Source organism: Nocardiopsis ansamitocini, from assembly GCF_030268225.1.
Classification (GTDB): Bacteria; Actinomycetota; Actinomycetes; order Streptosporangiales; family Streptosporangiaceae; genus Nocardiopsis_D; species Nocardiopsis_D ansamitocini.
In genome coordinates this window covers 101607-159037 of the sequence record NZ_BSQG01000006.1, presented here as the reverse complement: position 1 = coordinate 159037, position 57431 = coordinate 101607, and the positions used below count along the sequence as shown (strand labels likewise).

At 68.4% G+C, this 57431-nt stretch carries 52 protein-coding genes and 4 tRNA genes (1 of these 56 only partly in view); 12 read left to right on the top strand and 44 right to left on the bottom strand.

Annotation, left to right across the window (positions count from 1 at the left end; translation table 11 throughout):
• The 9 genes from rpoB to QSJ59_RS17880 form a co-directional block, all read right to left on the bottom strand.
• Positions 1-1656: the start of a DNA-directed RNA polymerase subunit beta gene (rpoB, locus tag QSJ59_RS17920; RefSeq protein WP_285760761.1), read on the bottom strand. It extends 1812 nt beyond the left edge of the window; 1656 of the gene's 3468 nt are visible here — the first part of the coding sequence; its start codon is at positions 1654-1656; its stop codon lies beyond the left edge, outside the window.
• 692 nt (positions 1657-2348) lie between these two features.
• Complete coding sequence (gene rplL / locus QSJ59_RS17915; RefSeq protein WP_285760760.1) at positions 2349-2732, bottom strand: 50S ribosomal protein L7/L12; 384 nt, start codon at positions 2730-2732, stop codon at positions 2349-2351.
• A 138-nt stretch (positions 2733-2870) separates the two neighbouring features.
• A complete protein-coding gene (rplJ, locus tag QSJ59_RS17910; RefSeq protein ID WP_285760759.1) occupies positions 2871-3401 on the bottom strand; it encodes a 50S ribosomal protein L10 in 531 nt (176 codons plus the stop codon).
• 296 nt (positions 3402-3697) lie between these two features.
• Positions 3698-4480 (bottom strand): SCO4651 family lipoprotein, encoded by a 783-nt coding sequence (locus QSJ59_RS17905; protein WP_285760758.1) that lies wholly within the window; start codon positions 4478-4480, stop codon positions 3698-3700.
• Positions 4481-4738: 258 nt separating this feature from the next.
• On the bottom strand, positions 4739-5422 hold the full coding sequence (gene rplA, locus QSJ59_RS17900) for a 50S ribosomal protein L1 (RefSeq protein WP_285760757.1): 684 nt from the start codon (positions 5420-5422) through the stop codon (positions 4739-4741).
• Between the two features lie 83 nt (positions 5423-5505).
• Complete coding sequence (gene rplK / locus QSJ59_RS17895) at positions 5506-5934, bottom strand: 50S ribosomal protein L11 (protein ID WP_285760756.1); 429 nt, start codon at positions 5932-5934, stop codon at positions 5506-5508.
• Between the two features lie 235 nt (positions 5935-6169).
• The gene (gene nusG / locus QSJ59_RS17890; RefSeq protein WP_285760754.1) at positions 6170-6991 is read right to left on the bottom strand and encodes a transcription termination/antitermination protein NusG; all 822 of its coding nucleotides are present in this window, start codon (positions 6989-6991) and stop codon (positions 6170-6172) included.
• A gap of 134 nt (positions 6992-7125) precedes the next feature.
• Positions 7126-7371: a preprotein translocase subunit SecE gene (gene secE / locus QSJ59_RS17885; RefSeq protein ID WP_285760753.1), complete on the bottom strand. Its 246-nt coding sequence runs from the start codon at positions 7369-7371 to the stop codon at positions 7126-7128.
• Positions 7372-7416: 45 nt separating this feature from the next.
• A tRNA-Trp gene (locus QSJ59_RS17880) sits at positions 7417-7489 on the bottom strand.
• 205 nt (positions 7490-7694) lie between these two features.
• On the opposite strand from QSJ59_RS17880, the gene QSJ59_RS17875 reads away from it, so the two are divergent.
• Together QSJ59_RS17875 and QSJ59_RS17870 are read left to right on the top strand one after the other, a co-directional pair.
• Positions 7695-8903, top strand: coding sequence for a pyridoxal phosphate-dependent aminotransferase (locus QSJ59_RS17875; protein ID WP_285760751.1), 1209 nt, complete (start codon positions 7695-7697; stop codon positions 8901-8903).
• A 163-nt stretch (positions 8904-9066) separates the two neighbouring features.
• Positions 9067-10110, top strand: a complete 1044-nt coding sequence (locus QSJ59_RS17870; RefSeq protein WP_285760750.1) for an adenosine deaminase — start codon at positions 9067-9069, stop codon at positions 10108-10110.
• Positions 10111-10235: 125 nt separating this feature from the next.
• On the opposite strand, the gene QSJ59_RS17865 is transcribed toward QSJ59_RS17870, so the two are convergent.
• From QSJ59_RS17865 to QSJ59_RS17785, 17 genes are all read right to left on the bottom strand, one after another.
• The gene (locus tag QSJ59_RS17865; protein WP_285760749.1) at positions 10236-10841 is read right to left on the bottom strand and encodes a TMEM165/GDT1 family protein; all 606 of its coding nucleotides are present in this window, start codon (positions 10839-10841) and stop codon (positions 10236-10238) included.
• Between the two features lie 361 nt (positions 10842-11202).
• The gene (locus QSJ59_RS17860; protein WP_285760748.1) at positions 11203-12273 is read right to left on the bottom strand and encodes a UDP-N-acetylmuramate dehydrogenase; all 1071 of its coding nucleotides are present in this window, start codon (positions 12271-12273) and stop codon (positions 11203-11205) included.
• 81 nt (positions 12274-12354) lie between these two features.
• A complete protein-coding gene (locus tag QSJ59_RS17855; protein WP_285760747.1) occupies positions 12355-12783 on the bottom strand; it encodes a MaoC family dehydratase in 429 nt (142 codons plus the stop codon).
• Between the two features lie 12 nt (positions 12784-12795).
• A complete protein-coding gene (locus tag QSJ59_RS17850) occupies positions 12796-13260 on the bottom strand; it encodes a MaoC family dehydratase N-terminal domain-containing protein (RefSeq protein WP_285760746.1) in 465 nt (154 codons plus the stop codon).
• A 210-nt stretch (positions 13261-13470) separates the two neighbouring features.
• Positions 13471-13635 (bottom strand): 50S ribosomal protein L33, encoded by a 165-nt coding sequence (gene rpmG / locus QSJ59_RS17845; protein ID WP_285760745.1) that lies wholly within the window; start codon positions 13633-13635, stop codon positions 13471-13473.
• A gap of 89 nt (positions 13636-13724) precedes the next feature.
• Positions 13725-13797, bottom strand: a tRNA-Met gene (locus QSJ59_RS17840).
• 107 nt (positions 13798-13904) lie between these two features.
• Positions 13905-13980 (bottom strand) — tRNA-Thr (locus QSJ59_RS17835).
• Positions 13981-14107: 127 nt separating this feature from the next.
• The gene (locus tag QSJ59_RS17830) at positions 14108-16189 is read right to left on the bottom strand and encodes an AAA family ATPase (RefSeq protein WP_285760744.1); all 2082 of its coding nucleotides are present in this window, start codon (positions 16187-16189) and stop codon (positions 14108-14110) included.
• 114 nt (positions 16190-16303) lie between these two features.
• A complete protein-coding gene (locus QSJ59_RS17825) occupies positions 16304-20671 on the bottom strand; it encodes a TIGR02680 family protein (RefSeq protein ID WP_285760743.1) in 4368 nt (1455 codons plus the stop codon).
• Between the two features lie 142 nt (positions 20672-20813).
• Complete coding sequence (locus tag QSJ59_RS17820; protein WP_285760742.1) at positions 20814-22031, bottom strand: TIGR02678 family protein; 1218 nt, start codon at positions 22029-22031, stop codon at positions 20814-20816.
• Positions 22032-22109: 78 nt separating this feature from the next.
• Positions 22110-22820 (bottom strand): DUF2397 family protein, encoded by a 711-nt coding sequence (locus QSJ59_RS17815; protein ID WP_285760741.1) that lies wholly within the window; start codon positions 22818-22820, stop codon positions 22110-22112.
• Positions 22821-22995: 175 nt separating this feature from the next.
• The gene (locus tag QSJ59_RS17810) at positions 22996-23478 is read right to left on the bottom strand and encodes a hypothetical protein (RefSeq protein WP_285760740.1); all 483 of its coding nucleotides are present in this window, start codon (positions 23476-23478) and stop codon (positions 22996-22998) included.
• A gap of 320 nt (positions 23479-23798) precedes the next feature.
• Positions 23799-24095 carry a hypothetical protein gene (locus QSJ59_RS17805; protein WP_285760739.1) on the bottom strand — a complete coding sequence of 99 codons (297 nt, stop codon included), beginning with the start codon at positions 24093-24095 and terminating at the stop codon, positions 23799-23801.
• A gap of 17 nt (positions 24096-24112) precedes the next feature.
• Positions 24113-24358, bottom strand: a complete 246-nt coding sequence (locus QSJ59_RS17800; RefSeq protein WP_285760738.1) for a hypothetical protein — start codon at positions 24356-24358, stop codon at positions 24113-24115.
• Between the two features lie 28 nt (positions 24359-24386).
• A complete protein-coding gene (locus QSJ59_RS17795) occupies positions 24387-24623 on the bottom strand; it encodes a hypothetical protein (RefSeq protein WP_285760737.1) in 237 nt (78 codons plus the stop codon).
• 75 nt (positions 24624-24698) lie between these two features.
• A complete protein-coding gene (locus tag QSJ59_RS17790) occupies positions 24699-24932 on the bottom strand; it encodes a hypothetical protein (RefSeq protein WP_285760736.1) in 234 nt (77 codons plus the stop codon).
• Between the two features lie 596 nt (positions 24933-25528).
• A tRNA-Tyr gene (locus QSJ59_RS17785) sits at positions 25529-25610 on the bottom strand.
• Between the two features lie 245 nt (positions 25611-25855).
• On the opposite strand from QSJ59_RS17785, the gene QSJ59_RS17780 reads away from it, so the two are divergent.
• Positions 25856-26353, top strand: coding sequence for a YajQ family cyclic di-GMP-binding protein (locus QSJ59_RS17780; protein ID WP_285760734.1), 498 nt, complete (start codon positions 25856-25858; stop codon positions 26351-26353).
• A 195-nt stretch (positions 26354-26548) separates the two neighbouring features.
• On the opposite strand, the gene QSJ59_RS17775 is transcribed toward QSJ59_RS17780, so the two are convergent.
• Positions 26549-27412 (bottom strand): M48 family metalloprotease, encoded by an 864-nt coding sequence (locus QSJ59_RS17775; protein ID WP_285760853.1) that lies wholly within the window; start codon positions 27410-27412, stop codon positions 26549-26551.
• A 504-nt stretch (positions 27413-27916) separates the two neighbouring features.
• On the opposite strand from QSJ59_RS17775, the gene QSJ59_RS17770 reads away from it, so the two are divergent.
• From QSJ59_RS17770 to QSJ59_RS17735, 8 genes are all read left to right on the top strand, one after another.
• Positions 27917-29767 (top strand): 2-oxoacid:acceptor oxidoreductase subunit alpha, encoded by a 1851-nt coding sequence (locus QSJ59_RS17770; RefSeq protein ID WP_285760733.1) that lies wholly within the window; start codon positions 27917-27919, stop codon positions 29765-29767.
• The gene (locus tag QSJ59_RS17765) at positions 29760-30830 is read left to right on the top strand and encodes a 2-oxoacid:ferredoxin oxidoreductase subunit beta (protein WP_285760732.1); all 1071 of its coding nucleotides are present in this window, start codon (positions 29760-29762) and stop codon (positions 30828-30830) included. The genes QSJ59_RS17770 and QSJ59_RS17765 overlap by 8 nt, the downstream gene beginning before the upstream one ends.
• 93 nt (positions 30831-30923) lie before the next feature.
• Complete coding sequence (locus QSJ59_RS17760) at positions 30924-32456, top strand: fatty acyl-CoA synthetase (RefSeq protein ID WP_285760731.1); 1533 nt, start codon at positions 30924-30926, stop codon at positions 32454-32456.
• A gap of 149 nt (positions 32457-32605) precedes the next feature.
• A complete protein-coding gene (locus QSJ59_RS17755) occupies positions 32606-33394 on the top strand; it encodes a phosphatase PAP2 family protein (protein ID WP_285760730.1) in 789 nt (262 codons plus the stop codon).
• A 42-nt stretch (positions 33395-33436) separates the two neighbouring features.
• A complete protein-coding gene (locus tag QSJ59_RS17750) occupies positions 33437-34099 on the top strand; it encodes an SDR family oxidoreductase (RefSeq protein ID WP_285760729.1) in 663 nt (220 codons plus the stop codon).
• 142 nt (positions 34100-34241) lie between these two features.
• A complete protein-coding gene (locus tag QSJ59_RS17745; RefSeq protein WP_285760728.1) occupies positions 34242-34751 on the top strand; it encodes a hypothetical protein in 510 nt (169 codons plus the stop codon).
• Positions 34752-35106: 355 nt separating this feature from the next.
• Complete coding sequence (locus QSJ59_RS17740; protein WP_285760727.1) at positions 35107-35607, top strand: GNAT family N-acetyltransferase; 501 nt, start codon at positions 35107-35109, stop codon at positions 35605-35607.
• A 116-nt stretch (positions 35608-35723) separates the two neighbouring features.
• Positions 35724-36476, top strand: a complete 753-nt coding sequence (locus QSJ59_RS17735) for a MerR family transcriptional regulator (protein WP_285760726.1) — start codon at positions 35724-35726, stop codon at positions 36474-36476.
• An 82-nt stretch (positions 36477-36558) separates the two neighbouring features.
• Here the strand turns inward: QSJ59_RS17735 and QSJ59_RS17730 are convergent, their stop codons facing one another.
• From QSJ59_RS17730 to msrA, 3 genes are all read right to left on the bottom strand, one after another.
• Complete coding sequence (locus tag QSJ59_RS17730) at positions 36559-37761, bottom strand: damage-control phosphatase ARMT1 family protein (RefSeq protein WP_285760725.1); 1203 nt, start codon at positions 37759-37761, stop codon at positions 36559-36561.
• 174 nt (positions 37762-37935) lie between these two features.
• On the bottom strand, positions 37936-38214 hold the full coding sequence (locus QSJ59_RS24430; protein WP_475472250.1) for a VapC50 family PIN domain-containing toxin: 279 nt from the start codon (positions 38212-38214) through the stop codon (positions 37936-37938).
• A gap of 114 nt (positions 38215-38328) precedes the next feature.
• Positions 38329-38997 carry a peptide-methionine (S)-S-oxide reductase MsrA gene (msrA, locus tag QSJ59_RS17725; RefSeq protein ID WP_285760724.1) on the bottom strand — a complete coding sequence of 223 codons (669 nt, stop codon included), beginning with the start codon at positions 38995-38997 and terminating at the stop codon, positions 38329-38331.
• A 266-nt stretch (positions 38998-39263) separates the two neighbouring features.
• Between msrA and rarD the strand changes: the two genes are divergently transcribed.
• Positions 39264-40208, top strand: a complete 945-nt coding sequence (rarD, locus tag QSJ59_RS17720; protein WP_285760723.1) for an EamA family transporter RarD — start codon at positions 39264-39266, stop codon at positions 40206-40208.
• A gap of 55 nt (positions 40209-40263) precedes the next feature.
• On the opposite strand, the gene QSJ59_RS17715 is transcribed toward rarD, so the two are convergent.
• The 14 genes from QSJ59_RS17715 to QSJ59_RS17650 all read right to left on the bottom strand — a co-directional run bounded on the left by QSJ59_RS17715 (position 40264) and on the right by QSJ59_RS17650 (position 57414).
• The gene (locus QSJ59_RS17715) at positions 40264-41232 is read right to left on the bottom strand and encodes a PRC and DUF2382 domain-containing protein (protein ID WP_285760722.1); all 969 of its coding nucleotides are present in this window, start codon (positions 41230-41232) and stop codon (positions 40264-40266) included.
• A 214-nt stretch (positions 41233-41446) separates the two neighbouring features.
• Positions 41447-41872, bottom strand: a complete 426-nt coding sequence (locus QSJ59_RS17710; RefSeq protein WP_285760721.1) for a PRC-barrel domain-containing protein — start codon at positions 41870-41872, stop codon at positions 41447-41449.
• Positions 41873-42095: 223 nt separating this feature from the next.
• Entirely contained in the window at positions 42096-43100 is a 1005-nt protein-coding gene (locus QSJ59_RS17705; protein ID WP_285760720.1) for a polyprenyl synthetase family protein, read from the bottom strand.
• 138 nt (positions 43101-43238) lie between these two features.
• Positions 43239-44900 carry an NADH-quinone oxidoreductase subunit NuoN gene (nuoN, locus tag QSJ59_RS17700; protein WP_285760719.1) on the bottom strand — a complete coding sequence of 554 codons (1662 nt, stop codon included), beginning with the start codon at positions 44898-44900 and terminating at the stop codon, positions 43239-43241.
• The gene (locus QSJ59_RS17695; protein WP_285760718.1) at positions 44897-46462 is read right to left on the bottom strand and encodes an NADH-quinone oxidoreductase subunit M; all 1566 of its coding nucleotides are present in this window, start codon (positions 46460-46462) and stop codon (positions 44897-44899) included. The genes nuoN and QSJ59_RS17695 overlap by 4 nt, the downstream gene beginning before the upstream one ends.
• A 57-nt stretch (positions 46463-46519) precedes the next feature.
• Positions 46520-48466 carry an NADH-quinone oxidoreductase subunit L gene (gene nuoL / locus QSJ59_RS17690; protein WP_285760716.1) on the bottom strand — a complete coding sequence of 649 codons (1947 nt, stop codon included), beginning with the start codon at positions 48464-48466 and terminating at the stop codon, positions 46520-46522.
• Positions 48467-48476: 10 nt separating this feature from the next.
• Complete coding sequence (gene nuoK, locus QSJ59_RS17685) at positions 48477-48776, bottom strand: NADH-quinone oxidoreductase subunit NuoK (RefSeq protein WP_285760715.1); 300 nt, start codon at positions 48774-48776, stop codon at positions 48477-48479.
• Positions 48776-49669: an NADH-quinone oxidoreductase subunit J gene (locus QSJ59_RS17680; RefSeq protein WP_285760714.1), complete on the bottom strand. Its 894-nt coding sequence runs from the start codon at positions 49667-49669 to the stop codon at positions 48776-48778. The genes nuoK and QSJ59_RS17680 overlap by 1 nt, the downstream gene beginning before the upstream one ends.
• Entirely contained in the window at positions 49666-50223 is a 558-nt protein-coding gene (nuoI, locus tag QSJ59_RS17675; protein ID WP_285760712.1) for an NADH-quinone oxidoreductase subunit NuoI, read from the bottom strand. The genes QSJ59_RS17680 and nuoI overlap by 4 nt, the downstream gene beginning before the upstream one ends.
• On the bottom strand, positions 50216-51568 hold the full coding sequence (nuoH, locus tag QSJ59_RS17670; RefSeq protein WP_285760711.1) for an NADH-quinone oxidoreductase subunit NuoH: 1353 nt from the start codon (positions 51566-51568) through the stop codon (positions 50216-50218). Before nuoH ends, nuoI begins: the two co-directional genes overlap by 8 nt.
• Complete coding sequence (locus tag QSJ59_RS17665; RefSeq protein WP_285760710.1) at positions 51565-54051, bottom strand: NADH-quinone oxidoreductase subunit G; 2487 nt, start codon at positions 54049-54051, stop codon at positions 51565-51567. Before QSJ59_RS17665 ends, nuoH begins: the two co-directional genes overlap by 4 nt.
• Positions 54051-55367 (bottom strand): NADH-quinone oxidoreductase subunit NuoF, encoded by a 1317-nt coding sequence (gene nuoF / locus QSJ59_RS17660; protein WP_285760709.1) that lies wholly within the window; start codon positions 55365-55367, stop codon positions 54051-54053. The genes QSJ59_RS17665 and nuoF overlap by 1 nt, the downstream gene beginning before the upstream one ends.
• Positions 55364-56116 carry an NADH-quinone oxidoreductase subunit NuoE gene (gene nuoE, locus QSJ59_RS17655; RefSeq protein WP_285760708.1) on the bottom strand — a complete coding sequence of 251 codons (753 nt, stop codon included), beginning with the start codon at positions 56114-56116 and terminating at the stop codon, positions 55364-55366. The genes nuoF and nuoE overlap by 4 nt, the downstream gene beginning before the upstream one ends.
• Positions 56113-57414 (bottom strand): NADH-quinone oxidoreductase subunit D, encoded by a 1302-nt coding sequence (locus QSJ59_RS17650; RefSeq protein WP_285760707.1) that lies wholly within the window; start codon positions 57412-57414, stop codon positions 56113-56115. The genes nuoE and QSJ59_RS17650 overlap by 4 nt, the downstream gene beginning before the upstream one ends.
• Positions 57415-57431: the final 17 nt, after the last annotated feature.

The following is a 57431-nucleotide window of genomic DNA, read 5'->3' as shown; positions in this document are numbered from 1 at the left end:
GGCCACTGCCTCGAACTCCCCGCCCTTACGGCGGACCAGCACACGGGCATCGGCGAAGCTGCCGTCGGGAGCGACCGGCGTGTTCGCCTGGGCGATTACGTAGCGGTCCTCCTCGTCGGCGGTGAGGTAGCGGATCTCGTCGGTCAGCCTGCCCTCGGAGATCTTGCGGTACGGGGTCTCGACGAACCCGAAGGAGTTCACCCGGCCGTAGGCGGCGAGCGAGCCGATCAGGCCGATGTTCGGGCCTTCCGGGGTCTCGATCGGGCACATGCGGCCGTAGTGCGACGGGTGGACGTCGCGGACCTCGAAGCCCGCGCGCTCACGGGACAGACCGCCGGGACCGAGCGCGGACAGGCGGCGCTTGTGGGTCAGGCCCGCGAGCGGGTTGGTCTGGTCCATGAACTGCGACAGCTGGCTGGTGCCGAAGAACTCCTTGATGGAGGCGACGACCGGCCGGATGTTGATCAGGGTCTGCGGCGTAATGGCCTCGACGTCCTGGGTGGTCATGCGCTCACGCACGACGCGCTCCATGCGGGCCAGGCCCAGGCGGACCTGGTTCTGGATGAGCTCACCGACGGTGCGCAGGCGGCGGTTGCCGAAGTGGTCGATGTCGTCGACCTCGATCGGGAACGTGCCGTGCGGGCGCTCCAGGGTGTCCTCGCCCGCGTGCAGGCGGACGATGTAGTCGACCGTGGCGACGATGTCGTCCTCGGTCAGCGTCCCCTGGGTGAACTCGGCCTCAAGCCCCAACTTCTTGTTGATCTTGTAGCGGCCGACCTTGGCGAGGTCGTAGCGCTTGGGGTTGAAGTAGAGGTTCTCCAGCAGCGTCTGCGCGGACTCCTTCGTGGGCGGCTCGCCCGGACGGAGCTTGCGGTAGATGTCCAGCAGCGCGTCATCGGTGCCGGCCGTGGGGTCCTTCTCCAGGGTGTTGCGGATCGACTCGTACTGGCCGAAGCGCTCCAGGATCTGGTCCGTGGTCCAGCCCAGCGCCTTGAGCAGGACGGTGACGCCCTGCTTGCGCTTGCGGTCGATGCGGACTCCGACGAAGTCGCGCTTGTCGACCTCGAACTCCAGCCAGGCACCGCGCGACGGGATGACCTTGCACCCGTAGAGGTCCTTGTCCGAGGTCTTGTCGACCTGGCGGTCGAAGTAGACGCCGGGCGAACGGACGAGCTGGGACACGACGACACGCTCGGTGCCGTTGATGATGAAGGTGCCCTTGACGGTCATGAGCGGGAAGTCGCCCATGAACACCGTCTGGCTCTTGATCTCACCGGTGTCGTTGTTGATGAACTCCGCTGTGACGAACATCGGGGCGGAGTAGGTCATGTCCTTGTCCTTGCACTCCTCCTCGGAGTACTTGGGCGGCTCGAACCGGTGATCGCGGAACGACAAGGACATGGTGCCCGAGAAGTCCTCGATGGGACTGATCTCTTCAAAGATCTCTTCGAGGCCGGACTGCTCCGGAACGTCCTTGCGGCCTGCGTTACGGGCCGCTTCAACTCGGGTACGCCATTCCTCGTTGCCGAGCAGCCAGTCGAAGGACTCGGTCTGCAGGGCGAGGAGATTGGGGACCTCGAGTGGTTCCTGAATGCGGGCGAAAGAAACGCGGTTCGGACCAAGGGCGTTAGCGGAGGCGATGCGCGAGGCTGCCAACAGGGGTCCTTCCGAAGGCTTGTGGCGGTTGATGCGCGCGCACGCCGGACGATCCAATGTGTCGAGGACCCACCGAACGGGGCGGCGTCTTCAGCTCTAGAGAACGTGCGATCCAGGCCAATCAACGAAGAAATTGGACACAACGCACGGGCTCTGGCAGAGGATACGTCAAAGGGCAGCGCAAAAGGGCAGTGTAGCTGAATACTACACCGCTGTCCAACATGGCGCCACGTAACTCCTCAAGACACCACGCAGCATCGCTCCAACAGGCGGATCCGTCAAGCCCGAGTCGGCCCCATAGGGGGTTTCCGGCACCGTGAGAGGACCCACAGGCGAAACGAGGTGTGAGCCAGCAGACATAGGGGAATGAACCGGGGTTCACGGTAACAGCAGGGGACGACAGAGATCCGGTCCCCGCCCCGGGCGCCGCGGCCCCTTCACTGCACGACGGCCGCGTGCGACGGCCGCCGACGCCGGACACAACGAGAGCCGTCGGGCCATCCGGGCAAAACGGTCGCACGCACGCCGGTTCAAACGCGTCCAGAGCGGCTCGGAGCGCACCCCGCCCCGTTCAGCCCAGCCGCCCCCGTCTCTTGCCGACAGCGCGTTTCAGCGCTTCGGCGTCGCACCCCGGACACGACAAAGGCGGCCGCCCCGGAGGGGACGGCCGCCCGAACGTCTCTCGGGGGAGACTACTTCAGGGTCACGGTGGCGCCGGCACCCTCGAGGGTGGCCTTGGCCTTCTCCGCGGTCTCCTTGTTGACGCCCTCGAGCAGCGGCTTGGGAGCGTTGTCGACCAGGTCCTTGGCTTCCTTCAGGCCCAGGCTCGTGAGGCCGCGGACCTCCTTGATGACCTGGATCTTCTTGTCGCCGGCGGCCTCGAGAACGACGTCGAACTCGTCCTTCTCCTCCTCGGCGGGGGCAGCAGCGCCACCGGGGGCGGCGGCGACGACGGCGGCCGGGGCGGCGGCGGTGACGTCGAACTTCTCCTCGAAGAGCTTCACGAAGTCCGCGAGCTCCAGCAGGGTCATGTTCTCGAACGCGCCGAGCAGCTCTTCGTTGCTGAGCTTCGCCATGGTTGCGATCTCTCTTTCTCTACCGGTTCCCGCGTCCGTTGACGAGGGACCGAAATGTGAACGGCGGCGCGTGGCGCGCCAACCAGGTACTCATGTCGCGCGGGCTTCGGCACGCCAAGGGCGGCCGAGGCGATCGCGCTACTCGGACTCCGACTCGGCGCGCTTGTCGGCCAGGGCCTGGGCAAGACGCACGGTCTTGGACGGCAGCGCCTGGAACAGGGCCGCGGCCTGGCCCTGCTTGCCCTTGAGGGCACCGGCAAGCTTCGAGAGGAGCACCTCGCGGGACTCAAGGTCGGCCAGCCTGGTGATCTGCTCGGGGCTCATCGGCTTACCGTCGATGACACCGCCCTTGATCACCAGGGGCGAGTTCGCCTTGGAGAAGTCACGCAGACCCTTGGCGGCCTCAACGACGTCGCCCTTGACGAAGGCGATGGCGGAGGGACCCTGGAACAGGTCGAGGACCTGCTCGTCCAGACCGGCCTCAGTGGCGGCGATCTTGGTCAGCGTGTTCTTCACAACGCGGAAACGCGTGTTCTGGCCGAGGCTGTTGCGCAGTTCGGTGACCTGCGCAACAGTGAGCCCACGGTATTCGGTCAGCACGGCGCCGTTGGAGCTCTCGAATTCTTCCTTGAGCTCGGCGACCGCGGCTGCCTTATCCGGCCTCGCCATGGGACTCCTTCCAACTGTGAACACCGATTTCAAGGCCGCAGTCCGGGCGAGCACCCGAGAGAAGCAGAAATGCCCCGGCGCAGGCGCACGGGGCATCGAGAATCATGGGCATGCGAAGGCACGCGGGAATCCAACGCTCACAGCAACCTACGCAGGCGCCCCACAACAGACTGGGACCTTAGGTCACCCGACGGGTGACGACCGGCGGTCTTCGGCAGATACCAATGGTAGGCGATGTTTCCCCGTGCGTCGAACCGGGCAGGGGACGTCCCCTCGCCCGGCCGGCACGCTCCGGGTCAGCCGCCCAGGAGGGAGCCCCCGTCGGTGATCTGGTCCTCGGACGGCAACTCGATGGTGATGTCGCCGTTGAACTCCAGGTACTCCACTGTCATGGACGACTGCCCCATGTCGGTGACGATCCGGCGGGGCAGGTCGTCACCGTCCACCCAAAGGGTGAAGGGGATCTCGGTGAGGCCGGCGTCGGCGTACTCCTGCTCGGTCGCGGCCCGCACGTCCTCGGGGAGCGTCTCGATCGCGCTGGAGACCGGCAGGGTGCCGGCGAACTTGGTGGTGGCCACGCCGTTGACCTCCTCCTGCCCTTCCTCCGAGAGGTCCGCGGCCTCCTGGAGCTTGGCGACCTGGGCCCCGGGGTCGACGGCCTCACTGACGTCGACACCGAGTTCGCCGACGTCGGAAAGGCTGGTGCGGGTCCATCCGGATCCCATGTCCATCAGCACTTCGTCGCCGTGGATGATGGTGACGATCTCCATCCCCATCAGGTCCGACTTCGCCTCGTAGACGGGCTCCGGGGAGGCGGTGTAACGGATCTCCTGCTCAAGGGCGACCTCCTGCTCCCCGGCCTCCCCTCCCTGGATACTGCTCACCGCCCGGAAGCTGGTGACCTCCTCGGTGGAACCGACGAGCTTCTGGAGGATGTCCAGCCCGCCCGAACCGGTGTCGGCGGACTCTTCTACGGGGGACGCCGGGGCTTCGGTCGGCGTGTCCCCGGCGCCACCACAGGCGGCCAGCATCAGGACCGTGCTTCCCGCAACGACTGCGGTGCCGAATGTACGCAACATGTGGATCGTTTCTCCAGATCGGGTCACGGCCACCGGTGCGGCCGAGGAAGATGAACATACCGATCGAAAACGACATTTACGGTCTCGCTGAGCTGGCAGAACCGACCTGGCGGCAACCTTGCCGCTTGCGGCCGACATCTGGCCGGGTGACGCCACCTGGGCGAATACTCCCAGGACACACGAAAAGGGGCGCCCCGGCGCCGGGCCCGAAAGGGCCTGCTCAGCGTCGGGGCGCCCCGTGCGCAGGGCGCGGACCGCTTAGGCGGTTGCGTCCAGCGGGATGCCGGGGGCCATGGTGGTGCTCATGGTCGCCTTGCGGATGTAACGGCCCTTGGCCGCGGAGGGCTTGAGACGCTGCACCTCGTCGATCGCGGCGGCGTAGTTCTCGGCGAGCTTGACGTCGTCGAAGGATGCCTTGCCGATGATGAAGTGCAGGTTGCCGTGCCGGTCGGCACGGAACTCGATCTTGCCGCCCTTGATGTCGGTGACGGCCTTGGCGACATCAGGGGTGACGGTGCCGGTCTTGGGGTTGGGCATGAGGCCACGGGGGCCGAGCACGCGGCCCAGGCGGCCGACCTTGCCCATGAGGTCCGGGGTCGCCACAACGGCGTCGAAGTCGAGGAAACCCTTCTGGATCTCCTCGACGAGGTCGTCGTCGCCGACGAAGTCGGCGCCGGCGGCCCGCGCCTGCTCGGCACGCTCACCCGTGGCGAAGACCAGGACCCGGGCGGTCTTGCCGGTGCCGTGCGGCAGGTTCACGGTGCCGCGCACCATCTGGTCGGCCTTGCGGGGGTCGATGCCCAGACGCATGGCGACCTCGACGGTGGCGTCGAACTTGACGACGAGGTTCTCCTTGGCCAGCTTCACGGCCTCGACCGGCGTGTACAGCCGGTCGGTGTCGATGTTCTCAGCCGCTTTGCGGTAGCTCTTGCTGCGCTTCACGAAAAACTCCAGATTTCAGAGGCGTGTGGTCCGGGCCAGCGCTTGGCCCTGCCACGAAAAACAGAGGGGGTGGCGCCAGTGCGCTACTTGACCTCGATGCCCATGGAACGGGCGGTGCCGGCGACGATCTTCTCCGCGGCGTCGATGTTGTCGGTGTTGAGGTCGGGCAGCTTGGTCTGCGCGATCTCACGCACCTGGTCCCGGGTGATGGAACCGGCGGTGCTGCGGCTGGGGTCCGGCGCACCCTTGTCGAGGCCGGCGGCCTTGAGGATGAGCTTGGGAGCCGGCGGCGTCTTGGTGACGAAGGTGAAGGAGCGGTCCTCGAAGATGGAGATCTCGACGGGGATGACGCTGCCGCGCTGGGCTTCGGTAGCAGCGTTGTACTGCTTGCAGAAGTCCATGATGTTGACGCCGTGCGGACCGAGAGCGGTACCGACGGGCGGCGCCGGGGTGGCCTGGCCAGCGGGAAGCTGAACCTTGACCAGCGCGGCCAGTTTCTTCTTCGGAGGCATGATTCGGGTCCTTTGCCTGATTTGCGAATTGCGGTGGTCCCGGGCCCGCAGGCGCGCAGGGGGTGCAGCCGTGGCCCCACCCTGAACAAGGGACGAGCCCTTGGACGTCTCCCTGCGCGGATTCGGGAGTGCGCGCGACCGCCGGGACCCGTGCGGACCGCGCGAAAGCCCCGCCGGAGCGGGGCGCGATGGGCCCGCCCGATCAAGGGCGGACCCACCAAGTCTAGATCATGCGTCAGATCTTGGAGACCTGGTTGAACGCAAGCTCCACGGGGGTCTCGCGGCCGAAGATCGACACCAACACCTTGAGCTTCTGGGTGTCGGGGTTGATCTCGCTGACCGTGGCGGGCAGCGTGGCGAAGGGGCCTTCCATGACGGTGACGGACTCGCCGACCTCGTAGGCCACGTCGGAACGGGTCTCCGACTCCTTCTTCTTGGCCTGCTCCGGGGTCTCCTCGGGCTCGGGCGCGAGGAGGTCGGCGACCTCCTGGACGCTCAGCGGCGCCGGGCGGTTGGACAGGCCGACGAATCCGGTGACGCCGGGGGTGTTGCGCACCGCGGCCCAGGACTCGTCGGTGAGGTCCATGCGCACGAGCACGTAGCCGGGCAGCACCTTCTCGGTAACCAGTTGCCGCTTGCCGCTCTTGACCTCGGTGACCTCCTGCGTGGGCACCTCGACCTGGAAGATGTACTCCTCCATGTTGAGCGACTGGGTACGGCTCTCGACGTTGGCCTTCACCCGGTTCTCGTAGCCCGCGTAGGTGTGGACGACGTACCAGTCTCCGGGCAGGAGCCGGAGCTCGATCTTGAACTCCTCGACGGGGTCGAGCTTGGGCAGCTCGACCTCGGTGATCTCGCCTTCGGAGTCGGTGTCGTCACCGGACTCGGACTCGGTTTCGTCGCCGGACTGGGCGTCGGTCTCCTCGGCCGCGACCGCGTCGGCAGCCTCAGCCTCAGCAGCTTCCGCCTGCTCGGCACGCGGACCGGTCTCTTCCGCCGACGACTGATCCCGCTCCTCGTTGGGGAAGCCGTCAGCTGTCAGTGGGGACTCGGACACGGCTGCTCTTTCTCTCGTCGGATAGGCGCTGGCGCGACTGGCCCGAAAGCACAAGAGGCCAGCACTGCCAGCTTATGGTCTCACCAGAGACGATGGGACCAAACTGGCCGTGCCGGCCCGAAGATGCTGATGGATCAGCCGGAGACGACCGTCCCGTAGAACCAGGTGACGGCTTCACCGAAACCAAAGTCCAGGAGGGCGATGTAGCCGACCATCACGAGGACGAAGATGATCACCACGACGGTGTAGGTGACCAGCTCGCGCCGGGTTGGCCAGCGAACCTTGCGCAGCTCGGCGACGACCTGCTTGGTGAACGTCACCGGACCGGTACGACGCTTGCGCTCCTTCTCGGGCTTGGCGTCCGCGTCAGTCTGTGTCACCTGAGGTCCTTAGGGATTGCCGGATGCTCTTCTCAGAGTGCCTTGCAGGGCAGGAGGGACTCGAACCCCCAACCGCCGGTTTTGGAGACCGGTGCTCTACCAATTGAGCCACTGCCCTTGGGTCGTGCGGGTAACACGATAGCTGCTATCGGAGGCGTTCGCTCGTCAATAGAACGAACTTCCGGGCCGCAACCATCCCATCGGTTGCCAGATTCTATGCCCAATCCGGTTCCGGAACCAACCCGGAGGTCCGATCCGGACGCCGACAAGCGGTCCTCACCCCTTGTCGTACGCACTGAGCCGGCACGTGAAAACATGGGGCCATGACTGAGCGACCCCGTATCTCCGCACGTATCGGCGGCATCTCCGAGTCCGCGACCCTCGCGGTGGACGCGAAGGCCAAGGCCATGAAGGCCGCAGGCCGTCCCGTGATCGGCTTCGGGGCCGGGGAACCCGACTTCCCCACCCCGGACTACATCGTCGAGGCGGCGGCCAAGGCCTGCCACGACCCTCGCTTCCACCGCTACACCCCGGCCGGCGGCCTGCCCGAGCTGAAGGAGGCGATCGCCGCCAAGACGCTGCGGGACTCCGGCTACCAGGTGGACCCGAGCCAGGTACTGGTCACCAACGGTGGCAAGCAGGCCATCTACGAGGCGTTCGCGACCCTGCTGGACCCGGGGGACGAGGTCATCGTCATCGCCCCGTACTGGACCACCTACCCCGAATCGATCAAGCTCGCGGGCGGCGTCCCGGTCTACGTGGTCACCGACGAGTCCACCGGCTACCTGGCCGGCGTGGAGCAGTTGGAGGCGGCACGCACCGCGCGCACCAAGGTCCTGTTGTTCGTCTCCCCCTCCAACCCCACCGGAGCGGTGAGCACTCCGGCCCAGGTGCGCGAGATCGGCCAGTGGGCCGCGGCCAACGGCCTGTGGGTCCTCACCGACGAGATCTACGAGCACCTGGTCTACGGTGACGCCCGGTTCTCCTCGCTGCCCGTCGAGGTGCCCGAGCTGGCGGACCGCACCGTGATCGTCAACGGAGTGGCCAAGACGTATGCGATGACCGGCTGGCGGGTCGGATGGGTGATCGGCCCCAAGGACGTGGTGAAGGCGGCCGGCAACCTCCAGTCGCACGCCACCTCCAACGTCGCCAACGTCTCCCAGGCCGCCGCGCTTGCCGCCGTCTCCGGCGACCTCGCGGCCGTGGACGAAATGAAGGTGGCCTTCGACCGCCGCCGTCAGACCGTCGTCCGGATGCTCAACGAGATCCCCGGCGTCCTCTGCCCCGAACCGCAGGGCGCGTTCTACGCCTACCCCTCCGTCAAGGAGGTCCTCGGCAAGGAGATCCGCGGACAGCGTCCCCGGTCCTCCGCCGAGTTGGCCGGGTTGATCCTGGAGCAGGCCGAGGTAGCCGTCGTCCCGGGTGAGGCGTTCGGCACTCCCGGGTACCTGCGCCTGTCCTACGCCCTGAGCGACGCCGACCTCACCGAAGGCGTGGGCCGGATCGCCAAGCTGCTGGCCGAGGCACACTAGAGCGCACCGCACCAAGCCGCGGAGGGGGCGCTTCCATTATTACGGGGGCGCCCCTCGTGCGATGCTCCTGGACCACCGGTCCCGCCCGCGTACGCGATCGCCCCGCCCGGCTCGCCCCGGTCTTCTGGCAACGCGCGGGTTCGGGATACGGCACCCTTGGTTCATGGAGACACCGGTCAATACCCGTCCTTTGGAGCGGTTGCCCAAGACGCACCTGCACCTGCACTTCACCGGTTCGATGCGGCACTCCACCCTGGTGGAACTGGCCCGGGAACGCGGCGTGCACCTCCCCCAGGCGCTCGTCGAGGAGTGGCCCCCGAAACTGCGCGCCACCGACGAACGAGGCTGGTTCCGCTTCCAGCGCCTCTACGACATCGCCCGCTCGGTCCTGAAGACCTCCGACGACCTGTACCGGTTGGTGCTGGAGGCGGCCGAGGACGAGCGGGCCGCGGGCTCGGGCTGGCTGGAGATCCAGGTCGACCCCAGCGGTTACGCGTCCCGCTTCGACGGGCTCACCTCGACGCTGGAGCTGATGCTGGACGCCGCCCGGGTCGCCGAACGCGAGACCGGCGTGGGCGTGGGCCTGGTGGTGGCCGCCAACCGGACCAAGCACCCGATGGACGCAAAGGCACTGGCCCGTCTTGCCGCACAGTACGCGGGACGCGGCGTGGTCGGCTTCGGTCTCAACAACGACGAGCGCCGGGGCCGGGCCCTCGAATTCGAGGGAGCCTTTCGGATCGCTCGACGGGCCGGCCTGCTGTCGGTGCCCCACGGTGGGGAGCTGTCGGGCGCGCGCAGCGTGCGCGAGTGCCTGGACACCCTGGACGCCGACCGGGTCGGGCACGGCGTGCGCGCGGTCGAGGATCCTTACCTGATCGAGCGGATCGCCACCCAGGAGGTGACTCTGGAGGTGTGCCCGAGCTCCAACGTGAGCCTGGGCGTGGTCGAGGACGTCGCACACATCCCCTTGCGCCGCCTCTTCTCCGCCGGAGCACCGATCGCACTGGGCACCGACGATCCGTTGCTGTTCGGACCGCGCCTGGTGGAGCAGTACGCGATCGCCAGAGAGGTGTTCGGCTTCTCCGATCCGGAACTGGCGGAGCTCGCCCGAATGTCGGTCCGCGGCTCGGCCGCACCCGACAGCCTCAAAAAGGAACTCCTGGCGGGCGTGGACGCCTGGCTGGCCGTCCCACCGCCGAGTGTCTGAGCGGGTGGACCGGGTCCGTACAGGAGAACAGCGCGGCACCGGAGCCGCCCCCGCGCTCCGGGCTCCGGACTCCGGTGCCGCGATCGATCCAGCGCCTCGGACGAAACGGTGCCACTGCCTGCGGATCAGGCCAGCAGCATGGCCAGTCCCTGCCAGGTCATGACCGCGCCGGCGATGAAGAACAGCACAGCGGCGCCGATCTGGATGGCGCGCTCCGGCAGTTTCTTGCCCAGGACCGAGCCGATGGCGATGGCGATGCCGTCTGCGGCAACCATTCCGACGGTGGAGCCGATCCAGACCGCGAGCCAGGCGAGTGGCGTTCCCGAATAGTTGGCGCCCACGGTGATGGTGGCGAGCATGGTCTTGTCGCCGAGCTCAGCGAGAAAGAAGACCATCGCGACGGTCAGGAAGGCGGAGCGGTTGCGGCGGCTTGCCGCACGCTCCTCGTCCTTGTCCGTGAGCTCGTCGCCGCGCAGGGTCCAAAAACCGAAGAAGAGGAAGGCCAGTCCGGCGATGAGGGTGACCCAGTCGGTGGGGATGGCCAGGCCCAGGACCTCTGCGGCCAGCACGCTGACGCCGTGGACGGCGACCGTGGCAGCGGTGATCCCGAGGAGCACCGTCAGCGCGCGGTAGCGGCTGGCGAGCGACATCGCCACCAATTGCGTCTTGTCGCCCATTTCGGCGATAAAGATCGCGGCGGTACTCACGCCCAGCGCCGTCAGGAATCCCATGCCAATCTCTGCCCTTCGAATACACGCCGAGCCGAAGCACGAAAAAGGCGAACGCCACGCTTCGGTCCAGCAGTGATGCCAGTCCGAAGGTCTCGTCCGCCTTAAAGGCTCATGCGACCGGGAAGCCCCTCAGGAGCGGCTTTCCAGCGTGTCGATCGCAAGGATTGAGGACTACTCCCCCTCGATGAATTTCAAGAGTAGCAAACAATTGACAAATGGCAATTCATTGGCAAGGCCAGTAGAATTCGCGCCTTTGGCGAATAAAAGAGTTCGGCTTGCCTAATTTATTTTGTCGGCGGCGCTGCGGCCACCGTCCCTGTCCCGGCACTCCCCTTCTCGTCCGTGGGAAGGGGCGGTGGCGCTAGAGGGAGACGCCGACCATGACCGGCTCGTTGACCAGGGTGACGCCGAACGCCTCGCCCACTCCCGCGCGCACCTCGCGTGCCAGTTCCAACAGGTCCGCGGTGGTCGCCCCGCCGGGATTGGTGAGGGCGAGGGTGTGCTTGGTGGAGATGCGGGCCGGTCCGGTGCCGTGTCCCTTGGCGAATCCCGCACGCTCGATCAGCCAGGCCGCGGAAAGCTTGACCCTCCCCTCTCCCGCCGGATAGACGGGGGGCTGCACATCGGGGCCCAGTACCGTGACTGCGCGCTTGGTGAAGTCCGCGAACTCCTCGGTGCTCAGGATCGGGTTCGTGAAGAAGGAGCCCGCGCTATGGCTGTCGGGGTCGGCGGGGTCCACGACCATCCCCTTGCTGCGGCGCAGCTGCAGCACCGCGGGGGGCACGGTGGCGAGGGGGACTCGCTCGCCGGTCTCCACCCCCAGGAACCTGGCCAGCTCGGCGTAGCGGATCGGCGTGCTCAGGTCGGAGCGCGTCAGTTCGAAGACGACTTCGCACACCACGTAGCGGGAATGGCCCTTGAAGGCGCTGTCCCGGTAGGTGAACCCGCATTCGTCGTTGTCCATGGCCCGCATACGGCCCGATTCCCGGTCGTAGACGACGACCTCGACGATGCTCTGGCTGACGTCCTGGCCGTAGGCTCCGACATTCTGGATGGGGGTGGAGCCGACCTTTCCCGGGATGCCGCACAGGCATTCGAGGCCGCTGAGCCCGGCACCGGTCTGCTGACGGACGAACGCGTCCCACTCGACCCCGGCATCGACGCGCACCCGCACGGTCGTGCCGTCGTCGGCCACTATTCCCGTCCGGTCGGACTCGACGAGGACCACCGTGCCGCGAACCCCCTCGTCGGAGACGACAAGGTTGCTGCCGCCGCCCAGGATGAGCAACTGCGTACCGGCGCTGTCGGCCTCCCGTACGACCTCGATCAGCCCCGCGGTGTCGGCGGCGGTCCGAAAGACGTCGGCGGGGCCGCCCACCCCAAGGGTGGTGAAAGGCCCGAGCGGCACGTTGTGATCGATAGCAGCGGACACGGCGGTCACCTCTGGTCGGTAGAAATCAAGCACGCCGGCCCCGTCAGGACGCGGGACCGGCGGTCGGAGCGGCGGGGGCTGTCAGGCCAGACGCACGACAGCGGTGGAGCGCGCCAACACCTTGGCGCCCGCGGACCGGGCGGTAATGGCGACGACCACGCGGTTGTCGTCGCGCTTCTCGGTGACCACACCGGTCACCACGAGTTCGGCGCCCTTGTCGTCGTCGGGGACGACGACCGGAGCGGAGAAGCGCACCCCGTACTCCACGAGCGCGCCGGGGTCACCGACCCAGTCGGTGACGAGGCGTCCGGCCTCGGCCATGGTGAACATCCCGTGCGCGATCACATTGGGGAGCCCCACCGCTTTGGCGATGCGCTCGTTCCAGTGGATGTCGTTGAAGTCACCGGAGGCGCCCGCGTAGCGGACGAGGTCGAGACGGCGCACGGGGTAGGTCTGCTCGGGCAGTTCGGTGCCCACTTCGACGTCGGCGTAACGGACGTTGGCGGTCATGTGCCGGACTCCCTACTTCTGCTCGGCGGGTTCGGCGCCATCGCGCACGACGAGGAGGTTGCGCGTTGTCACGATGTGCTCGCCCTCCACAGTGGAGAGCTCGCTCTTTAGAGTGATGAGCTCGTTGCGCCCCAGGGATTTGATCTCGGTGATCGTGGTGACGCAGTTCACCACGTCTCCGGCTCGCATCGGGCGACTGTAGCTGAAGCGCTGCTCGCCGTGCACCATCATCGAGTAGTCCAGGCGCAGGTCGGGGTCGACGATCGCCTGCCCCGCCCCCTCCATCCCCATGATGATGGGAAAGGTCGGCGGCGCGATGACGTCGGCATGACCGGCGGCCTCGGCGCTGGCGCGGTCCCGGTAGACGGGGTTGGGGTCGGAGATCGCGTCCGCGAACTCGCGGATCTTCCCCCGGGTGACCTCGTAGGGCTGCGGGGACTCGTACACCCGTCCCAGAAAGTCGCGGTTGATCGCCATGGGCTCCCTCTCAACGCTTCGCTTGTGTCGTCGTGCCAGGCCACGGCCGGTGGAACGGACCCCCACACAGTAGTAGCCCGGTGAGCCGTTGGGCTCACCGGGCTACCGGTGCTTTCGACACTGCTTGCCGAACGGAAAAGGATCCGCTGCCGCCTGTAGGCCGTCGGGCCGCATCGCGCGCACGTGGGGCTACGCGAGGCACCCGAGGGGCTAGCGGGTCTCCTTGTGAGCGCGGTGCTCACGGCAGTTCGGGCAGTACTTCTGGAGCTCAAGACGGTCGGGGGTGTTCCGACGGTTCTTGCGCGTGATGTAGTTACGGTGCTTGCACTCCTGGCAGGCCAGGGTGATCTTCGGCCTCACGTCTGTGGCAGCCACGTTGGAGTGCCTTTCTCGCTGAGCAAACTACGAACACTGAAAAAGACCCGCGTTGACCCCTGAAAAACGATCAGGGGCCTCGCGGGTAGTAGCGGAGGCCGGACTTGAACCGACGACACAGCGATTATGAGCCGCTTGCTCTACCGACTGAGCTACTCCGCCTGGACCGGGATAACCGGACTCAACAGCAAGGTTACCCGAACCCGGCCGCTCCGGCGAATCACACTCCGCCGCCTACCCACCTGAGTGGACCGGGTTTCATCAAGTGGTGGAGCCCCTTTACGGAATCGAACCGTAGACCTTCTCCTTACCATGGAGACGCTCTGCCGACTGAGCTAAAGGGGCGCGCTCCTGCGGGTTTCCCTTGCGGGTTCCGCCGTTCGCGTTGACACGACTATAGCGTGACTTTGGGGTGCTCTGCCAAATCGGCGTCCCACCGAGGAGACGCCCGCGGCCCGGTGTCCGGGTGTCGTCAGTCCGCCACCCAGACGTTGGACATGGCGTCGCGCTGGATGGTCCGGATGGTCGCGGGCAGACCGAGTCTGCGCATGGCGTCGGGAAGCCGCGTGTCGTGGGTGAAGACGACGAGTTGACGGTGCCGGCCCACTTCGGCGAGCACCGCCGAGAGCCCTTCCACGGTCTCGGTGTCCATGGCCTGCACGGGATCGTCCAGGAGAAGGAAACCGAACGGGTTGCCCGGGGCGAGGGTGCGCGGCAGGCAGATGGACAGTGCCAACGCCTGGAACTCGCCCTGGCTGAGCAGTCCGGGCGAGTTTCCGGCGCCCTCGCTGCCGTCCACCGCGACGTCGACGGCCACTCTGCGCGAGGCGCCCCGGCCGACGAGGCGCAGTGCCTCCAGATCGATGTGGCGTTCCTGGCGCAATCGGGACCAGACCTTCTCCGCCTGCGCGGCCAGAGGGCCCAGACGCTCCTCGCGCAGCTCGCGGGCAAGTGCGGTGAACCAGTCCAGGGCCTGTACGGCCGGCGCCAGTGCGCTGCGCGCGCGTATGGCCTCGCGCGCGTCGTCGACCCACGCCGCCAGCTGCTCGGTGAGCTCGGCCCAGCCGTCGGTGGGATCGGTGAGACTCTCGGTTGCGGCCTTGCGCGCGGCGACCGCGGCCGTACGCAGCCGCCGCCCGACCGTTTCGACGTGGGTCGCCAACTCGCCCAGGTCGGTGATGGCGGTACCCGCCGCCCAGTCCGCCCAGATGCGCCCCAATTCGCTGTCGGGGGGCAACCAGCCCGGGGGCGGGGCGAGCAGGAACCGGGCCTGGTCCCGGGCGCTGTCCGCGCGCGCGTAGGCCGCCGCGGTGCTCGCGGCGATCGGCTCCAGTTTGGCGATCTCGGCGCGTGCCCGGTGCGCCCAGGCCGTTCCGAGGACCGACTCGGTGCCACACGTGGGGCAGTCCGCTTCCGCGGGATGGCGCTCGTGATGGTCGATGGCCTGCCTCAGGAGTTCGACCAGGCCGCGGGCCCGGGTGCCCTTGGTGCCCGAGGCCATGGCGATCTCCATGGCGGCACCGCGCAGCTCGTTGACGACGTCGCCGATGAGGGCCCGTTCCGGAACCGCCAGGCGGCGCAATCGGCGCAGGACCACCTGCTGGGCGGGGTCGCTGGGGCCGTCGTCGGCTGCCAGCGCCGCCAGGCGGTCGAGGTCGATGGAGGGTGCGGCCAGAAGGTCGCGGGCCCTACGGGCACGGGGGTCGGGGCTGGCGTGCAATCGCTCGACCAGGAAGGGAAGGTCGCGGCCGGGCCGGCCCTCGGTCTTCGCGAGACGGTCGCACGCCTTGGCCAGACGCCGTTCGGTCTCGGTGAGCTCGGTGAGTCCGAGCAGGGTGGTGAGGGTGTCGTAGAGCTCGGCCGCGCGCCCGGTGACCGTCCGGCCGAGTTCGTCGTAGGACAGAAAAGGGCGGTAGCGGGAGAGATCCTCGCCCCAGCCGAGGCTCGCCAGCGAACCGGAGCGTCCGTCGGGCAGGGAGACCTCTCCGCGTGCCGAACGGACGCTGTCGCCGTTCCAGGAGCGGGTGACGCGGGTGGGCCGCCGCTCCCCGGAGCGCTGGAGCTCCACGGTGATCTCGGTGCGGTCGTCGAAGTGCAGATTGCGCCAGCCGTCGCGCCAGGCGGTGGGCATACCGTCCCAGCGAAGGTTTCGGCCGGTCAACGCCGCCTCGACGGCTTCGGCGAAACTGGATTTGCCCGAGCCGTTTCGGCCGACGATCACGGTCAGGCCGGGCCCGGGCGGGAACTCCAGTGCGGCCGAGCGGCCGATGCCGCGAAATCCCTGTACTTCGACGCGGCTGAGGAAGCAGCGCCGCGCGTGCTGGACCGGTGCCACGGGTTCGTGGGGCTCGGGGAGATCGAGGGTCTCACCGCGGGCGCAGGCAGCCAGCGCCTCGTCGCCGTGCGCGGCTGCGGCGACCCACTGCCTGGCGGTGGCATCGAGGGGAGACCGCGCCAACCGGTCCAGGAGCAGCCCCGCGGGGGCGGTCGCCTTGCGGCGTCGCCTGGGGGGCTCTGCGGAGAACGCCGCTTGGGCCGTCGTAGCCGTCGTCACAACACCCGCTCCGTTCGTGGCCTCGCCTCTGCAGATTAGGGCAGATGGGGTGAAACGAGTAGGGCTATCGGCGAAGACAACCACTACCGGTCACCGCAGCGGGTGCGGCGAGAATCACACGCCGTTCAACCTGCGTCGATTGCCGTCCCAGGTGAAGTGCAGTGTGGCGATGCCCGGGACGGCCGGGTCCCGCAGGCACTCGTAGACGTGCAGCCGGGGCACGCTGGGGAAGCAGCCCCAGACGCGCTCGGATGTGAGGACGAAGTCGAGGTCGAGCTGGACGAGCATTCCCAACAGCCTGCCGTGGGTCGGTTCGTCGACCTTGGCGAAGGCGTCGTCGAGAAGGATGAGTCGTGGAGACTGCGGTGCCTCCAGGGCGAGTGCCCCGAACTGTGCTGCCGCGGCGGCGAATAGAACCAGATAGGCGATGACCCGCTGTTCCCCCTGGCTGAGCGCGGTGCGGTGGGTGAGGCGGCGCTCGCGCTCCGGGTGTGCGGCATCGGTGACGTAGACGGTGAAAGCAAACCAGGAGCGGTAGTCCAGGGCCGCTCGCAGTTGGGCACCGCCGACGGCAGTGGGATCGAGTCGACGGATGGCCTCGATACAGCGGCGCAGGGCATCGCGCAGCCGGGTGGTCTCGACCCGGGTTCGCTGCTCGGCGGGGCGGCGCAGCAGCGGGACCACCGCGTGGATATCGGCGTCGGCGTCGGGGGCCAACCGCCAGTCCAGGCGTACCCCCAGGCCCTGCGAGGTGGTGACGTCGCCCAGCACATCGTTCATCGTGGCGATGAGTTCGCGGGCCTCGTCGATCTGGCGGGAGAGGTGACCGGCGAGCTCACCGAGGAGGTGCCGTTCGTACGCTTCCTCCTCACGCACGGCAGCGGTCTCCTCGGCCTCGACGATGCCGGCGCTCAGGCGGTGGGCGTAGTCGGTGATGTCGTGTGCACCGTGGTCGTCGTGCACGGTGACGCGTTTCGTCCCCAGCGGCTCGGTGAGTTCGGTGCGGGCTCCGAGGACCGCGTCGTCGCCGAGGCGACGGTGCAGCTCCTCGCGACGCCGCAGGATCCCGCTGTCGTCGATGACGGGGAGGTCGGGGTAGGCGGCGAGGCCGGTCTCGATCTCGGCGACCAGTGCGCCCAGGGCCTGGACCCGCTTGGGGAGCTCGTCACCGCCGTCCTCGACCTGCTCAGCGGCGTCATAGGCGGCGATCGGGCCGGATTCCCCGGCCAGGCCGGCGAGCCCCGCGGCGGCGAGCAGAGCGGAGTCCGCGCCCCCCTCCGGGGTGGCGAGCATGGCACGCAGCCGGGCCCCTGCGTCCAAGGCACGACGAGCCTGCTCGGCACGCTCCAGGAGGGCGGTGTCGTAACGGGTTTCGGCGGCCACGCGGGCGTCGCGAGCACGCTGGGCCTCGCGTTCGAGCGCGGTCAGCGCATCGCCGGCGTCGTTCATCCGGGCACGGACCTGGGCGACGGCGGTTTCGATCTGGTCGGGGGCGGCGGAGCGGGCCCGATCGGTGAGCTCGGTCTCACGGCGCACGGTGATCATGTCGCCGATGGCTGCGCCGCGGGCGTCCTCGGAGAGGATCCGGGCCTCACGAGCGCGCTCCCACGCGACGGTGTGCTGGTGGTAGTCCTCAAGACGGACGGCCAGCGCTTCGAGATCGCGGTGGGCAGAGGCGATCTGGACGCGGAGCATGCCCAGGGCCGCCTGGACACCGGTGAGCTCGTCGCGGTCGGCCGGCAGTCCGTGTTCGAGCGCCGGTTCGACGAGTGCGGCACGCAGCGTCAGGGCGGTCTTGCGCGCGGTGTCGGCGGCGGAACGGGCTGCGGCGTGCTCGCGCACCGCAGAGGCGAGCCAGTCGCGGGCGTTGTCCAGGGCCGCCCACGCCGCGACGAGACCGCCCCCGGAGGGGACGGACCGGTTGACCCGGATCAGACTGTCATGGCGGTTCTCGATATCGCTGCGGCGCTCCAGGGCCTCGTCGAGGAGGTCCCTGGCCATTTCGATGCGGCGCTCGGTCTTGGCCCGGTTGCGTTTCAGGGTCTCGGCGCGGGCGGCCTCCCCGATGTATTCGGGGGCGGCCTTGCGGTGGGAGCCGGTGGCCACGCCGAGGCGCCAGCGGCCGTCGAGGCCGACGGAGTTGTCGGGGCGGCGGCGCGGGCTGCTGGGGGTGGTGAACCAGGACTCGGTCGGGGCCGCCTCGTCGGTGGTCGTCTCGGGACCGCCTTCGAGGCGGATGGAGCCGAGCAGGGCGATGACGGAGCCGCGTCCGATACCCGCTTCGGGTACGTCGAGAGGGACGAGCGCGTCGAGCAGGGTGGCGCCGCGGACGGGCTCCCCTGCGGTGAGCAGGAGGTCGCGTGTGTCGGGGTCCAGTACGGAGCCGTCGGGGGTGATGAGCCCGGCGAGGAGACCGGACGCCTCCAGGGCGGCCTCCAGGCCGGCCTGCTGTTCGGGGGCGAGGCCCTCGGCGAAGTCCACGGCCAGGTGCAGTGGGGTACCGGCCGCTCCGTCCCTGGGCGCGGTCGCCCAAGAAGGACGGGGGGCGGTGACGTACTCGGTGCCCGCGGCCTTGCGCTCGTCGAGGTCGTCCAGCTCAGCGGTGAGCTCGCGTTCCTCCCCGATGGCGGTGTCGCGGCGGTCCCGGAGCTCGTGCAGCAGGGGGTCGACGATGGCGTGGGCGTCGCGGGCGACGGACTCGGGGGTGTCGGCGGGCAGGACGCGCAGGGTGTCGTCGAGAGGGAGTTCGACGCGTTCCTCAAGAGAGGCGAGGGCCGAGGCCACTGCGGCGTCGGGGGCCGCGGCGCGCAGCGCGTTGCTCCAGTCCCGCACGTCAGCGGCATAGCCGGTGCTCGCTTCGCGCACGGCCTCGATGGCGGCGCGTTCGCGCATGCGGGCGCGCTCGACGAGATCGTCACCCCATTCGGCCTCGCTGTCCAGGGTGCTTTCCCGACGCTCGGCGGCGTCAAGCACGAGGGCACGCCGGTAGAGGTCGGCGACGGTGCTCTCACGTTCGAGGGCTTGGGCACCTGCGCGGCTGAGCCGGTCGTGCAGTCCCGCGAGTCGGGTGCGCAGAGTCGTGACCTCGATGCCGTTCACGGGCCGGCGCTCGACTGCCTGCTCCAACCCGTCGAGGTTGACCTGGGTGACGCTCTCCCGAGGGGCGAGGGTAACCCGCACCACCTGGGGGATCTCACCGATGGAGGCCGATTCGATCCCCGCGGTGCGGGCGGAGTCGCGGAGACCGACGTGCAGACGGCGCAGGGTTCCGATGCCGCGCTCGATCGCGGAGCTGTCGCCGGCCAGGCGGGCCTGGGCCTGCTGCTCGGCGGTGAGTGCGTGCTCGGCCGCGGACCAGGCGGCTTCGGCCGCACGGATGTAGGCCGATACAGCGGCGTAGCGGGCCTGCTGTTCGGCTTCTCCGGGCTCGGGGGCGCCGGTGCCGCCTTCGCTGAGTGTGGAGGCGTCGGAGGCGGCGGTGTCGCGGCTGCGCCGCAGCCGGTCGCGCTCCTCCTGGACGCTGCTCTCGGTGGAGACGAGGGCGTCGAGTTCGGTTTCGAGGCGGGAGAGTTCGGCGTCGCGCTCTTCGTAGGAGTCGATCTGGGCACGGACCTGGACGGTCTGATCGTGCAGGACACCGTGCAAATAGCCGCGGTAGTCCCCGAGAAAACCGCTGACCTGCTCTTCCGCTGAGCGCAAGGCGGTCAGACGGGCGCGGGCGGTGTCGAGGTCGGTGATGTTGCGGGCGACCTCGTCGAGGACAGCGTCGTCCATGGGCGGCAGCGCCTCGGCCAGCACGGAGACGAGTTCTCCGGCTTCCAGGCGCTCACCGACGGTGGGGCGGCGCAACCGGTAGAGGAGGTGGATGAGGTTGCGGTAACGCATGGGGTCGTCGAGGCCGAAGAGGTCGTGCATGACCCTGGCCCGGTAGCCCACGGCGGTGTCGTAACAGTTGTCGGGGCCGACCTCGGTGCGCAGCCGCTCGATGGGGAGGGGGTGTCCGTCCACGCTGAGCGAGAGGTCGTCACCGATGCGGCGATCGGTGACGAAGAACATCGCGCGGGCTTCGGGCTGGGCCGCCGAGGCGGTGATCGCCGCTCCGAGCGTGCGGGTGCGCGCTGCGCCGTCGGCTCCCCGCCCGCCGAACTCCACCCACAGGTACCCCAGGGTGGTGTCGCCGTCCTCGGGGACGGCATCGCCGCCGGACTCGGTGGCGGTGCGGCCCTCCAGCATGAGCCAGCGCAAGCTGGTCCGGCTGGTCCCCGTGGTGTCGAGTCGGCGGGCGTCGCCGTCGAGGAGGAAGGGCAGCAGCATTTCCAGCGCCTTGGACTTGCCGGCACCGTTGCGACCGCGCAGCAGCAGACGTCCGTCGGCGAACTCGAAGACGTGGTCGTCGTATTGCCAGACGTTGAGGATTCCGGCGCGCTGGAGCCGGTAGCGCTTGGGCCGGGTGATGACGGCGGGCTTGTCCTCGCTGCTCATCGACCCTCCTCCGTTTCGTACCGCCCGTCTGCGTACACGCCCCTGCCGACCGTGCGGCTGCCGGGGGTGCTGACATTGTCGCGGATGCGCGGGGCACTCTGGGCGGCCCCCCGGCGTGGATCGTGGTTGGCGGGCTCGGCGCTCATTCTGTTGGCTCCGTCGGCTCCGCGGTGCCCGGGGCGGGGATCCGGTAACGGGCGGCCGCGGCCAACAGCCGCCGGCCTGCGGTCGGCTCCTGCTCGGGCTGGTGGTCGATCAGGCGGCTGCGAGTGAGCAGATCCAGAATCCGTTCGGAAAGGTCGGCAGGGTCGGGGTTGTGGCTGAGTGCGGTGCGCGCCCAGCGCTTGGTCTCCGGGGCGTCGATCGCGGCGGCGAGTTCGGTGGCGAGCATGTCGGGAGGGATCGCGATGGCGTGGGTGAACGGTGGCGGGTCGAGGAGGGTGGCAAGGCGACCGAGCAGGGTGAGGGCGGCGTGGCCGACCGGACCGGTGCTGGGAAATCCCACGGAGTGCTTGGGCCCGCGGGCGTCGGCCGCATCGCTGGCGGGCATGATCAGCGCCACTCCCTCCGCACGGATCTCCGCCTCGCAGCCGAGGAGTTCACCGAGTTCGGCCACTGCGCGCCACTGGTGTCCGGCGAGCCGGCTGCGGTGTTCGGGACCGAGTTCTGCGCGGTAGACGACGCTGTTCTCGGCGAGGAGGCGGCGAAGGGTGAGCTCGGCGGCGCGGTCGTCCGGGGCGGTGGAGTCGTGTTGGACCAGGGCGACGAAATCTGTGGGGTCGGCGGTGGCATTGGGCGGGTGGGCCAGGATCCGGCCGGCGATCGTGTGGTCGACGTTCATGGCGACCTCGGCGGTGCCGTCCATGGCGTAGGCGTCGAGGCTCCCCTCGGGCACGGTGAGCGCCCCCCACTCGGTGAGTCGGACGAGACCGGCGGTGAAGGCCCGGCGCTCTCCCATCCTCCGCTCGGGGTCCAGGCGCAGCCCGGCCTCTGCGGCGGCCTCGCGTACCCCGGCGGCCAACTCGGCCACGGTGGTGCGGGCCGGTGAATCCGCAAGGGCGGCAAGGGTCAGCGCGAGGTAGGTGTAGGCCCGCGGGGTGAAGGGAGCTCCGCTGGTGCGCGGGAGGGGTGCGACGACCGCATCGACCAGGCCGGTCTTGACGAGTCGGGCATGGTCGTCGGCGACGGTGAGGTGATAGCCCAGGACCCGGTGAAAACAGCGGATGAGCCAGTCGGAGTGGGCGTGCACGAGGGGGAACTCGTCGGGATGGCTGCCCGTGGTGATGAGTGGATCCGCGAGCAGCCGACGGGCTGCCGCCTGGCGCTCGACGGTGAGCGCGATGTCCTCCTTGGCAGCCACGGTTGCCGTCACCTCCATCGGCTTGGGTGCCCGGGGCCGCCGGGCGGTCGTCACCCGCCCGGGACCGGGGCGGGATCGCTACTGGGGTCGAGCCGCGGAAGGCGGCGTCGGGTACCGGTTGGCGGAACCGGGGGTTTCAGCTTCGCCCGGCTCCTCGGGGGCGGGGTCTGCGGGGTCGGGTGTCAGCCGCGCGTACTCGGTGGCCTGCAGACGAAGCCCTTCGAGGGTGAGATCGCCGCCGGGCTGTCCGATGGTGAGGACCGCCTCCGGCGCATGGCGGACGTGCAGCCGGATGTCGAGTTCGAGGTCGCCGGCCGCGACCGGTCCGGCCGTGACGTCTGCGGATCCGAGTGCCGCGGTGAGAAGTTCCATGAGGACTTCGAGCGCCGATCCGGACAGCCGCAACCGTCCCTTTTCGGGGGTGAGCTCGGTGAGGACGGAGCGGGCTTCACCGGCTGCGGTGCGGCGCCAGTGCGCGGCCGCCTCTGCGGCGTCGCGCAATCGGGCCTGCTGGGCGCCGTGGTCTTCGATGGGGGCGAGCACTCCGCGGATTCCGGGCCGCACCGCCGAGGTATCGGCGGGCTGGGCCGCCCACCAGCTCGCGGCCGCGGCGATGGGGTCCTCGGATGTAGCGCCGAGGTGCCGGGCCGGCTGCATGGCGAAGGCCGCGGTCGCGATGCGGTGCGCGGTCGCACTGTCGGCGCCGTCGAACCAGGCGGCCAACCGCAGCAGTGCCGCCCGCCCGTGCGGCACTCCGGTGCCGCGGTCCTGGTTCACTGAGTCACCCACACCTCAGCAGACTAAAGACACTCGGGCGTTCCCGCGTCCCGAACCGACCGAGACACCGGCCACCCGCGTCCGAAACCCCTCCGGTTAACCGGGTTTCCCGGCCGGACAAGTTCCCGAACACAGAGCAGTGATGTGGGGGAGGCCGGCGGGGCGCATCCGCGCGCCTCCTTGCCGCCTACCCCTGCGGGAGCTGCAACCGTCCGGAGAACTCGTCGTATCCGACCTTCTCGTAGATCTTCTCCGGGAGCTGCTGCTCGATCTCGGGGAGCTCGTAACGGGTGTAGTAGCTGCGGCCTGCGACCTCTTGGGGGTCACTCAGGCGCACCGTGACCGGAAAGGGGCCTCCCCCGCAGTCCGGCGGAAGGCACCAGGTACCGGTGAGGTCGCCGCTGCCGGTGGCCTCGTCCGGCTCCCACGACGTCCATTCGATCTCGTTGAGGCTGGTGAACTCGGTGAGGACGAGCCCCTTCGGTTCCTGGTAGTCGGCTCCCTGCTCTGCCGACCAGGTGTTGAACACCCACACATCGGCCGCCTGTCCCCCTTCCGCGGGACTCGAGGTGGGGCCGGGAACGACCTGCGAGGGTGTCTGCGGTCCGCATCCGGTGAGCAGTCCCAGCGCGCACAGCCCCGCGATCCCCAGCGCGTTTACCCGTCCCACGGTCATTCCCCCAGCTGTCATCCACCGTCGGCCAACTCTTCCCGCAAGGCTAGACAGCAGGACCAGGGACGATCGGCCTCACCTGTCAGTAGCCACCCAAGTTCGGGGAAAGATTTGGCCGCTCGCACAGCCGCTTGCAATATGCCCGAAAAGGTCTTTTTCGGACGCAGCAAAAAGAGCTCCCCGACCCCCGCGCAATGGCGGGTGTCGGGGAGCTCCGGAGTTCGCTCGGGCGGGTCGGCGCCGCGACTGCCTCAACGAAGCACAGCCGCGGCCCCTGGCCCGCTCTCACGGACGATTCACCTCATGAGACCGACTACCTAGTAGCCGTAGTCTTCCTTGTCGTCCCCACCATGGTGGTGGCCGTGACCTCCACCGTGGTGGCCCTCGGCAGCCTGCAGCACGGTCTGGATCGGACCGTTGGTGCAGTCGCCCGTGGACTGCGGCGACAGCACCGGAACCGTGGCACCCAGAACAGCCACGTTGGCGTTGCAGACCGTGATCGGAACGAGCTGGAGGTTCTGGTTGAACGTCTGGTCCCCGGCGAGCGCCGGCGCGGCCGAGAAGGCCATGGCGGCACCGGCGATCAGACCGGCGACGGCAATCTTGCGCAGCATCGGAGAATCCTCTTTTGCTACTTGTTGATGGTCGTCTGGATCGGACCGTTGGTGCAGTCGCCCGTGACCTGCGGCGACAGCACCGGAACCACGACACCGACGACGGCGCCGATGTTGGCGTTGCAGACGGTCGCGGCGACGGCCTGGAGGTTCTGGTTGTAGTTCTGGTCGCCGTGGTTGTGGCCGTGGGCCAGCGCCGGGGCGGCGGAGAAAGCGAGGGCGGCACCGGCGATCGCGGTGGCGGCAACAATCTTGCGCAGCATGATCAAAAGCTCCTAGAAGAAGTTCGCGTTAGTTGACGACGGTCTGGATGGGGCCGCTGGTGCAGTCACCCGCGAACTGCGGCGACAGGACCGGGACCACGACGCCGATCGCGGCACCGACGTTGGCGTTGCAGACCGCGGCGGAAACAACCTGGAGGTTCTGGTTGTAGTTCTGGTCGCCGTGGTTGTGGGCCAGCGCCGGGGCGGCGGAGAAAGCGAGGGCAGCGCCAGCAATGGCGGTGGCGGCAGCGAACTTACGCAGCATGGTAATTCCTAACAATGAAAAAGAGCGAAAAGTAAAGAGAGATCGTGTTGGCCGATTAAGAGGCCAGCGGTACTGCTAGTGGCCAACCTGGGTCTGGATGGGACCGTTGGTGCAGTGGCCGGTCGTCTGCGGAGAGAGGATCGGCGCGGTGACACCCAGGACGGCGATGTTGGCGTTGCAGACCGTGATGGGCACGACCTGGAGGTTCTGGTTGAAGTGCTGGTCTCCGGCGTTGGCAGGAGCAGCCATCAGCACGGCGCCCATCGCGGCGCCGGCAATAAGCCCAGCAGCAGCCAGCTTCTTGATCATCAAATTCCCCTGAGAGAAATTAGCAAGGATTCAATTGACGCCGAGCGGCGCCCGATGTCCGCGGTGGACTAAGGCAATCATTGACCATGGCCAGGATTTTTGTCAACGCCAAAATGCAAGAAATCAATATGTCTGATTCGCTCTTTAAAGACCATTGCGTAGAGAAAAACATAAAAGGCCCCGGCGACATTTAACTTTATTTTCCGGCTTTTTTGCCGTGTCGTGCAAAAGCACCCTCCCCAGGGCAGCACAGGACAGACCTGGACACTCTCCGAGCATGGATGACGACACAGAGTCACGAATTTCTTGAAACTCGGTCACGCACCGTCCAGCGTGTCGCTACTGTGGGTAGTGCACCTTCGGGGTCAAGCGGCCGCATCACGCGCGTGCGCGTGTTACGGACATGCCCTAATCAAGGGCCCCATCCCTGCCCCGGACGACAAAAGACCAGGCAGCAGGAGTGCGGGGTGAATTAATGCCCGGCGCAGGACATCGATTACCCGGGCCTGGATACGGTGCACGGTAACTGTTCTTGCGCGCGAAGCACGGGGGACAACGAAAAGGCCCCCGGACCGTGAAGTCCGGAGGCCGTTCGGTGGCAGGTGTAGGGTTCGAACCTACGTAGGCTGAGCCGGCAGATTTACAGTCTGCTCCCTTTGGCCGCTCGGGCAACCTGCCTGGGATTACGTGAACCGCTTGCGCGTGCCGCGTATGAATAGAGAATAGCGGACACCGGCGCAGACGCGAAATCGATTGGCACATCTGCGCCGCAGGCCGCTGAGGACGGGCTCGTGCGGGCGCCCGGCTAAGCTCGGTCACTGCCGCGGCAGGGCCGTGTCGCTACCGGCTGGCCGCGATCCACAATGAGCCGTGGGCCGCCCAAGAGAGCCCGGCTCGAAACCACAACGGGGGTGCGAGCACACGTGGCCGCTGAATCCAGCTTCGACGTCGTCTCCAAGCTTGACCGGCAGGAAGTCGACAACGCCGTGAACCAGACCGGCAAGGAGCTCTCCCAGCGCTTCGACTTCAAGGGGACGGGGTCCACCATCGACTGGTCCGGCGACCAGGCGGTGGAGATCCGATCCAGTTCCGAGGAGCGCGCCAAGGCTGCTCTTGAGGTGTTCAAGGAGAAGCTGATCAAACGCGGGGTCTCCCTGAAGACCCTGGACCCGGCAGAGGAACCGCGGGTCTCCGGCAAGGAGTACCGGCTGCCGATCTCGCTCAAGGAGGGCATCAGCAGCGAGGACGCCAAGAAGATCTCCAAGATCATCCGGGACGAGTTCCCCAAGGGCGTCAAGGCGCAGATCCAGGGCGACGAACTGCGGGTCAGCTCCAAGAAGAAGGACGAGCTCCAGTCCGTCATCACCCTGCTCAAGGGGACCGAGTTGGATGTCGCCCTGCAGTTCGTGAACTTCAGGTAGTCGGTGCGGCCCCACCGTCGGTGCAGCACACGTGTGGTGCACCGACGGTGGGTCGTGACGGGTCCGGCCCGCGCCGCCCTTCCCTTGGGGCGGGAGGCACGGGTCGGGGAGTGCCGCGCCTTCGACAATTGGTCGGACGCAGCTCCCCCGGCTGGTGGGCCGCCGCTTCTGTCGGCGCTGCCCGACGGGAACGGTTCAGGTGGTTCCCCACTCCTTCGCGAGCGCGCGCAGGCGTCGGATCCGCTCCGGGGTGGGCGGATGCGCCGCGAAGAGCCGGCCTTCCCCGCTCTTGGGGAAGGGGTGGGCGATCATCAGGTGGCTCGAGGTGAGCAGGCCGCGCTCCGTGGGCAGGGGGTGGGTGCGCGCCCCGACCTCGATCTTGCGCAACGCATTGGCCAGGCCGATCGGATCACCGGTGAGACGGGCCGCGTCCTCGTCCGCGCGGAACTCACGGCTGCGGCCGACGGCTCCCCGGACCAGCATCGCGGCGATCGGGCCGACCACGAGGAAGAGCAGTCCGCTGAGCAGCCCCGGTCCGTCGTCGTCGTCGGCGTCACCGAGCGGCATCAGGATGGCCAACGCCGTGAGCGAGACGATGATCATCGCGAGCATCGCGGCGATGGAGCACAGGATGGTGTCGCCCTTGCGGATATGCGCGAGTTCATGGGCGATTACCCCGCGAAGCTCCCGCTCGTTGAGCAACGACAGCAGACCGGTCGTGCAGCAGATCACGGCCCGGCGGCGGCTGCGTCCCGCGGTGAAGGCGTTGGGCGCAACCGTGGGCGACAGGTACAGCCGGGGCATCGGCTGGCGTGCCTCCGTGGCGAGCTCGCGCACCACCCGGTAGAGGTCGGGGCGTTCGATCTCGCTGATGGGCCGGGCATGCATGGCGCGCAGCGTCATGGTGTCACCGAAGAAGTAGACGAGGCCGTTGACCACGATGGCGGCGACCAGACCGAGCTGAAGCCCCAGCCCTCCCGCACACATCCAGCAGGACAGAACCAGCAGGCCGGAGAGGCCCGCGAGCAGTCCCGCCGTGAAGAGCGCGTTGTAGTGCAGGGTCACCACGGCCCTCTCTCCTCGTCTTCGGCGCGGCCCTCCTCCAGGCCCGTCCACCGTTACAAACGTCTGAGTCGGGGTCCAGCGTTCCCGTGACCCAGCGGTGAAGTTCACGTACGTGCACGAGGTGCGGGCGGTCTCCCGATCACCGGTGTCCCCTGTCCCGCTCACCGCGGAGAGGGAGCACCTATAGTTCGGATGTGACGTTCCTTACGCTCCCTGCGGCTCCTGGCCACCTGCCCGTCAAGCGGGTGTACATGGATCTGCTGCACATCAACGGCGGTCTCTGTCCGCGTTGACCGCCCTCCGGGCGCACCGCCGATGACCGGTGCGCCACATCCCGTCTCTTCACCCGACAAGCGACCCCGCGGGTTCATAGGGTGCAAGAAGCACGATCCATAGCCGGCCGGGCAGCCGCCCGGTTGGCGAAACCGTAGCGAAGCCGAGGCAACCCTGAACCGCCGCGCCGCGCGCGGCGGCTTCCCGAGGAGGTCGGCAATCTCAGTGCCCAAAGAGGTCCAACGACTCGATCGCGTCATCATCCGCTTCGCCGGGGACTCCGGCGACGGCATGCAACTGACCGGTGACCGGTTCACCCAGGAAACCGCATCCTTCGGCAACGACCTTTCGACTCTTCCGAACTTCCCCGCCGAGATCAGAGCCCCCGCCGGCACCCTGCCGGGGGTGTCCAGCTTCCAGCTGCATTTCGCCGACCACGACATCATGACCCCCGGGGATGCCCCCAACGTACTGGTCGCGATGAACCCGGCGGCCCTCAAGGCCAACGTGGAGGACGTCCCCAAGGGCGAGACGATCATCGTCAACACCGACGAGTTCACCAAACGCGCCCTGACCAAGGTCGGCTACTCGGCCAATCCGCTCGAAGACGGCTCCCTTGCCGAGTTCAAGGTGAGCGCCGTGCCGCTGACCTCAATGACGGTCAAGGCGCTGGAAGAGTTCTCGATCTCCAAGAAGGACGCGGAACGGGCGAAGAACATGTTCGCTCTTGGGCTGCTGTCGTGGATGTACAACCGGCCCTCCGAGGGCACCCTCGGCTTCCTGCGTGCCAAGTTCGCCAATCGGCCCGACATCATGTCCGCCAACATCGCGGCGTTCAAGGCCGGCTGGAACTTCGGCGAGACCACAGAGGATTTCGCGGTCTCCTACGAGATCAGGCCGGCCGCGCTCCCTCCGGGCACTTACCGCAACATCACCGGCAACACGGCATTGTCCTACGGACTGATCGCGGGATCGGAGCTGACCGGTCTGCCGTTGTTCCTGGGTTCCTACCCGATCACCCCTGCGTCCGACATCCTGCACGAACTCTCCAAACACAAGCGGTTCGGTGTACGCACCTTCCAGGCGGAGGACGAGATCGCCGGCGTGGGAGCAGCGCTGGGCGCATCGTTCGGCGGTGCGCTGGGCGTCACGACCACCTCGGGCCCGGGCATGGTCCTCAAGGCCGAGACGGTAGGGCTGGCGGTGATGACCGAGCTTCCGTTGATCGTCATCGACGTGCAGCGCGGTGGCCCCTCAACCGGTCTTCCCACCAAGACCGAGCAGGCCGACCTCCTGATGGCGCTGTACGGTCGCAACGGCGAGTCGCCGGTTCCGGTACTGGCGCCGTGCTCGCCGGCCGACTGCTTCGCCATCGCGATCGAGGCGGCACGCATCGCCACCCGGTACCGCACACCGGTGATCGTGCTGTCGGACGGCTACTTGGCCAACGGCTCGGAGCCGTGGCGGCTTCCGGAGGTCGCGCAGCTGCCCGACCTCTCGGTGCGTTTCGCCTCCTCCCCCAACGGTCCCGAGGGCGAGTTCCTCCCTTATCTGCGCGACCCCGAGACCCTGGCCCGTCCGTGGGCGGTTCCGGGAACGGCAGGTCTGGAGCACCGGATCGGCGGGATCGAGAAGAGCGACCGCACCGGCAACATCTCCTACAGCCCCGCCAACCACGACCTGATGGTGCGCACCCGCCAGGGCAAGATCGACGGGATCGCGCGCGACATCGACCGGCTCGACGTGGATGATCCGAGCGGTCGGGCCAAGGTGCTGGTCCTGGGGTGGGGCGGCACCTTCGGGTCGATCGGCGCGGCGGTGCGCCGGGTCCGGCGGGCCGGTGGCGAAGTCGCCCAGGCGCACCTGCGCCATCTCAATCCCTTCCCCGAGAATTTGGCGGATGTGCTGGGCGGTTACGAGCGTGTGCTCGTCCCCGAGATCAACCTCGGACAGCTGGCGCTCCTGCTGCGCGGCAAGTTCCTGGTGGACGCCATCAGTTACACCAAGGTCCGTGGCCTGCCGTTCAAGGCCGAAGAACTGGCAGGGGTGCTCCAGGAGGTCATCGACAATGTCTGAGCAGACCGGCGGGCACCGCGAAGGGCCCGCGTTCAAGGGCCTGAAGCTGGTCCCGGTGAGCGACGAGCAGTACACGATGAAGGACTTCAAGTCCGACCAGGAGGTGCGCTGGTGCCCCGGCTGCGGGGACTACGCCGTCCTGGCCGCGTTCCAAAGTTTCCTGCCGGAGCTGGGCGTCCCGCGGGAGAACATCGTCATGGTCTCGGGGATCGGCTGCTCCTCCCGCTTCCCCTACTACTTGACCACGTACGGGATGCACTCCATCCACGGACGCGCCCCGGCCGTGGCGACGGGGCTCGCGGCCAGCCGGCCCGACCTGTCGGTGTGGGTGATCACCGGCGACGGCGACGGACTGTCCATCGGCGGCAACCACCTGATCCACGCGCTGCGCCGCAACGTCAACATCAACATCCTGATGTTCAACAACCGCATCTACGGGTTGACCAAGGGCCAGTACTCCCCCACTTCGGAGCCGGGCAAGATCACCAAGTCCTCTCCGATGGGCTCGCTGGACGCCCCCTTCAACCCGGTGTCGCTGGCGCTGGGCGCCGAGGCCACGTTCGTGGCGCGCACCCTGGACTCCGACCGCAAGCACCTCACCGGCGTACTTCGCGCCGCGGCCGACCATCAGGGCGCGTCGTTCGTGGAGATCTACCAGAACTGCCCGATCTTCAACGACGACGCCTTCGCCCCCTTGAAGGACCCCGGACAGCGCGACCTGAGGCTGCTGCGCATGGAGCACGGCGAGCCACTGCTCATCGGCGAGGGGCGCGGGGTGGTCCGGGGCGAGTACGGGGAATTGGGGGTGTCCGAGCTTTCGGGGGCGGATTCCGCGCGGGTGGTGCGCCACGACGCGCACCGCGCCGATCCGGGGTACGCGTTCGCGTTGTCCCGGCTGGACTACCCGGCTTTCGAACACGTGCCGATCGGTGTCTTCCGCGACGTGGAACGGCCCAGCTATGACGAGCTGATGCTGGAGCAGCTCACCGAGGCGGAGACCGTCCAGGGCCGGGGCGACCTCGCCGCGCTGTTGGCGGGCGGCGACACCTGGACGGTGGACTGACCGCGCCCTCCTGGCGGCCCGACAGGTCTCGACCTAGGTTGGGGTGTGCGTCGCATCACATCGGTGGCGCGCACCCGGACCTGGAGGACAGGCATGACCGTTGGACTTCCGGCGCAGGCGAGCACGGTGGACGGGGTGCTGCGCCGGTCGGCGGCGCGCTTCCCCGACCGGACGGCACTGCGGTTCGCCGACCGGTCCTGGACCTATGCGGAACTGGACATCGGCGTCAGCCGAGTGGCCGCGTGGCTGCTCGGACTGGGTTTGGCCAAGGGCGACCGGGTCGCCGCCTACGGCCGCAACTCCGACGCCTACGTCCTGGCGTTCCTTGCCTGCGCCCGAGCGGGCCTGGTGCACGTGCCCATCAACAACAGCCTCACCGGGGACGAGCTGTCCTACCTGTTGGCGCAGTCGGGCAGTACCGTGCTGCTGGCCGACCCGTCGTTGGCAGGAGAGGTCGAGCGGATCAGGTCCCGGGTACGGGTGCGCGACGTGCTGGCGCTTCGCTCGGCCCCGGAGTCGGCCCTGGAGGTCGCACGGGATCCAGGAGCACCCGGGTCGGTGAACGTGGCGGTCGGTGACGCCGACCTGGTCCAGCTGCTCTACACCTCGGGCACGACATCGCGCCCCAAGGGCGCGATGATGAGTCATCGGGCGCTGGTGCACGAATACCTGAGCTGTGTTCAGGCACTCGACCTCTCCGCCGCGGACCGGCCGCTGCACGCGCTGCCCCTATACCACTCGGGGCAGATGCACGTGTTCCTCATGCCGTCCCTCATGGTGGGGGCGGTCAACGAACTGGTGGAGGAGCCCGAGCCGGGGGACCTCCTGCGCCGGCTCGCTTCCGCGGGCATCACCTCGTTCTTCGCCGCGCCTTCCGTGTGGATGGCGTTGGTCAACCATCCGGACTTCGCGACCCGCGACCTGTCCGGGCTGCTCAAGGCGTACTACGGAGCGGCCGTCATGCCGCTCCCGATTCTGCGTCGACTCAGGGAGCGCTATCGGGGAATCGGGTTCTACAACTGCTTCGGGCAGAGCGAGATCGGTCCGTTGGCGACGGTACTGCGGCCCGAGGAACACGTCGAGGGGCGGATGGAGTCCTGCGGAAGGCCGGTCCTGTTCGTCGAGGCGCGACTGGTGGGCGAGGACGGTGCCGATGTGCCGGTCGGGCGGACCGGGGAGATCGTCTACCGGTCCCCGCAGTTGTGCGACGGCTACTGGGGCAGCCCCGCCGAGACCGAGCAGGCGTTCGCCGACGGTTGGTTCCGCTCCGGGGACCTCGCCCGATGCGATGACGCGGGTTACTTCACGATCGTGGACCGGTTGAAGGACGTGATCAACACCGGCGGCGTCCTGGTGGCGTCGCGCGAGGTCGAGGACGTTCTCTACCGGCACGGCGCGGTGGCGGAGGCGGCTGTCATCGCCGTGCCGGACGAGAGGTGGGGCGAGGCGGTGACGGCCGTCGTGGTGCTGCGGGAGGCCGCCGAGGAACAGGAGTTGATCGACTTCGCCCGTCAACACCTGGCGGGTTTCAAGGTGCCCAAGCGTGTGCACGTGACCGACGCACTGCCGCGCAATGGGAGCGGGAAGTTGTTGAAGCGCTCGCTGCGCGACCTGTACACCTCATGAACTGGTTGAACGCGGTGGAGCCGCCGCTGGGTGGCGGGTCGGCACGGCCACGTCATGCCACCGACGTCGAATGTCCGTTCCATCGCAAATTTCGCTTTTATTCGTCGAGATGCCTTACTCCCGTGGGAAACCGGTAATCTCTTCGACTTGTGACCCTCGATTCAGCTGACTTCGACTCGACCGTCCGCCGTCGCTCCTCCCGCCGTGGGTACGAGGACGACCATGACAGTGAACCCCGTGCGCGCACGCACGAATCGGGCAGTCCTCTTCCGACCAACCGGGCGGTGCTGGGCCTGACCGTGGCCGTGGCGCTGGTGCCCTTCCTGGCCCTGAGCGCCCTCGTCACCGGTGGCTGGTCACCGTTGCTCACCGCGGACGCCACGATCGCCGAACGTCTTTACGAACGGGTGCACCCCGACCCGGCCTTCGCCCACGGACTGGAGATCTGGACGGAGCTGTTCGGCACCTGGGCGATGCGGATCGTCTCGCTGTTGGCCGCTGCCTGGCTGGTCTTCCGGCGCCAGTTCGCCACTGCGGCGTGGGCGTGCGCGGCGGTGTTCACCGCCAACCTGCTGGGACTGGTCGTCAAGTTGACAGTGGATCGCGCCCGGCCCGAGTTCGCCGACCCGATCCTGGTCGGGGTGGGCCCCTCCTTCCCGTCCGGACACGCTCTGATGGCGACGACCGGCATGGGAATCGCACTGTTCGCGGCACTGCCGCTGCTCCGGGGCGCGATGCGTCATGTGGCGTGCTGGGTGGCGATCGGGATCGCGATGAGCACCGCACTGAGCCGCCCGATGCTCGGTGTGCACTGGTTCAGCGACATCTTCGCCGGGGTGAGCCTGGGGATCGTGGCATTGGCGCTGACCATGCTGGCCTGGACCTACCTGCCGCCCGTGGCACGCCGTTGGGACCGCGAGTCCGCCAACTGGCGCTGAGTCCTGCTGCGCCTTTGGTCGATCACCACGTAGCCTGCGGGTATGCGTATCGTCATCGCCGGAGGCCACGGAAAAATCGCACTGCACCTGGAGCGGCTTCTGGCCGCTCGGGGTGACTCTCCCGTCGGCCTCATCCGCAACCCCGACCATGCCGACGAACTGCGCGCGATAGGCGCGGAACCGGTCGTGATCGACCTGGAGTCGGCCACCGTCACCGAGGTCACCGAGGCGGTCATGGGCGCCGACGCGGTGGTGTTCGCCGCGGGTGCCGGCCCAGGCAGCGGTGTGGCCCGCAAGGACTCCGTCGACCGCGCCGCCGCCAAGCTGTTCGCAGACGCGGCGACTCTGGCCGGGGTTCGCCGTTTCCTCATGGTCTCGGCCATCGCCGTGGACGACGGCCCCTCTCCCGACGCCGAACCCGTGTGGGCGGCCTACGTCAACGCCAAGAAGGCAGCCGACGACGACCTTCGGGAGCGCTACCTGGAGCTCGACTGGACGATCCTTCGTCCGGGCGGCCTGACCGACGATCCGGGAACCGGGCTGGTCTGGCTTGCGCCCAAGGTTGAGCGGGAGCAGGTGTCGCGCGAGGACGTCGCCGCGGTGCTGGTGGCACTGCTTGACGCACCCGCCACGATCGGACACGTGCTGGAACTGGTCGGGGGCAATACTCCGATCAGGGACGCGGTGACTGCCGTCGGCCGGTAGTCCTCCCCCTCATTCAGTGGCCGGGAGGGGCCGCCAGAAGGCATCATGGACAGAGACGGCCCTGCGGGTCTTCTCCGCGATCACCGCGGACGAACAGCAGCGCTGCGAAGCGCGACAAGGGCAGATGGGTACGGTTGGACAGATGAGCGTCACACAGGTCGTGAGAGACAGCACTGTCGTCGAGCACGCCAAGGTCGCCGCGCAGCAGAAACGCAAGATGTTCGTGGTGCAGTTGCGCGTCAACACCTATGACGACGCTTCAAGCAGCGTCCGGCCGGGCCTCACCAGAATCCTTGAGGGGATCGAGGAGGCCGGCTGGCGCCTGGACCAGACCTCCTACAGCCAGAACAACAACGGTGAGCCCGCCCAGCTGTTCGTGTTCCGGCCCGCGCCCGTGGAAGAGGACCGGCCCGAGCCGGAGGCCGCCGCGCAGGAGCAACCGCCGACCAACCAGCAGTCCGGGCAGCAGCAGGCGTACCAGGACCCCTACGCCGGCTACCAGTACCCGCCGGGACAGCACTACGACCAGCACGGGTACCCCCAGCAGCAACAGCAGTACCCGGGATACGGCCAGCAGCAGGGATACCCGCAGCAACAGGGGTATCCGGGCTACGGCCAGCAATATCCGGGGTACGGCCAGCAGCAGTGGTGACGGCCCCGAGCGGTGGTGGCCCGGTTTCCGAGAGGAGCCGGGCCACCACCGGTTCCGGGGCCGTCGGCCTGTGGTGACGATGACCGTGCCCGACCGGTCCGGGCGACCTGTGTCGTACACGGTCGCCGTGACCGACCGGTCGTCCGCCCGGGTATTTTGGCTACGGCCGGCGCGGGCCCGGGCGGGCCGCGGAGCACGCGAGGCAACGCCCTGTCCGCACCGCCGGGGGTCGGGGCGGGTGCGCGCCCTGCGCCGGGCGCGCCGGACACCACCGGGCTGATGGACGCGGACGCGGTGCACGGACGGCTAGGGTCTGGCCAGACACCCCGTACCACCCCCGAAGGAGCCCTCCCCCGTGTCCGCTCGCACCACCGGCCCCATGATCAGACCCGCCACCGCCGAGGACGGCCCGGCCCTCACCCTCATCGACATCGCGACCTGGTCCCCCCGGATCTCGCCCGGCCCCCCGTGCCGCGAGGACGCGGACTTCTTCGGCCCCCGGGTGGCGGTCGCCGACGTCCTGGTGGCCGAGGCGGACGGCCGAGTGGCGGGCTGGATACGCCTGACCCAGGTCTTTCCGCTGGAGAGCGCGGCACGTACCCAGGAGATCGGGGGCCTTGCGGTGGATCCGGCCATGCAGGGGCGCGGGATCGGCCGGGCACTGGTGGAGGGCGCGCGCGAGCTCGCGCTGGCGCGAAAGGCACGCAAGCTGACGCTAAGGGTGCTGGGCACCAACGACCACGCGATGGCGCTGTACCAGTCGGCGGGCTACGAACCGGAGGGTGTGCTGAAAGGGCTGTTCTTTCTCGACGGCCAGTACGTGGACGACGTGCTGATGTCTTTGGACCTGCGCTGACCCGGCCCGTGCCGTGATTGTCCCGGAGGCGGGGGAAGCAGCTTGCACCTGACGCGACGTCAGGTCCTAGCGTCGGTGGCGCCGCCCCGCGTGGGGCGGCGCGAGGAGGAACGGGCATGGCCGCGCACAACGGCGGACAGACGTGGAAGGTCGGGGAGGTGTCCCGGCTGACCGGGTTGACCGTGCGGACGCTGCACCACTACGAGCACGTGGGCGTACTGGTGCCGTCGGCGCGGACGGAGTCCGGGCACCGGCTGTACAACTGCACCGACGTCCAGCGTCTCTACCAGGTGGTCGCGCTGCGCGACCTCGGTCTGGACCTGGGGACGGTCGCGACGGTGCTCGCCGGCGAGTTGGACATCACCGTCGTCCTGGGCGAGCACCTGGACCACGTGGAGCGCCGGCTCACCGCGCTCATGTCGCTGCGGTCGCGGTTGGCCGCCCTGTTGGCCGCGACCCGGTCGGCGGGCACGCCCGGCCCGATCGAACTCCTCGCTCTGACCGAAGAGGTGATCAGGATGGAAGAGACGACGAAGCGGTACTTCTCCCCGGAGCAGCTGGCCGCGCTGGAGACCCGCCGCGAGCAGGTCGGCGAACAACTCGTCACCGAGGTGCAGGCCGAGTGGCCCCGGCTCATCGCCGAGGTCCGGACCGAGCTGGACGCGGGCACCCCTGCGGCCTCCCCCAGGGTTCAGGCCCTGGCCAAGCGGTGGATGGAGCTACTGGAGGCGTTTCACGGCGGCGACCCCGGTCTGCGCGACTCGCTGTACCGGATGCAGGCGGAGAACAGCGAGGAGATCCGGCAGCAGTACGGCGGTCCGACACCGGAGCTGATCGCCTACGTACAGGAGGCGGTGGAGGCGTCCTGAGAACCGGGAGGCGGGCGGCCCCGCCCCTGGCGCGACCACGTATCGGGGCCGCCCGCCCTTTCCGGGGGTGCGCCGGCCCCCACTACCCCCGGAGCTGCACGAGGGCGTGGGTTCCACTGGAGCGCCAGGCCGGGCCGCTTTCGTCCAGAGCGGCCACTGTCGCCCGATCCAACCCCGTCACGACGTCGGACTTGAGGGTGCGCAACGCGGCGACCGGACCGGGGAAGTAGCCGGTGGCGGTGGCGAAGGACGTCGTCGGCGCCCAGTAGCGATCGCCGACCAGGCGCCGGTAGTTCAGGTCGCCCTTCATGATCGTCAGCGAGGCCGCGGCGAAGTCGGCCGCGAGGTCCTCGGGCATCTCCTGATAGGGCAGCGGCGCGCAGGAGAACGCGTGCGCCCGCACACGCAGGCGGCCCTGTTCCATGGCGCGCCACAGCCGCGTTCCCACGTCGTACGCCTGTCCTTCACGAGCACACAGGTGGCGCAGCGAGTCGAGGACATCGGCCGTGGTCGCGTCGGAAACGTAGTACGGGTGCGGCTTGACGTGCAGCACGACCTCGGACGCGCGCCCCGTGGCCAGGAGGTCGTCGAGCAGCACCAGGTCGGGCAACAGTTCCCGGCCGGCGTTGTCGGCCACCAGGCAGACCCGTCCGCCGGAACCCTCGTCGAGCAGGTTCCAGAAGCGTTCGGTGGCGTCGGCGACCAGACGGGACTTCTCGGCGTCCACGCCGTGGGCCCCCTCCTGGAAGCTGAGGTCGGCTCGGTTCCCCCACAGCGACGACCGGAGCAGGACGTCGGCTCGCTCCCGCGGGTCCAGCCCGGTGAGGGTGTCCAGTGCCCGGATCTCGGCGGCGGTTTCGGGGCCGGCCAGCTCGGCCCGTTTGAACGGGGCGAAGGGGTCGACGCCCCTCCAGGGGCCGGGGCCGAAGTATCCGGAGGCGTCCAGAAGGAGCCGGTAGAAATAGCTTTCCGCCCACAGGAACGGGGCGTGCAGCAGGGACGTCCCGATGTGGCGGGCGATTCCCCAGTCCTGCCAGGACCGGTGGTCGTGTGCGTCCGCGCCGATCGGCTCGACGACGCCGACGTCGAGTTGGTCCAGCAGCGCCGCGAAGCGGTCCCGCCGTTCGGGGGAGAACGGGAAGGCGTCGCGCACCTTGCGGACCAGGGCGGGGTTGCGTTCGCGCATCACCCGCCAGGCGAACGAGCCGGGGACGTCACTGGTGATCACCGAAGCGTCGTCGGGGATCTCGGCCGGACCAGGGGGCGTGGGCGTCGCGTCGGGCATGGTCCCTCCACCGGTTCTCGTAGTCGAAAGGCGACGAGCCGACGCTATCGCCGGCACCGGCCGGGCCGACGGAACACGCGGGCGCGGCGACCCTGATCGCCCCTGTCGGCACGAGACCACCCGGTTCCTCACCGCAGGGCCCTCTGTTCGTACCGACACTGTCAGCAGGGGCGTCTATTCACCCGACTGTAGTTCGGCCACGGCTCGAAGTAATCCGCTTCGTTCCAGACGTGACAGGACGTCGTCAACCGTTCCAGGAGGGTTGCGCCACGAGCCGGCGATCTGGCGGACGCAGGACCACACGACTTTACGATCCAGGTGGATCTGGTCCACGATGAAATCGTCCGGGCTCCTGGCATGGACATCCCAGTCGGCAAGTGCGGATCGGGGAAAATCACGCAGGTTGGACGTGACAACCACTTGGGCCCGGCACGCCAACGCGCAGCAGAGCATCGCTGTCGTTACGATCGCACTGGCAACGGCCCGTACCGGCCCTCGTGGCGCCCTTCCCGATCCTGCGCCGTCCGCCACCGTCGAGGACGGGTACCGGCCGGACGGCGCAAGGGGCTATCCGTCGGTGCGCGCCACCCCGATCGGGCAGACCGCACCCGTGCCGCCGACACCGCAGTAACCGTTGGGGTTCTTGGCATCGGACAGGTACTGCTGGTGGTAGGGCTCGGCGAAGTAGAACTCGCCCGCCGGCACGATCTCGGTGGTGATGGGCCCGTATCCCGACGACGTCAGGGCCGGCTGGAAGGCGTCGCGCGTCGCTTCCGCGGCCTTGCGCTGGTCCTCGCCGCGGTAGAGGATCATCGAGCGGTACTGGGTGCCGGCGTCGTTGCCCTGACGCATTCCCTGGGTGGGGTCGTGCCCCTCCCAAAAAACCTTGAGCAGGTCTTCGTAGGAGGTGAGGCGTGGGTCGAAGACAACGCGTACCGCCTCGGTGTGACCTGTCCGCCCGCTACAGACCTCCTCGTAGGTGGGGTTGGCGGTGTACCCGCCCGCGTAGCCCACGGCCGTGGTGATGATGCCGTTCTGCTGCCCCAGACGCCAGAAGATCCGTTCGACGCCCCAGAAGCACCCCATGCCGAACTCGGCGATCTGGGCGCCCTCGGGGTACGGGCCGGCCGGCGGGGTGTCGAGGACCTCGTGGTGATCGGGAACCGGCATCCGCGTGTCCCGACCGGACAACGCGTCGGCCTGGTCGACCATCGTTTTCTTCATGAACCCGAACATGCTTTCAGCCTAGTCGGGCTGTCCACCGCGCCCACGCGCACGGCGCCGCGCGGAGACGGCCCGGAGCGGTCCGGGCCGCTGCCCGGGGCCACGTGATCCGCCGAACCGGAAACACCTCTCGGGAACGGTCCTCCTTCTGGTGGGACGCACGACGGCAACAGCGTTTCGTCGAACCCGGTGACCTGCGTCTCCCTATTCCGCACTAAAGAGAACACTTAAGCAAAATTAATTACTCATAGCACGATAATTCCAATAATCTGAATCATGTGTCTGAACTCAATAAGGGCGTCGCTTACGGGGTGAGCGCCTACCTGCTGTGGGGCATCGTCCCCCTCTACTGGCCGTTGGTCTCCCCCTCGGGGTCGCTGGAGATCCTCGCCCAACGGATGATCTGGTCGCTCGTCGTCGTCCTGGTGGTGCTCGCGGCACGACGGCACTGGCGATGGGTCCTAGGGGTACTGCGCAGCCCCAGACAGATGCTGTTGCTCACCTTGGCGGCAGTACTGATCGCACTCAACTGGGGCGTTTTCATCTACGCCGTGAACAGTGGAAACACTCTCCAGGCAGCGCTGGCCTACTTCATCAACCCCCTGGTGAGCGTCTCCATGGGGGTCCTGGTGTTCTCCGAACGGCTGCGGGTCACCCAGTGGGTGGCCGTCGCGCTGGGCGGCGTCGCCGTCGTCGTCTTGGCCGTCGACTACGGGTCGCTGCCGTGGATGGCCCTCACCATGGCCCTGAGCTTCGCCTTCTACGGGCTGGTGAAGAAGTTCGTGCGTCTGGACGGGGTCGAGAGCCTCACCGTCGAGACCGCCGTACTGTTCCTGCCCGCGTTGGCGTTCGCGGTGTTCCTGGAGGTCGACGGAACCGGGACGTTCCTGAGCATCTCACCGGCCCACTCGGCGCTCCTGGCCGGTGCCGGGCTGGTCACCGCGGTCCCGCTGATGCTGTTCGGTTCTGCGGCGCATCGGATTCCGCTCAGCCTGGTCGGACTGTTGCAGTTCATCGCGCCGGTGCTGCAGTTCCTGGTTGCCTGGCTGATCTTCAACGAGACGATGTCGCCTGGCCGATGGATCGGGTTCTCGATCGTGTGGGCGGCCCTGGCGCTGTTCGCCGTGGACATGATCCGGCACACCCGGCCGCTCAAGACAGCGGCGGTGCACACCGATCCCGTTCCGGAGGAGCCCGCGGAGATCACCGTGGAACGGCGCTGATCCCGTGTCCCGGGGTCGGGGCCACCGACCAGGCCCCGGCCCCGCGGACGGACGGTCAGGCGCCGTCGCGCCATCCGGGCTCGTCGTCGTCGCGCTCGACCTCGATGTGCTCCTTGCGCAGTTCGCCCTGGACCCGCTGCTCCTCGGTCACCTGCTCCTTGGAGATGCGGATCTTCTCCACGGGGACGGTCTTCTTGGAGACGACCGCGCGCTCCTCGTGCAGGATGATGTCCTGGTCGTCGGCCTCGATCCGGGCATCGGCCGCGGCGATGTCGGCCTCGGTGACCGGCTCGCGCTCGATCCGCAGTTCCTCGTGGGTCACCGGGACATCGCGTTCGAAGTGTTCGGTCTCCACTGACTTGTGCACGTGGGCCCGACCGCTCTCCCGGCTCTCCACTCCCACCTGGGCCTGCTCTTCCGAGCGGGTCATGAAGGTGTCGCCGTAATCCGACTCGCGGGCACGGGCGGCCTCTCCCATGCGGGCGTCTTCGCGCATGTGGGCGTCGTCCCGCATGTCGGCGGCCCCGGCCATCGGCATCGCGGCCATGTCATCGGTCCCCGCCGTGCCGGCGGGCCCGGTCCTCTCCTCGTCGATGATCCCGGCCGTGCCCGGCGTCTCCGCCATCCCCTCGGTGTCGGCCGTCTTCACTCCTGCGGGTGCGCCACTGGCGTGTCGACCGCCTTCGGTGTCGGCGCGCTGGCCCGGCACCGAGGGACGGACCCCGTAGTGGCGGTAGAGTTCGGCCTCTTCATCGCGGGAAAGGTGCCGCCCCGCCTCGAACCGCGGGGAGTCCTTGATGAGGTCCTTGTCGAAGGGGACCATCAGGTCCTCGCCCGCGGCTTGTGCACCTTCCAGCGGCACGAAGCTCTCGTGCATCCCGAAGAAGCCGGTGTGCACGGTGACCCACCTCGGAGTCTGGGTCTGGTCGTCGAAGTAGACCTGACCGATCTTGCCGACATTGCTGCCCTCGCGGTCGAGCAGTCGGTGGTCGATCAGCTCCCGGACTTCGAGCTTCGGTGCCATGGAAATCAACTCCCCTGATCGTCGTCCCGCCTGCGGCGGTCCCTGCTGACATCACCACCAGGACCGGTCGTAACAGCAGGTCAGAGTACGCCCTACCCGACGAGTTGCGGAGAATCCACGAATTGCCCGACCCATGCCCAGAACGAACGGAGTCATGACCGTCGCGTGCGGCGCCGGACCACGGAAGCAGTGGCCGGCGCCGCACGCGGGCGTCTCACACCTGGGGCTGGTCGTACGACGGAGCGGCGAAGGGCCCCCGGGGCTGCTGGGGTACCTTGGCGTGCCGGCCGCGCGGCGCGAAGTGGGTCGGCATCGGCTCGGGCGGGTCGGGCTGGATCCCGTAGTGCCGGTAGATCCGGTCCTCGTCGGCCACCGAGATGTGCTTGTCGATGGGAAAGATCGGCGCGGTGGAGATCAGGTCCTTGGCGAAAGGGACCCGTAGCGCGTCGCCGACGGCCTGGGCTCCCCGCAGGGGAACGAAGTTCTCGCCGTGGCGAAACATCCCCCGGCTCACGGTGACCCACCGGGGAACGTCGGTCTGGTCGTCGAAGTAGACCTGGCCGATCCGCCCCACTTTCACCCCCTTGCCGTCGACCAGACGAAGCCCGATTAGCTGCTGTGCCCCCAGATGCCCCACCACGGTTGATCACACTCCCCGTTCCGACCGGCTGTCCCCTGATGACCCCACAAACGATCATCACCCTTAGTCATATGAGACTACTCACCGTTAGGACAACTTGCCCGACAGGGCACGACGCAGGCATTACCCGGAATATGCAAAGAATGGGGATCGCGGTTACCGAAACGGCGCGGCCGGCGGGGAGTCGCTCCCCGCCGGCCGCGCCGTCGTACATCCGGGTGGATCAGCCGCTGCGCTCGATGACGTAGTCGCACAGCCCCTCGAACGCTTCGCGCGCAGGCCCGGCCGGAAGCGTGGCGAGTTCGGTCCGGGCCTTGTTCGCCCAGTCCTCCAGATAGGTGCGGGCACTGCGCATTGCCGGGTGGGCGCGCAGCAGGCCGAGCGCTTCCTCCGCCTCGGTGTCGTCGAGAGGACGCCCCAGCAGGGAGCGCAGACGCTCGTGCTCGGGAGCGGTGTCGCGCAGCGCATAGAACATCGGCAGCGTCAGCACCCCCTCACGCAGGTCGGTTCCCGGGGTCTTGCCGGACTGATCGGTCTCGCTGGCGACGTCCAGGATGTCGTCGGACAGCTGGAACGCCATGCCGAGCGCGTCGCAGGCCTTGGTGATGGTGTCGATCACCTTGGGGTCGGCGTCCCCGAACATCGCCCCGAAACGCCCCGAAGAAGCGATCAGTGAAGCCGTCTTGTCCCCGATGACCTGGAGGTAGTGCTCCAGGGGGTCGACCCCTCCCCTCGGCCCTGCGGTCTCCAGGATCTGGCCCTGCACCAGTCGACCGAACGTCTGGGCCTGCAACCGCACCGCGTCGGTTCCCAGGTCGGCCAACATCTCGGAGGCCCTGGCGAAGACGTAGTCACCGGTCAGGATGGCGATCGAGTTTCCCCAGCGGCGATTGGCGCTGGCCTCGCCCCTGCGCAGTTCCGCCTCGTCCATGACGTCGTCGTGGTAAAGCGTGGCGACGTGGGTCAACTCGACGACCGCCGCGGCCGGGATCAACTGCGGGTTACTCGGGTCGCCGAAACGCGCCGCCAGCAGAACCAGGGTCGCCCGGAACCGCTTGCCTCCGGCCGACAGCAGGTGCGCCGCCGCCTCGTTCAGCAGTGGATCGCTGGCCTCGACCGTCTCGCGGAGAAGGTCCTCAACTTGTACCAGATCCGCCTGAATCTCCTGGGCGAGCGCGTCGTCGACGGTCGGCAGGGTCAGGAACCCGCTCGGGACAGCACCGCTCACCTGAAAGCTCCACCTGTCAGCAGGGCGCGCGATATGCCCATATCGGACGTACCGCGCGCTCTCGGGATGAACATAAACCGATCTAGAAGCTATCCGACGCTGCCCCAACCGCCAAAGCCGCCATCGGATTCCTCCTGTCTACCGAACGAACATGTCCCCCGGAACCATCCCCGCTTCGGCAGGTTGTGTACCGTTGACCGCCTCGGGAACCGGCTGCGGGACCAGATTGTCCAGTACCGGTCCGGGGAAGACGCCCAGGATCAGCGTGGCGGCCACACCGACGATGATCGCCGTTCCCGTGAGGGCTCCGGGCTTGAGCACCTTGGGCGCGCTCTCCGCGGGGTCGGCGAAGAACATCAACACGATGATGCGCACGTAGAAGAACGCGGTCACCGCGCTGCTGAGCACACCCACGATCACCAGTGGGGTGGCCCCAGCCGCGACCGCTGCCTCGAACACCGCGAACTTGCCGATGAACCCGCTGGTCAGCGGAATTCCGGCGAACGCCAGCAGGAACAGGGCCAGCGAGCACGCCAGGAATGGGGACGTGCGTCCGAGCCCGGCCCATTGAGCCAGCTCGCCCGCCTCGCCCCCGCCCTCGCGGGCACGGACCAGGGTGACAACGGCGAAGGCGCCGATCGTGGTGAAACCGTAGGCGGCGAGATAGAACATGGCGCCGGCCAGACCCTCGGGGCTGGCTGCCACGACCGCGGTCAGGATGAAGCCGGCGTGCACCACCGAGGAGTAGGCCAGCAGGCGCTTGACGTCGCGCTGCGTCACCGCGATGGCCGCCGCCACCACCATGGTGAGGATGGCCACGACCCACATCATCGGCCGCCACTCCCACACCGCGCCGCCGAAGGCGACGTAGAAGACCCGGAGCAGGGCGCCGAAGGCCGCGACGAGCGTGCAGGAGGCCATCAACGCGGTGATCGGGGTCGGGGCCCCCTGGTAGACGTCGGGCTTCCAGTTGTGGAAGGGAACCGCACCGACCTTGAAGAGCAGGCCCACGGCGATCAGGGCGATCCCGATGAGCAGCAGCGGCTCGCCGTTCTCGATCGTCCCGGCCCCGCCCGCGCCGATCGCCTCGTGCACCGCGCCGAACTGCACTGAGCCCGCGTAGCCGTAGACCATGGCGATACCGAAGAGGAAGAACGCCGAGGAGAACGCGCCCAGGAGGAAGTACTTGAGCGCGGCTTCCTGGGAGAACAGACGACGCGTGCGGGCGAGTCCGCACAACAGGTAAAGCGGCAGGCTCATCACTTCCAAAGCGATGAACATGGTGAGGAAGTCGCCGGCGGAGACGAACAACTGCATACCGAGGACCGCGAACATCACCAGCGGGTAGACCTCGGTGTGCTGGGAGCCGGCGAGGCGGTGCTCGGCTTCCTCCCCGCTCCCCGGCACGGTGGCCGCCTGCGCGGCGAAGGCGCTCTCACCGTCGCGGTGTTCGGCGATCAAGAGGAGGCTGACCAGGGCGAGCACCAGGATGGTGCCCTGGAAGAACAGGGCCGGACCGTCCACCATGACGGTGCCGAACGCGATCGCGACCCCGGCCTCCGGCCCGGTCACCGCCCCGACCTGGAGCACGGTCAGCACGAATGCCGCGAGCAGTCCCAGACCGGCCAGCCACAGCTGGACGATCCGACGCTTGTCCTTGGGGGCGAACGCCTCCACGGCGACCCCGATGACACCGACCGCGAAGACCACCAGCATCGGTGACAAGAGGCCGTAGTCGATCTCGGGAGGTTCGGTGATGACCGCGGGGGCCGCGAGCACCGAGAGACTCAGCGGGCTCATTCGCCTGCTCCTTCCTGGCCGTCGGCCTGGTCGACGCCCAGCTCGGGGGCCGGGTCACTGACACCGACCTGCTGCATGGTGCCTTCGACCGCCGGGTTGATGACGTCCAGCAACGGCTGGGGGTAGACGCCGAAGAGAATGATGACCGCGATGAGCGGACCGACCGCGAACTTCTCCCGCAGGGAAAGGTCGCTGATGTGGGCCAGTTTCTCCCTGACCGGTCCGGTCATGGTGCGCTGGTACATCCACAGGATGTAGAGCGCGGCCAGGACCACGCCGACGGTGGCGATGATCGCCGGCACCGGGTTGAAGGCGTAGGTACCGACGAAGACGAGGAACTCGCTGACGAAGGGTGAGAGCCCCGGAAGCGCCAGACTGGACAACCCCGCGATCAGGAACATGGCGGCCAGGACCGGGGCGACCTTCTGCACGCCGCCGTAGTCCGCGATGGCCGCGGAACCGTTGTTGCGGGCGATGAGGAAGCCCACGACCAGGAACAGCGCGCCGGTGGAGAAACCGTGGTTGACCATGTACAGGGCCGCACCGGACTGCGCCTGGGAGGTCATCGCGAAGATGCCCAGTGTGATGAATCCGAAGTGCGACACCGAGGTGTAGGCGATGAGCTTGAGCATGTCGCTCTGCCCGATCGCCACGACGGCCCCGTACACGATGCTGACCAGGCTGAGAACCACGACCGGCCAGACGAACCAGGTCGCCGCCCCGGGGAAGAGCTCCAGGCAGTAGCGCAGCATGCCGTAGGTGCCCACCTTGTCCAGCACGCCCACGAGCAGGACGGCGGTGCCGGGACGCGAGCTCTGCGCCGCGGTGGGAAGCCAGGTGTGCACCGGCCACATGGGCGCCTTGATCGCGAAGGCGATGAAGAAACCGAGGAACAGCCAGCGTGCCGTGGCCGGGTCGATGCCGGCGAGCAGCCCGTCGGAACCCACGAGTTCCGACCACAGGAAGGTGCCGTTGCCGGCCTGGGCGCTCAGCGCGTACACGCCGATCACCGCGACCAGCATCAGCAGACCGCCCAGCAGGCTGTAGAGCAGGAACTTGACCGCTGCGCGGCGACGCCCCTCTCCCCTGCCGTAGCGCCCGATCATGAAGTAGACCGGGATCAGCATGGCTTCGAAGAAAACGTAGAACAGGAAGACGTCGGTGGCCGCGAAGACACCGATCATCATCGCCTCGAGGATCAGGATGAGGGCGAAGTAGCCCTTGCCCTCGTCCTCGGTGCCCTGTTGTTCCTTCCAGGCGGCCAGTACCACCAGCGGCACCAACAGCGCCGAGAGGCCGATGAGCACCAGGGCGATGCCGTCCACGCCCACGGCGTAGTGCACGCCGAAGCGCTCGATCCAGACGTGCGTCTCGGTGAACTGGAAGCGCGGCCCGTCGGCTTGGAAGTTCAGCGCCATGGCGCCGACGACGGCGAGCACCGCGAGCGTGAAGCCGAAGGTGACCCGCTTCGCCAGTTCACCCTGCCCGCGCGGGAGCAGTGCGACGATCAGCGCGCCCACTGCGGGCAGCGCGATCGCGAGTGTCAACCAGGGGATGGTCATGTGTAAATCCTCACCTGCCGGTCAGGGGTGCGGCGCGGGGAGCGCGAGTGCGCAAAGCTAGGCAAAGCTCACTCCCAACGTGGTCGCAACGACGATGGCGGCGCCGAACAGCATGGTCAGGGCGTAGCTGCGGGCGAACCCGGTCTGGGTGAGCCGCAGCCCCTCGGAACTGCCCTTGACCCAGCGGGCCACCCCGTTGACGAGACCGTCCACGACGGAGTTGTCGAAAGCCGTCGACGCCTTGGTGAGCACCAGGCCGGGGCGCATGAACAGGCCCTCGTTGACGGCGTTCCCGTAGAGCTCGTTGCGGGCGGCGACGGTGACGAAATTGCCCTTGGGCGCGGCCCCGGGCACGTCGGCCCGGGCATAGCGCACCCAGGCGAAGGCCACGCCGGCCAGCATGAGCGCCAGGGCGATCAGCGAATAGGGGCTGAGCACCATGTGCGCGAGATCGAACTCGTGGTGCGGCGCCCCCACGACAGGGGCGAGGAACTGGGCGAGGGTGTAGTTGAACACCAGGAGCGCGCCCAACGCGACCGAACCGACGGCCAGCACAATCATCGGCACCGTCATGGACATCGGCGATTCGTGCGGGTGCGCGTCCTCGGCCCAGCGCTTCTTGCCGAAGAAGGTCATGAACATGATCCGCGACATGTAGAACGCGGTCAGCCCGGCCCCCAACAGCGTCGCCCAGCCGAGGATCTGGCCGGTGACGCCGCCGGAGTCGAAGGCGGCCTGGATGATGCCTTCCTTGGTCCACCAGCCGGACAGGAACGGCACCCCGATGATCGCCAGGTAACCGAGCCCGAAGGTGGCGAAGGTGATGGGCATGGCCGAGCGCAGGGCGCCGTACCTGCGCATGTCCACCTCGTCGTTCATGCCGTGCATGACCGATCCGGCGCCCAGGAACAGCCCGGCCTTGAAGAAACCGTGCGTGACCAGGTGCGCGATGGCCGCCGCGTAGCCGATGGGACCGAGGCCCGCGGCGAGGACCATGTACCCGATCTGGCTCATGGTGGAGCCGGCCAGGGCCTTCTTGATGTCGTCCTTGGCGCAGCCGATCGCCGCACCGGCCAGCAGGGTGGCGGCACCCACGATGGTCACGACCAACTGGGCGGTGGGTGCGGCCTCGAAGATGGGACCGGACCGCACGATCAGGTAGACGCCGGCGGTGACCATGGTCGCGGCGTGGATGAGGGCCGAGACCGGGGTCGGGCCCTCCATCGCGTCCAACAGCCACGCCTGGAGCGGGAGCTGGGCGGACTTGCCGCACGCCCCCAGCAGGAGCAGGAGGCCCACAGCGGTCATGACGCCCTGGCCGGCACCGGGGGCCGCCTCGAAGAGGGGGCCGAAGGCGACGGTGCCGAACGTCGTGAACAACACCATGATCGCGATCAGCAGACCGATGTCACCGACCCGGTTGATCAGGAACGCCTTCTTGGCGGCGACCGCCGCAGAGGGCTTGTACTGCCAGAATCCGATGAGCAGGTAGGACGCCAGGCCGACGCCCTCCCAGCCCAGGAAGAGCAGCGCGTAGTTGTCGGCGAGGACCAGGACGAGCATCGCCGCGACGAACAGGTTGAGGTAGGCGAAGAAGCGCCGACGACTGTCGTCGTGGGCCATGTACCCCACCGAGTAGATGTGGATCAGCGATCCGACACCGGTGATGAGCAGCACGAAAGTGATCGACAGCGGGTCCAGCAGCAGGCTGACGTCGGCGGAGAACCCGCCGACCTCGATCCAGCGATAGACCTCGACGACGCGGCTGCGGTCGGCGGGAGCATAGGAGAGCAACGCGAAGAGGCTGGTCACGGCCCAGGCGAAGCTGGCCAGCGACATGGCGATCGCGAGCCAGTGCCCCCACGTGTTGGTGCGCCGGCCGCCCAGCAGCAGGATCGCCGCTCCCAGCAGGGGGAACGCGATCAAGAGCCAGGCATAGGTGTGAACGGCCCCGTCGGCCGCGGCTGTCACCGCGGTCGCCTCGGCGGCCAGGTATGACGTCATGGCAGCCGCCCTAGTTCTTGAGCAGGTTGGCGTCGTCCACCGACGCGGACCTGCGGGTTCGGAAGATCTGCATGATGATGGCCAGGCCGACCACGACCTCGGCCGCGGCAACCACCATCACGAAGAAGGCGATCACCTGTCCCTCGATGCCGCCGTGGATGCGGGCGAAGGAGACGAAGGCCAGGTTGCAGGCGTTGAGCATCAGCTCCACGCACATGAAGACGATGATCGCGTTGCGTCGCACCAGGACGCCCACCGCGCCGATGGTGAACAGGATCGTCGCCAGGAGGATGTAGTTCATCGGGTCCATCAGCCCTTGCCCTCCTGTTCTTCGCTGCCGCCGTCGAGGCGCGCGTCGGGATCCTGTTCGTCGCGGTGGTGGCTCTCCTTGGACCATGTGGAGTCCGCGGCGCTGCCGGGAGTCGCTCCCACCGTGAAGCGCAGGTCCTCCGGTACCTCGCGCTGCTCCTCCGGGGCCCGGGCGGCGAGCACCGGGTTGAGGGAGAGCTCCGAGACCGAGCCGTCCGGCAGCAGGGCCGGCATGTCGATCGCGTTGTGCCGGGCATAGGTACCGGGACCGGGCAGGTTGGTCGGGTGGTCACCGCGGATGCGGTCCTGCGACATCTGGCGCTGGCTGCGCCGGCGCTTGAGGCGCGTCGTGTGGGCGAGCACCAACGCCCCCAGGACAGCGGTGATCAGCAGCGCGCCCGTCGCCTCGAAGGCGATGATGTAGCGGTAGATGATCTCGCTGGCGATCCAGGGGATGGAACCTCCTGCCGCGGCCACCCCGGCGGCGAGGCCGACCGGGGTGCCCACCGTGATGGTGGCCAGGCCGCCGACCAGGGGGACGAGGAAGGCCAGAGCGACGACCGCGGTGAGGAGTCGCTGCCCCTTGATCGTCTCGACCAGGGAGTCCGAGGAGCTCACCCCGATGAGCATGAGGACGAACAGGAAGAGCATCAGGACCGCGCCGGTGTAGACGACGATCTGGACGACCATCAGAAAAGGTGCCTGGTTGATGCCGTAGAAGACCGCGAGACCGATCATGAAGACGGCCATCATCAGCGCCGAGTAGACGGCCTTGCGGCTGAAGACCACGCCGAGCGCGGCGAGCACCACGATGGTGCCCAACACGTAGAAGGCCCCGGTCTCGCCGCCGCCGATGGCATCGGTCGCCGCGGCCTGGAGGGGGAGGACGGTCACTGGGCGGCCTCGCTGTCCTGCTCGCCCGAGTGGGCCGCCGGCACGGTCACGTCGTCGCGACCCAGCCGGTAGTAGTCCTCCTCGGTCTCCCCGAGGCGCATGGCGTGCGGGGGCTGCTCCATGCCTTCGTACAGCGGCGCCAGCAGCTGCTCCTTGGTGAAGATGAGGCTCTCGCGGCTGTCGTCGGCCAGCTCGTACTCGTTGGTCATCGTGAGCGCGCGGGTCGGGCACGCCTCGATGCACAGCCCGCACAGGATGCAGCGCAGGTAGTTGATCTGGTAGACGCGACCGTAACGCTCACCCGGGGAGTAGCGGTCCTCCTCGGTGTTGTCGCCGCCCTCGACGTAGATGGCGTCGGCTGGGCACGCCCAGGCGCACAGCTCGCAGCCGATGCACTTCTCCAGGCCGTCGGGCCAGCGGTTCAGCTGGTGACGCCCGTGGAAACGGGGCATCGTGGGCGCCTTGACCTCGGGGTACTCAATGGTCGGCACCTTTTTGAACATGGTGTGAAAGGTGACGCCGAACCCTTTCACGGGATTGAGCCACTCAAGCACCGGTAACCTCCTCGCGCTTTTGGGCCGGGACCGGCTGGAAACGGGGTTCCTCCGCGGCGACGCTGCTTCCGTAGTGCGCAGCTGTCATGGGTGGCACGGGGAATCCGCCGTGCATGGGGTCGTCGCGCTTGGCCTGTCGTTCGGCGGCCATCTCCGCGGCCTCCTCCTCGCGGGCCCGCTCCGCGGAACGCCCCCAGGCGAGCAGCCCGGCGACGACCAGCAGGAAGAAGACGCCGATGACGATGACGGTCACGTAGGGCGGGTACTGCTCGTTGCGCAGGACCCGGATCGTGGCGACCGCGGTGATCCAGACGAGCTGGATGGGGATGAGGACCTTCCAGCCCAGCGCCATGAGCTGGTCGTAGCGGACGCGGGGCAGTGAACCGCGCAGCCAGATGAACAGGAACATGACGAACAGGAACTTGCCGAGCCACCACAGTGCCGGCCACCAGCCCTCGTTGGCACCGGCCCAGAAGGTGGTGATCGGCGGGGGTGCGTGGTAGCCGCCGAGGAAGAGCGTGACGCTCACCGCGGCGACGGTCACCATGTTCACGTACTCGGCGAGGAAGAACATCGTGAACTTCATCGAGGAGTACTCGGTCATGAACCCGCCCACGAGTTCGCCCTCGCCCTCGGCGAGGTCGAAGGGCAGCCGGTTGGTCTCGCCGACCATCGTGATCAGGTAGATCACGAAGGACGGGAAGAGCACGATGGCGTACCAGACGTGCTGCTGCGCCTCGACGATCCCGGAGGTGCTGAGCGTTCCCGCATAGATGAAGACCGCCACGAAGGACAGACCCATCGCGATCTCGTAGCTGATGACCTGGGCCGAGGCACGCAGACCGCCGAGCAGCGGGTAGGGGGAGCGGGAGGCCCAACCGGCGAGGACGATGCCGTACACGCCGATGGAGGCCGTGGCCAACACCAGTAGCACCGCGACCGGGAGGTCGGTGAGCTGTAGGCGGGTCTCGACACCGAACATCGTGACCTCGGGCCCGATGGGGATGACCGAGAAGGCGATGAACGCGGGGATCGCCGCGACCATCGGCGCCGCGATGTAGACGACCTTGTCCACGCTGCGCGGGATCAGGTCCTCTTTCAGCGACAGTTTGATGCCGTCCGCCAGGGACTGCAGCAGACCCCAGGGGCCGAACCGGTTGGGCCCGTGCCGCTGCTGCATCCGACCCATGACCTTGCGATCGGCCATGATCATCATCAGCACGCAGACCATGAGGAAGACGAAGATCCCCAGGGCCTTGATGAGTACGATCCACCAGGGATCGTTGCCGAACGCCTCGAGGCCGGGTTCGGCGGCCAGTTGGCTGGCCGACTGCAACGCCGTCACTGCACGCTCCCAGCACTCGTCGGGGTCTGGTCGGCCGTGCCGTCGTCGACGGCCAGGGAGACGACCGCTCCGGCCCCCGCCCCGAGATCCCTGCGGGCGGAGCATCCTACGGCGTTGGCCGGGAGCCAAACGACCCTGTCGGGCATCTCGGTGAGGATGGCGGGCACGACGACCGATCCGATCGGGCCCGAGACCCGCAACAGGCCGCCGTCGGAGAGGCCGATCTCGGCGGCGGTGGCGGCGGAGAGCCGCGCCACCGCGGGGCGCGCGGTACCGGCCAGGTAGGGCTCACCGTCCTGCATCCGCCCCTCACCCAGCAGCTGGCCCCACGTGGAGAGCACCGCCTCGCCGGCCTCCGGGACGACGGCCTGCTCGGCGCGTGCGGTCGGGGCGGGGACCCGCGTACCGGACCAGCCCCCGAGCTCGGCGAGCTCGCGGCGGGCGGCGGCGGCGTCGGGCAGACCGAGGTGGACGTCCATCTCGTCGGCGATCGCCGCGAGCACCCGCAGGTCCGAGAGCAGACCGGGGATCTTGAGCGCGTCGCCGAAGGGTCGGCCACGGCCTTCCCAGTTCACGAACGTCCCGGCCTTCTCCGCGACGGCGGCCACCGGCAGCACCACGTCGGCGCGGTCGGTGACGTCGCTGGCGCGCAGTTCGATGCTGACGATGAACGGCACCCGGTTCAGGGCCGCGCGGGCGGCCGCCGGGTCGGGCAGGTCGTCGAGGTCGACGCCCGCGATCACCAGTGCGTCGAGCTCACCCGCCGCTGCGGCGGCGAGGATCGCGTCGGTGTCGCGTCCCGGCGTCGCCGGGAGGTCGGCCACCGACCAGAGCCGGGCGACCTCGGCGCGGGCCCCGGCGTCGGCGACGGGGCGTCCCACCGGCAGCAGGTTGGGCAGGGCACCCGCCTCGACCGCACCGCGTTCACCTGCCCTGCGCGGGATCCAGGCCAGGCGCGCGCCGGTGGCGTCGGCGAGCCGGACCGCGGCCGAGAGCGCACCGGGGATCTCGGCGAGACGCTCACCGGCAAGGACGACCGCACCCGGTTGGCGCAGCGCCTCAAGGGTGTCGGGTGCGACATCGGCGAGGGCGTCCAGGGTGCGGGGCTCGTCGCCGGGTGCGGTGGGGATCAGGGTCCCGTTGGTCTTGGCCAGGCCGCGGCTGGCGAAGGCCGACACCGCGAACACGCGGGTGTGGTTCTTGCGGGCGGCCTTGCGCAGCCGCAGGAAGACCACGGCCGCCTCGTCCTCGGGGTCGAAGCCGGCGAGCAGGACGGCGGGGGCGTTCTCCAGGTCGGTGTAGGAGACCTCGATACCGGTGCCCGCGACCCGCGCCGCGATGAACTCGGCTTCCTCCTCGGAGTGCGCGCGCGCCCGGAAGTCCACGTCGTTGGTGCGCAGCGCGGTCCGGGCGAACTTGGCGTAGGCGTAGGAGTCCTCGAGCGTCAGCCTGCCACCGGTGAGGACGCCCACCCGGCCACGGGCCTCGCGCAGTCCGGCGGCCGCGGTCCCCAGTGCTTCGGGCCAGGAGGCGGTCTCCAGGGCACGGCTGTCCTCGTCGCGCACCAGCGGGTGCTTCAGGCGGTCGGACCGGGTGGCGTAGGTGAACGCCCACCGCCCCTTGTCACAGTTCCACTCCTCGTTGACCTGCGGGTCGTCCCCGGCGAGGCGGCGGGTGACCTTGCCGCGCCGGTGGTCGGTGCGCAGCGAGCAGCCGGCCGAGCAATGCTCGCAGACGCTGGGTGTGGAGACCAGGTCGAAGGGGCGCGAACGGAACCGGTAGGCCGCCCCCGTGAGCGCGCCGACCGGACAGATCTGCACGGTGTTGCCGGAGAAGTAGGACTGGAAGGGCTGCCCCTCGGCGATGCCGACCTGCTCCTTGGCGCCGCGCTCCAGCAGTTCGATGAAGGGGTCGCCGGCGATCTGCGCAGAGAAGCGGGTGCAGCGGGCGCACTGGATGCAGCGCTCGCGGTCAAGCAGTACCTGGGTGGACAGCGCGACGGGTTTGGGGAAGGTCCGCTTGACGTCGGTGAAGCGGGTCTCGCCCTGCCCGTTGGCCATGGCCTGGTTCTGCAGCGGGCACTCACCGCCCTTGTCACAGACCGGACAGTCCAGCGGGTGGTTGATCAGGAGGAACTCCATGATCCCGCGCTGGGCCTTCTCCGCCACCGGCGAGGTGAGCTGGGTCTTGATGACCATGCCCTCCATGACGGTGATGGTGCACGATGCCTGGGGTTTGGGCATTCCCCGACCGTTTCCGGCGTCGGGGATCTCCACCAGGCACTGGCGGCAGGCCCCGACCGGGTCGAGGAGCGGGTGGTCGCAGAACCGGGGGATCTGGATGCCGAGCAGTTCGGCGGCCCGGATCACCAGGGTGCCCTTGGGGACCTTGACCTCGAAGCCGTCGATGGTGACGGTGACGAGGTCCTCCGGAGGCACCGCGGGGCTGCTCCCCCCCGAGGGGGTGTTGGTCGTGACTGTCATCAGGCGTCCTCTTCCACGGACTCGCTCGACCAGCGAGTGGTGCGCTGGTAGGGGAAGAGCTCCCAGGCGGGGGTGTGGGTCCCCGCGATGAACTCCTCCCGGAAGTACTTGATCGCCGAGGTCACCGGGCTGGTGGCGCCGTCCCCGAGCGCACAGAAGGAGCGACCGAGCAGGTTGTCGCAGATGTCGAGCAGCTTGGCGACGTCCTCCTCGGTGCCCTTTCCCGCCTCGATCCGGCGCAGGACCTGGGCCATCCAGAAGTTGCCCTCGCGGCAGGGCGTGCACTTGCCGCAGGACTCGTGGGCGTAGAACTCGATCCAGCCGCGGACCGCCCGGACCACCGAGGTGGTCTCGTCGAAGATCTGGAGCGCCCGGGTGCCCAGCATCGACCCGGCGGCCCCCACTGACTCGAAGTCCAGGGGGGTGTCCAGGTGGGCGTCGGTGAAGATCGGCGTGGAGGAACCGCCCGGCGTCCAGAACTTGAGGCGGTGCCCGTTTCGGACCCCACCGGCCATGTCCAGGAGCTCGCGCAGTGTCACCCCCAGCGGCGCCTCGTACTGGCCGGGTCGGGTGACGTGCCCCGACAGCGAGAAGAAGCCGAATCCGGCAGATTTCTCGGTGCCCATGGAGGTGAACCAGTCGGCACCGTTGGCGACGATGCTGGGCACGCTGGCGATCGACTCGACGTTGTTCACCACGGTCGGCGAGGCGTAGAGCCCGGCGACCGCCGGGAACGGGGGCTTGAGGCGGGGCTGGCCGCGGTAGCCCTCCAGGGAGTCCAGCAGGGCGGTCTCTTCACCACAGATGTAAGCGCCCGCTCCGGAGTGCACGACCACGTCGAGGTCGAAGCCGCTGCCGAGGATGTCCGTGCCGAGCAGCCCGGCCTCGTACGCCTCGGCGACGGCGTGGCGCAGCCTGCGGATGACGTGCAGGACCTCGCCGCGCACGTAGACGAAGGCGTTGCGGCTCTTGATCGCGTAGGAGGCGATCGCGATTCCCTCGACCAGCGCGTGCGGATTGGCCAGCAGGAGCGGCATGTCCTTGCAGGTGCCCGGTTCGGACTCGTCGGCGTTGACGACGAGGTAGCGCGGGTTGGGGTTGTCCTTGGGCAGGAACCCCCACTTCATGCCGGTGGGGAAGCCCGCACCGCCACGGCCGCGCAGTCCGGACGCCTTGACCAGGTCCACGATGGCGTCGGGCTCCATGCCCAGCGCGGTACGCAACGCCTGGTAGCCGCCGTCCTCACGGTAGGCGGCGAGGGTGAAGGAATCGGGACGGTCCCAGTTCTTGGACAGGATCGGGGTCAGCGTGGTCACTTGGCACCGTCCTCGGTGGCCGGGGCGGCCGCGGGCAGGTCCGCCGGGTCGGGGGCCTGCCAGCCGCGTTGGCGGGCCAGCTCAAGGCCGGCCAGCGAGGGCCCCGATGCCTGTACGCCTTCGGTGGCGCGTCCGTCGTCGATACCGGCCAGTACCCGGGACGCCTGTTTCCAGGTGCACACGCTGTTCGCCCCGCGGGTGGGGGTGACGTCGTTGCCCAGTCGCAGGTCGTCGACGAGCCGGCGTGCCGACTCGGGCGTCTGGTCGTCGAAGAACTCCCAGTTGACCATCACGACCGGCGCGAAGTCGCAGGCCGCGTTGCACTCCAGGTGCTCCAGGGTGACCTTGCCGTCCTCGGTGGTCTCGTCGTTGCCGACGCCCAGGTGCTCCTTGAGGGAGGAGAAGATCTCGTCCCCGCCCATGACCGCGCACAGCGTGTTGGTGCACACGCCCACGTGGTAGTCGCCCACGGGGCGGCGCTTGTACATCGTGTAGAAGGTCGCCACCGCGGTCACCTCGGCGGTGGTGATGCCCAACTGGTCGGCGCAGAAGGCGATGCCGTCGACGGAGACGTACCCCTCCTCCGACTGCACCAGATGCAGCAGCGGCAGCAGGGCCGAGCGCTCCTTGGGGTAGCGGGAGATGATGTCCTTGGCGTCGACCTCCAGCCGGGCAAGGGCCTCTCCGGTGAAGACACTCGTGCGGGCGGCCCGCTCCTCGGATGCCTTGGGGGTCTCTGGCGTACTCATCGGTCAACGCCTCCCATCACGGGGTCGATGCTGGCCACCGCCGCGACGACGTCGGCCACGGTGCCGCCTTCGCACATGGCCGCGACCGCCTGGAGGTGGGTGAACGAGGGGTCGCGGAAGTGCAGACGGTAGGGACGCGGGCCACCGTCGCTGACCGCGTGGCAGCCGAGTTCGCCCTTGGCGCTCTCCACCGCCGCGTACGCCTGCCCCGGAGGGACCCGGAAACCCTCGGTGACGAGCTTGAAGTGGTGGATGAGGGCTTCCATGGAGCCGCCCATGATGTGCGCGATGTGGGCGGGCGAGTTGCCCATGCCGTCGGCGCCGATCGCCAGCTGTGCGGGCCAGCCGATCTTGGCGTCCTCGATCATGACGGGGCCCGGCTGGAGCTTGTCGAGGCACTGCTCGACGATCTTGAGGCTTTCCTCGATCTCTGCGACGCGGACCCGGTACCGGGCGTAGACGTCGCAGCCGTCGGACACCGGCACGTCGAACTCGTAGTTCTCGTAGCCGCAGTAGGGCTTGGCCTTGCGCAGGTCCCAGCCCAGGCCCGACGAACGCAGCAGCGGGCCGGTGATACCCAGCGCCATGCAGCCCGCGAGGTCCAGGTAGGCGACGTCTCGGGTACGGGCCAGATAGAGCGGGTTGGCGTCCAGGAGCTTGCGCATGTCGGTGAGCCGCTTGGGCATCTCCACCAGGAGCTCGCGGATCTTGCCGACCGCGCCGGGGGGCAGGTCCTGGGCGAGGCCGCCCGGACGGATGTAGGCGTGGTTCATCCGCAGGCCCGTGACCATCTCGAAGATGTCGAGGACCATTTCGCGTTCGCGGAACCCGTTGGTCATGATGGTCGTCGCGCCCAGCTCCATACCGAACGTGGCCATCGCGACGAAGTGCGAGGACATCCGGTTGAGCTCCATCATGAGCACGCGGATGACGCTGGCCCGGTCAGGGATGCGGTCGGTGACGCCGAGCAGCTTCTCCACCGCGAGGCAGTAGACGGCCTCGTTGAAGATCGGCATGAGGTAGTCCATGCGGGTCACGAACGTGGTCCCTTGGGTCCACGTCCGGTACTCCATGTTCTTCTCGATGCCGGTGTGCAGGTAGCCGATGCCCACCCGCGCCTCGGTGACGCTCTCGCCGTCGAGGGTGAGGATGAGCCGGAGCACACCGTGCGTCGAAGGGTGTTGGGGCCCCATGTTGACGACGAGGCGGTCGGTGTCCGCGCGCTGGGCCGCTGCGACGACCTCGTCCCAGTCACCGCCGCTTGCGTCGACGTAGGTTTCCGTCGGGGTCGTACTCATGGTCGCGCTCCCCTCCT

What these genes read in the sequence shown, in the direction of transcription:
- rplL (WP_285760760.1), bottom strand. Translation starts at nt 2,732, where the DNA reads ATGGCGAAGCTCAGCAACGAAGAGCTGCTCGGCGCGTTCGAGAACATG.
- rplJ (WP_285760759.1), bottom strand. Translation starts at nt 3,401, where the DNA reads ATGGCGAGGCCGGATAAGGCAGCCGCGGTCGCCGAGCTCAAGGAAGAA.
- QSJ59_RS17905 (WP_285760758.1), bottom strand. Translation starts at nt 4,480, where the DNA reads ATGTTGCGTACATTCGGCACCGCAGTCGTTGCGGGAAGCACGGTCCTG.
- rplK (WP_285760756.1), bottom strand. Translation starts at nt 5,934, where the DNA reads ATGCCTCCGAAGAAGAAACTGGCCGCGCTGGTCAAGGTTCAGCTTCCC.
- QSJ59_RS17875 (WP_285760751.1), top strand. Translation starts at nt 7,695, where the DNA reads ATGACTGAGCGACCCCGTATCTCCGCACGTATCGGCGGCATCTCCGAG.
- QSJ59_RS17870 (WP_285760750.1), top strand. Translation starts at nt 9,067, where the DNA reads ATGGAGACACCGGTCAATACCCGTCCTTTGGAGCGGTTGCCCAAGACG.
- QSJ59_RS17865 (WP_285760749.1), bottom strand. Translation starts at nt 10,841, where the DNA reads ATGGGATTCCTGACGGCGCTGGGCGTGAGTACCGCCGCGATCTTTATC.
- QSJ59_RS17855 (WP_285760747.1), bottom strand. Translation starts at nt 12,783, where the DNA reads ATGACCGCCAACGTCCGTTACGCCGACGTCGAAGTGGGCACCGAACTG.
- QSJ59_RS17850 (WP_285760746.1), bottom strand. Translation starts at nt 13,260, where the DNA reads ATGGCGATCAACCGCGACTTTCTGGGACGGGTGTACGAGTCCCCGCAG.
- QSJ59_RS17825 (WP_285760743.1), bottom strand. Translation starts at nt 20,671, where the DNA reads ATGAGCAGCGAGGACAAGCCCGCCGTCATCACCCGGCCCAAGCGCTAC.
- QSJ59_RS17805 (WP_285760739.1), bottom strand. Translation starts at nt 24,095, where the DNA reads ATGCTGCGCAAGATTGCCGTCGCCGGTCTGATCGCCGGTGCCGCCATG.
- QSJ59_RS17800 (WP_285760738.1), bottom strand. Translation starts at nt 24,358, where the DNA reads ATGCTGCGCAAGATTGTTGCCGCCACCGCGATCGCCGGTGCCGCCCTC.
- QSJ59_RS17795 (WP_285760737.1), bottom strand. Translation starts at nt 24,623, where the DNA reads ATGCTGCGTAAGTTCGCTGCCGCCACCGCCATTGCTGGCGCTGCCCTC.
- QSJ59_RS17790 (WP_285760736.1), bottom strand. Translation starts at nt 24,932, where the DNA reads ATGATCAAGAAGCTGGCTGCTGCTGGGCTTATTGCCGGCGCCGCGATG.
- QSJ59_RS17765 (WP_285760732.1), top strand. Translation starts at nt 29,760, where the DNA reads ATGTCTGAGCAGACCGGCGGGCACCGCGAAGGGCCCGCGTTCAAGGGC.
- QSJ59_RS17760 (WP_285760731.1), top strand. Translation starts at nt 30,924, where the DNA reads ATGACCGTTGGACTTCCGGCGCAGGCGAGCACGGTGGACGGGGTGCTG.
- QSJ59_RS17750 (WP_285760729.1), top strand. Translation starts at nt 33,437, where the DNA reads ATGCGTATCGTCATCGCCGGAGGCCACGGAAAAATCGCACTGCACCTG.
- QSJ59_RS17745 (WP_285760728.1), top strand. Translation starts at nt 34,242, where the DNA reads ATGAGCGTCACACAGGTCGTGAGAGACAGCACTGTCGTCGAGCACGCC.
- QSJ59_RS17735 (WP_285760726.1), top strand. Translation starts at nt 35,724, where the DNA reads ATGGCCGCGCACAACGGCGGACAGACGTGGAAGGTCGGGGAGGTGTCC.
- QSJ59_RS17730 (WP_285760725.1), bottom strand. Translation starts at nt 37,761, where the DNA reads ATGCCCGACGCGACGCCCACGCCCCCTGGTCCGGCCGAGATCCCCGAC.
- QSJ59_RS24430 (WP_475472250.1), bottom strand. Translation starts at nt 38,214, where the DNA reads ATGCTCTGCTGCGCGTTGGCGTGCCGGGCCCAAGTGGTTGTCACGTCC.
- msrA (WP_285760724.1), bottom strand. Translation starts at nt 38,997, where the DNA reads ATGTTCGGGTTCATGAAGAAAACGATGGTCGACCAGGCCGACGCGTTG.
- QSJ59_RS17715 (WP_285760722.1), bottom strand. Translation starts at nt 41,232, where the DNA reads ATGGCACCGAAGCTCGAAGTCCGGGAGCTGATCGACCACCGACTGCTC.
- nuoN (WP_285760719.1), bottom strand. Translation starts at nt 44,900, where the DNA reads ATGAGCCCGCTGAGTCTCTCGGTGCTCGCGGCCCCCGCGGTCATCACC.
- QSJ59_RS17695 (WP_285760718.1), bottom strand. Translation starts at nt 46,462, where the DNA reads ATGACCATCCCCTGGTTGACACTCGCGATCGCGCTGCCCGCAGTGGGC.
- nuoL (WP_285760716.1), bottom strand. Translation starts at nt 48,466, where the DNA reads ATGACGTCATACCTGGCCGCCGAGGCGACCGCGGTGACAGCCGCGGCC.
- nuoK (WP_285760715.1), bottom strand. Translation starts at nt 48,776, where the DNA reads ATGGACCCGATGAACTACATCCTCCTGGCGACGATCCTGTTCACCATC.
- QSJ59_RS17665 (WP_285760710.1), bottom strand. Translation starts at nt 54,051, where the DNA reads ATGACAGTCACGACCAACACCCCCTCGGGGGGGAGCAGCCCCGCGGTG.
- nuoE (WP_285760708.1), bottom strand. Translation starts at nt 56,116, where the DNA reads ATGAGTACGCCAGAGACCCCCAAGGCATCCGAGGAGCGGGCCGCCCGC.
- QSJ59_RS17650 (WP_285760707.1), bottom strand. Translation starts at nt 57,414, where the DNA reads ATGAGTACGACCCCGACGGAAACCTACGTCGACGCAAGCGGCGGTGAC.